Below are 57671 nucleotides of genomic sequence, written 5' to 3'. Positions count from 1 at the left end.
GGGGCGCTACATTCATGTTATGGCACGCAAGCCAGCTTTAACAGTTTAAAGGACAAATTATGAGTGAATATTCCCAGACTGTCCCGGAACTGGTGTCTTGGGCCAGGAAAAACGACTTTTCCATCTCCTTGCCTGTAGAAAGGCTGGCTTTTCTGATGGCAATTGCGGTGTTGAACAGCGAGCGTCTGGATGGCGAGATGAGCGAAGGGGAGCTGGTTGATGCTTTTCGTGAAGTTTGCAAAGGATTTGAGCAGACCACAGAATCTGTCGCCGTACGGGCCAACAATGCTATCAATGACATGGTGCGTCAGAAACTTCTTAACCGTTTCACCAGTGAATTGGCCGATAACCATGCAATCTATCGCTTAACCCCGCTTGGAATAAGTATCAGTGACTACTACATTCGTCAGCGGGAATTTTCTACCTTACGTCTTTCGATGCAACTTTCGGTGGTGGCGAGTGAGTTACACCGGGCAGCAGAAGCGGCAGAAGAAAAGGGAGATGAATTTCATTGGCACCGTAATGTTTTTGCACCGCTGAAATATTCTGTGGCGGAAATCTTCGACAGCATCGACATGTCTCAGCGCGTAATGGACGAGCAGCAAAGCTCGGTTAAAGAAGATATTGCGGCGTTGCTGAATCAAGATTGGCAGGCAGCGATTGCCAACTGTGAGCAACTGTTATCCGAAACATCGGGTACGTTGCGGGAACTTCAGGACACACTAGAAGCGGCTGGAGACAAATTACAGGCTAATTTGCTGCGCATTCAGGAAGCCAATATGGACAGTGGTGGATCAGAACTGGTTGATAAACTGGTATTTGATCTGCAAAGCAAACTGGATCGTATTATCAGTTGGGGTCAGCAGGCGATTGATTTATGGATTGGCTACGATCGTCACGTTCACAAATTTATCCGTACCGCGATTGATATGGATAAAAACCGTATTTTCTCTCAGCGCTTACGTCAATCAGTTCAACACTATTTTGATAACCCGTGGACCCTCACCATTGCTAACGCCGAACGTTTGCTGGATATGCGGGACGAAGAATTGACGCTACGTAATGAAGAAGTCACGGGTGAACTGCCGTTAGCGCTGGAATATGAAGAATTCAGTGAAATAAACGAACGACTGGCAGAAATGATTGAAAAAGCGCTGTTGATATATCAGCAGGAACAGCGTCCACTGGATTTAGGTGCAGTGTTAAGGGATTACCTTGCTCAGCATCCGCTCTCTCGTCACTTTGATGTGGCGCGTATTTTGGTGGATCAGGCTGTGCGATTGGGTGTGGCAGAAGCGGATTTCTCTGGGCTGCCAGCGGAATGGTTAGCGATTAATGATTACGGAGCCAAGGTACAGGCACATGTCATCGACACATATTGAACAATTTATGCCAGTTAAACTGGCACAGGCGTTAGCCAATTCACTTTTCCCGGAACTGGATAGCCAGCTTCGTGCGGGTCGTCATATCGGGATGGATGATCTTGATAATCACGCTTATCTGATGGATTTTCAGGAGCAATTGGAGGAATTTTACGCCCGCTATAATGTGGAGTTGATCCGTGCGCCAGAAGGTTTCTTCTATCTGCGGCCCCGTTCAACCACATTGATCCCGCGTTCGGTATTATCAGGGCTGGATATGATGGTAGGAAAAATTCTTTGTTATCTCTATCTCAGCCCGGAACGTCTGGCTAATCAGGGGATTTTTACTGCTCAAGAGCTGTACGAAGAGCTGATCTCACTGGCCGATGAGGGCAAGTTGATGAAGTTTGTCAACCAACGCTCCTCCGGTTCCGATTTGGATAAACAGAAATTGCAGGAAAAAGTGCGCACGACACTGAACCGTCTGCGTCGTCTGGGGATGGTCTATATCCTGCCAAATGACAACAACAAATTTACCATTACTGAGGCGGTATTCCGTTTTGGTGCGGATGTGCGCAGTGGCGACGATCCTCGTGAAGTACAACTGAGGATGATCCGTGACGGTGAGGCAATGCCGATTGAAGGCGGTTTGTCGCTTGATGACAGTGAAAATGATGAAACACCGGATAACTCAGCAGAAGGTGCGGGAGATGAACAACTATGATTGAACGCGGTAAATTTCGTTCACTGACGCTGGTTAACTGGAATGGCTTTTTTGCCAGAACATTTGATCTTGATGAATTAGTGACCACCTTATCAGGCGGTAATGGGGCGGGTAAATCCACCACGATGGCGGCTTTTGTCACTGCGCTGATCCCTGATTTAACCTTGTTGCATTTCCGTAACACCACCGAAGCCGGTGCCACTTCCGGTTCTCGTGATAAAGGTTTGCACGGCAAATTGCGGGCGGGGGTCTGTTACTCAACCTTGGATGTGATTAACTCCCGCCATCAGCGGGTGGTGGTTGGGGTGAGATTGCAACAAGTGGCGGGGCGTGACCGTAAGGTCGATATCAAACCTTTTATGATTCAAGGGTTGCCAACCGCTATTCAACCTACGCAGTTATTGACTGAAAATGTGGGTGAAAGACAGGCGCGGGTATTGCCACTGAATGAACTGAAAGATCGCCTTGATGAGATGGAAGGTGTGCAGTTCAAACAATTTAACTCCATCACAGATTATCATGCGCTGATGTTTGATTTGGGAGTGATACCCAAACGCCTGCGTTCAGCAAGTGATCGTAGTAAATTTTATCGTCTGATCGAAGCTTCCCTGTATGGCGGTATTTCCAGCGCCATTACCCGTTCCCTGCGCGATTACCTGTTGCCGGAAAACAGTGGTGTTCGCAAGGCATTTCAGGATATGGAAGCGGCGCTGCGTGAAAACCGTATAACACTGGAGGCTATCCGGGTAACTCAATCTGATCGCGATCTGTTTAAGCATTTGATTACCGAAGCAACTTCTTACGTTTCCGCTGATTACATGCGCCATGCCAATGAGCGTCGCACCCATCTGGATCAGGCACTGGCATTGCGTGGAGAGCTATTTGGTAGCCATAGGCAACTGGCAACCGAACAGTATCGCCATGTCGAAATGGCGCGGGAACTGGCGGAGCAGAGTGGAGCTTCTGTTGATTTAGAAGCTGATCATCAGGCCGCCAGTGATCATCTGAATTTGGTGCAGACAGCCATGCGCCAGCAGGAAAAAATTGACCGTTATCAGGGAGATCTGGAAGAACTTTCTTACCGTCTGGAAGAGCAAACTGAGGTTGTTGAAGAAGCAGCGGAACTTCAATCTGAATATGAAGCCAGAGCGGAAGCGGCGGAACAGGAAGTCGATGAGCTGAAAAGCCAGTTGGCAGATTACCAGCAAGCACTGGATGTTCAGCAAACTCGCGCTATTCAGTATCAACAGGCGTTACAAGCGCTGGAACGTGCTCGTGAGCTTTGTCGGTTACCGGATCTTGCCGCTGATAATGCAGAAACATGGCTGGAAACCTTTCAGGCTAAAGAGCAACAGGCGACAGAAGCCCTGTTGGCGCTGGAACAGAAATTAAGTGTTGCTGATGCGGCTCATAGCCAGTTTGAGCAGGCATATCAACTGGTGAAAAACATGGTTGGTGAAATCAGCCGCAGTGAAGCGTGGCAGAGAGCTCGTGAATTGCTGCGTGACTGGCCGTCACAGCAACATCTTGCGGATCGTGTGCCGCCATTGCGAATGCGATTGGCTGAACTGGAGCAGCGCCTGACCAACCAACAAAATGCAGAGTTTTTATTAAACGAATTTTGTAAACGCCAGGGGCAGCAATATCAGGTTGAAGATCTGGAAGGATTACAAAATGAACTTGAAGCTCGTCAGGAAGCACTAAGCCTAAGCGTTAATGAAAGCGGTGAACGCCGTATGGAGATGCGTCAGGCGCTTGAACAACTGAAACAGAAAATTCAGTCACTGACTGCCCGTGCCCCGGTCTGGCTGGCTGCGCAGGATACCCTGAGCCAACTGTGTGAACAGAATGGTGAAGCGCTGGCGAGCAGTAATGACGTGACGGAATATATGCAGCAGTTGCTTGAACGTGAACGTGAAGCCACGGTAGAGCGAGATGAAGTTGCGGCGCAAAAACGTGAGTTGGAAAAGCAGATCGAGCGCCTCAGTCAACCGAGCGGAGCGGAAGATAGCCGGATGATTGCGCTGGCGGAACGTTTCGGTGGAGTTTTGCTGTCAGAAATTTATGACGACATCACCATTGATGATGCACCGTACTTCTCTGCCTTGTATGGGCCAGCTCGACATGGCATTGTGGTGCCCGATCTTTCTCTGGTTCGTCCACACCTTGAAGCGCTGGAAGATTGCCCGGAAGATCTCTATCTAATTGAAGGAGATCCGCAATCCTTTGATGACAGCGTATTTAGTGCCGAAGAGCAGGAAAATGCGGTATTGGTCAAATCTTCTGACCGCCAATGGCGTTATTCCCGTTATCCTGAATTGCCATTGTTTGGCCGTGCTGCCAGAGAAAACCGTCTAGAAGCCTTGAATCTGGAACGAGATACCTTGGCAGAGCGTTATGCTACGCTCTCTTTTGATGTGCAGAAAATCCAACGTGCGCATCAAGCATTCAGTCAGTTTGTGGGTAAACACCTGTCTGTGGCATTTGATGCCGATCCGGAAGCCGAAATCCGCGAACTGCGGCAGCGTCACACAGAACTCGAACGTGAACTATCCCGGTTTGAAGAGCAGACCCAACAACAGCGTCAGCAATATACTCAGGCTAAAGAGAGCCTGACGACATTAAATCGCCTGATCCCTCAAGTGACGCTATTGCTGGATGAAACCTTAATCGATCGCGTAGAAGAGATACGCGAAGAGCTGGAAGAAGCGCAGGAAGCGGCTCGTTTCCTGCAACAACATGGTTCGTCATTAGCGAAGTTGGAACCGATGGTTGCTGTTCTGCAAAGCGATCCACAGCAGCATGAACAGTTGCAACGGGACTATGAAACGGCCAAACAGAGCCAGCATCAGGCTAAACAACGGGCTTTTGCGCTGGTGGAAGTGGTACAGCGTCGCGCGCATTTTAGCTACAGTGATTCTGCCGGTATGCTCAGTGAAAATGCGGATCTGAATGACAAACTGCGTCAGCGTCTGGAACACGCGGAATCGGATCGCAGCCGCGCCCGCGAACAACTGCGTCAACAGCAAGCGCAGTATTCCCAATTTAACCAAGTGCTGGCATCCCTGAAAAGTTCCTATGAAACCAAACAGGATATGCTGAAAGAGCTGGAACAGGAGATGAAAGAGATTGGTGTTCAAGCGGATGCGAATGCTGAAATGCGTGCCCGCGAGCGCCGTGATCGGCTCCATGAGGCGCTCAGCACTAACCGTTCCAGAGTCAATCAGCTTGAGAAGCAGATCGCCTTTTGCGAAGCGGAAATGGATAGCTTGCAGAAGAAACTGCGTAAACTGGAACGCGATTACCATCAAATCCGTGAACAGGTGGTTTCTGCCAAAGCGGGCTGGTGCGCGGTGATGCGGATGGTGAAAGATAATGGTGTTGAGCGTCGTCTGCATCGCCGTGAACTGGCTTATATGGACGGTGGCGCGTTACGTTCCATGTCGGATAAGGCGTTGGGTGCATTGCGTCTGGCGGTGGCTGATAACGAACATCTGCGTGATGCCTTGCGTTTGTCCGAAGATCCCAAACGCCCTGAACGTAAAGTTCAGTTCTTTATTGCCGTTTATCAGCACCTGCGCGAACGCATTCGTCAAGATATTATCCGCACTGACGATCCGGTTGATGCCATTGAACAGATGGAAATTGAGCTGGCTCGTTTGACAGAAGAGCTGACCGCTCGCGAGCAGAAATTAGCCATCAGTTCGAAGAGTGTGGCGAATATTATCCGCAAAACCATTCAACGTGAGCAGAACCGCATCCGCATGCTAAACCAAGGATTACAAGCGGTCTCCTTCGGACAAGTCCGTGGTGTGCGGTTGAATGTAAACGTGCGTGAAAGCCACGCGATATTGCTGGATGTGCTTTCTGAACAGCAAGAACAGCATCAGGATCTATTTAACAGCCAGCGATTAACCTTCTCGGAAGCAATGGCAAAACTTTATCAGCGCCTGAATCCGCAAGTAGATATGGGGCAGCGCCTGCCGCAAACCATAGGTGAAGAGTTGTTGGATTATCGCAACTATCTGGAACTGGATGTTGAAGTTAACCGTGGATCTGATGGCTGGTTAAAAGCAGAGAGTGGGGCGTTGTCTACTGGTGAAGCGATCGGTACCGGCATGTCCATTTTGGTGATGGTGGTGCAGAGTTGGGAAGAAGAATCCCGCCGTTTGCGAGGTAAAGATATTTCCCCTTGTCGGTTGCTATTCCTCGATGAAGCGGCGCGTCTGGATGCCAAATCCATTGCCACTCTGTTTGAACTATGCGAACGACTGCAAATGCAGTTAATTATCGCTGCCCCGGAAAATATCAGTCCTGAAAAAGGAACCACCTATAAACTGGTGCGTAAAGTGTTTAAAAACCACGAACATGTGCATGTGGTAGGGTTGCGAGGATTTGGACAGGATGTGCCGGCAACCCAATTGATTTCAGATGCTACCGCTTAATTAAATGGATGCTTTACGGTAATTGTAAGTAGGGAAAATAAAGAGAGTGCGCCACGGATGGCGCAATGGATATTTAGCTTGAGGTTGTACCATTATTTTTTGCTTATTAGATTCGGTATTAGTTGACCACTACACTCGGATTTATTTTTGATTAAAAATATTCGCGATCTTGCCCTGAGTGTACAATGGGAGAAAAACCGAGGAAAAATGTAGTTAAATATACATATTGAATTTTAATATTCAATATATCATAAACAGGTGTTATATAATTTTCTTTCGAAACTCTTTTTTTAAAATTAAATGTAGCAGAGATGAGGTGTTGTATGAAGACTCTTTCGAAACTTTCTTTTTTTAGTCTAATTTGTTTTTCCTTGTTGGCAAATAAATCTTGGGCAAACAACTGTAGTGACTGCAAATCTATTAACGGGGAGTTTGTTAAAGTGAAAGAGGTGGGAATTGTAGTAGGCCAGTATAACTACATCCTAACTAAGGATGGTAAAAAAGTGGAAATTCATGATAATGCTGTTCAGAAAGCACAGATTGCTTTTGTTCTGGATTTGCCATTTTATATAGACGATAGAATAACAAATTACTCCATTAAAAAGGATTGAAATAGAACGGATGGATGATTTCTATCCAAATTTTATAGCTGCCATAATATACCCAATGGATTTCAAGATGGATCGCGACGGCAAGGGAGCGAATCCCCGGGAGCATAGATAACTATGTGATCGGGGTGAGTGAGTGCAGCCAACAAAGAGGCAACTTGAAAGATGACGGGTATAATACCAATATACAGCGTGGCAAAGGTTGTCGCACTGATAAAAAGTTTGACAACAAGAGAAATATTCAAACGTTGTCCTCAGATGAAAAGGACACTCTGGGGCGGAGAATTTTGGACTGATGGGTAAATCGATATCCTTTCACTAACCTTATAGTAGTTTTATTTTAATGGAATATTCATGAATAAAAAAATCAGTGCTATTTTCATTGCCTTGTCTTTATTTTCGGCACCATCATTCTCGGGGCAGTACACGATATCTGGCTATGTTCAGTGGCTTAAAGCTAATTCAGATAAACACTGCTGGGGATATTTAAATTCAATTGGATATGGACAGGGTTTCTATTTAGATGACTGCAATCAGGAGATGATGCATTTGTTAAGGACAGCTCAAATTATTGGTACAAAAGTAGACATAACCATCGAAGGTGATGGTAGTGAGTACAAACCTTTATATGCTGTTACACTTTACCGTGAATAAGTTATACCAGAATAAAGGGCATTGTTGTAAACAGCGGCTCAGGGGAATCCTTTCCGCAGAAGTTTTTCAATTTAATGTAAATGGGATGGGTAGTACTGTTTCAATGTTTTAAGATACCCCGCTGCTTGCGGCGGGGCTCTTCATTTAATTGACACTTTAAGACTAATTGAAATGTTAAGTTCTAATCATAGAAGAGAGCGGAATGAAAAATTTTTACAGGTACTTGATTTTATTTTTCTTTTTATTTAGTAACGTAGTATATTCTAAGAGCGTCAATTTTGATTATTCAGATGCTCAAAACTATATTAAATCCATTAAGAATCTTAGATCTATAGTAGGGAGCCACCTACCTAATGTTCCCGGATTACTTGTCCTTAATCCCACTGAACCATATACATCGGTTCACCTCATAAGTAATAATGGGGATGTTATTGATCTTATATTATCAAATACTAATTTGTATATGGTGGGATTTGTCTCTGCTGGGATATTCTACAGATTCAATGATACTGAATTTTCCAACATAACAGTTCCGGAGACAAACCTTTTAAATTTAAATATTTCTTCAAGTTATATTGATTTATTTAGACGGGCTAACCGTACAAGAGAAGAAACAATTGTGAGCAATGAAACCATCAATAGCGCCATTACGACTTTATGGCGGCAAAATGGTTCAGGAACAGTAGAGCCTCTAGCAGCAAGAGCTTTTATGACATTGATTACCGCTGTGGCTGAATCAGCTAGATTTAGCCGAATATCTTCGTTTATAACTAGCAATTATGATAATAATGTGCAGATAGGAGGAGGTTTGGTCAGATTAACCAACCGGTGGTCAAGCCTAAGCAGTTATGCATATGAAATGTCGAATAATGCAGGTTCAAATGCGGGCTATTTTGACGATATAGTTAATTCTATAAATAGAAATAGATTATATGGAGTACTCGCATTGGCATTATATTGTGATTTTTCTACTTCCTCTAAGCTAAAACCAAGGCTATTGACATTTTCTGAGACTACCCCATTGACCGCAGATACCTGTTCATCTGAACGAGATATTACTCTCATAAATAATATTTATTGGCCAAACAATGTGTTACAAGCGGTGTTTGATTGAATTGACGGCACTTTTGCAAATAGAAATACGCGTTATTCACTAGGCGTACTTCGTCTAGGTGTAATGGCATACTAATTTTAGTCACCTGAATGGGGTTGTAAGCCGGAAATTTCGTCTTACAACCCTTATGTGCAATTATGTGTGACTAGCATTGTAATCAAGTTTTAATGCAATAAACCCCAAAAAATCAATCAATTTAAAACCACTTTAATCGTCGTATAATTGTGATGCCAATCACGGCATAGCGGTGTCAGTGGGCAAGCACACGACACCATTTCAAAAAAACATTAAGGAGAAGCCTATGGCAAAACTTATTTATGGGGGTACCTCACAATGCAAACAAAGGAGACTTCTCTTAACTGGCGATCTGTTTGCCCATCTGTTTCGCTGCACGAAGCATTTTTGAAACATCATCAATGCTGCTATCTTCTTTCATGATCTCAATAGGGGTTTTCCCTTTACCGTTCTTGTCGCTCAAGGGGGTAGTCAAAAACGATATTCTGGAAATAGGCCCGATATCATTGCTCATTGCTTTCATGACGTTTTCAAAGTGAGGTAACAGCCCTCCCTCTTTGAATTGAAAGAGCGGGAAGACATGATCGCTGTTCTTCTTGAAAGCGAGCAGCTTATTTCCCTTCACTCGCAAATTAACGGCCTGACGCGTGATACCGAGAATATCAGCAACATCTACTGCTTTAATTACGCCACCCATGCGCTCAATTTCCTTATAAAAATTGGACAGGTTCTCAGCGCGACGCTTTAGTTTGCGGAGTTCGCGATCGGGAGTCCTCGCACTCTTTTCAAGTACGGTTGAGTACAGCAGCCCAAAAAGTTCGCTATCCGGAAGAACAAGAGCATTGCTGGCCTTCGCCTTTTCAGCAAACTCAGGCATCAATGAGCCGAATATTATGTCAAAGCGTTTTTGCAGTAACACTTGTAGCTCATTCAAATTACGTTGTTTGGTTGCGGTGTTCATAAAATCTCCTGTTTCTTGACCATTATTTTATTCTTTCAACTAGAATTGGTCAATTAACATAGTGCAAATCAAAGGTGATTTGCAATCAGATAAAGCTATCAACTTTTACATATGGGCGGATAGGGATCGTGCGAATAAAGAGATTGGGCCACGGATAGCACATATATACCCGTTATCCTTCAAGTTGCCTCTTTGTTGGCTGCACTCTCTCACCCCGGTCACATAGTTATCTATGCTCCCGGGGATTCGCTCCCTTGCCGCCGCGATGCATCTTGAAATCCATAGGGTATAGATGTTTAGCTTGATATTATACTATTTTGTCATGCAATCTTTGTATGATATTTATACTACGGTGAAAAAGGCATATTATGCGGAAGACAATATATAGCGTTGCAAAGGGAAATCTTGCTTCGATAATGGATCAAGTTGTTCAGGATTGTGCACCAATATTGATCACCAGACAAAACGGTGGCGATTGCGTTATTATTTCAAATGCAGAATATGCAAGCCTTGAAGAAACTGCTTATTTACTACGTTCATCCGCTAATGCAAAACATTTACTTAAATCATTGGAGCAGGTAAATAGCGGAAATTTGCAGGAAAGGTAACTAACCTGAACTTCGCTTAAGAAGGAAATTAAAGTATCTGAGGTACGATCAAAATTTTTGTCAAAGAAAATTCAAGACATCTCAGTCCGCTTGGTTTCTTGCTTAATATTCCTTCAATATAAAAGAAAGTATGCTACCATTCACCGATGAAGAGAAAAAATACACCAACGCCACATGACGCTGTTTTTAAACAGTTTTTAAGTCATATTGATACTGCCAGAGACTTTTTGGAGATACATTTGCCTGCGACATTACGGGCAGTTTGTGATCTGGATACACTGCGGTTGGAATCAGGGTCGTTTATTGAAGACAATCTGCGGGCGCATTATTCCGACATTTTGTATTCATTGAAAACGGCTCAGGGTGACGGTTATGTGTATTGTGTGATCGAGCACCAAAGTTCCCCGGACAAAATGATGGCATTTCGATTAATGCGCTACGGTATTTCAGCCATGCAACGGCATCTGGAGCAGGGACATGAAAAATTGCCGCTGGTCATTCCGGTGTTGTTCTATCACGGTAAAATACAGCCGTATCCTTGGAGTACCAATTGGCTAAACTGTTTCGATGATCCGGCCCTGGCGGAGGAAATCTATTCCAATAAATTCCCGCTGGTAGATGTAACGGTAATCCCGGATGATGAAATCTTGACGCACAAACGGGTCGCGCTACTGGAAATGGTGCAAAAGCATATCCGACAGCGAGATATGGCAGAGCTGCTGCAAGAGTTGGTTATACTGCTGACGTATGATTACTATACGGATGAACAGCTAAAAAGCGTGCTAAACTACTTATTACAGGTGGGAGATACCGCCGATCCAGAGGGTTTTATTCGGCGACTGGCAGAACAGTCCCCGAGGTATGAGGAGGTACTGATGACAATAGCACAAAGATTGGAACATAAAGCACGTCAGGAAGGACGTCAGGAAGGACGTCAAGAAGCAACGTTAAAAATTGCTCATGCATTGCTGAACAGCGGAGTCGATCGTGAAACAGTGATGAAAACCACCGGTCTGAGCCAGAACGAACTGGAGCAAATACGCCACTAACTCGTCTTGAGAGTTCTCAATCAGCATTCAACGATCCGTGTGAGAAGAGGATCTTACGGCGACTGGCAGAACAGTCCCCGAGGTATGAGGAGGTACTGATGACAATAGCACAAAGATTGGAACATAAAGCACGTCAGGAAGGGCGTCAAGAAGCAACGTTAAAAATTGCTCATGCATTGCTGAACAGCGGAATCGATCGTGAAACAGTGATGAAAACTACCGGTCTGAGCCAGAGTGAGCTTGAATAAATGTCCGACAAAATTACTGTATTTCTTCCAAATACTACTATTTATTTTACGGTAGTCATATGAGTAGGAAAAAATGCGCCACGGAGGGCGCAATAATTATTCGAAACCGAGTATTTTTAGTTTATGTCAGAGGCCAATTCAAGAACACCACACTATCATTGTAATGACTATTGGTACCATTTTCAGCGCTGATAATAGCTGTTCCCGGTTTTCCATCAAATATATTATCGAAATAACGTAGCTTACATGGTTTGCCATCCCCTTCAATCTCAATACAGATTTTGCCTGTACCTGATGTGTAGTCTTTAGTTACCATGAGATTATTTTGTCCTTTACTGGTACTGGTTAATGTATCTACCAGAAAATCGTCAATATATACTTTTACAGTTTGCGGAATATTTGTATTAGTGTAGGCTATCAAGCCGAATCGAATACTGTGAGGTAACTGGAAACAATGTTTACCCGTGTCATTAGTACCACATGTTCCATTACAGACTTTACTATTGCCTCCACTATTGTCTCGGTGACTGCCTAATAAATCGGTATCGACCGATACTGCCGCTTGAATATTTTTGAAGGTTAACCCTCTCCAACCCTGATTATCGCTGGAGATGATGATTGGCCCGGCATCAAGTGCATTCAAATTTGGGTCGAACCGAATAAAAGAATCACCTTTGAAAAAATAAATAAAATTTCCATCGATATCTGGCCATGAAATAATGGCATCCAGATTGCTACTAAATGCTGCATATTTCCCAGTCATTCCCCATCGGTCTGAAATAGTATTCATCTCAATTGTGTGTGAATCAATGGTGTAATCTATACAATGCCTGCCTTTAAAGAAACAAACGGTGTTGGTAGTCAATTCTATGGCAGCATCTATTCCATTTTCCAGTTCTGTTCCTTTTAATCCAGGCCAGCCATCTATAATGAAGTTTGGTCCATCAAAGACTTGTGCTTTCACGATATCGAATTTAAGATACAGTGAACCTTTAAAAAAATATAAAAAGCCATTTAAATTAATAACATCGTCAATATATCTTTGGAACCCGGCAGGCAGGTTGGGCCAATCTTTACCGATGGGTTGGGGGTAACCCATGTATGTATTTAAACACTGATTATTGAACTTAATGTTTTCTTCATTCAGGAAGAAATAACTAGATATATTCATTGTTATATATCCTTTGTAATTAGAAAATAAGAGGTAATTTAAATCTTTCTGGTGCAACGGAATTAAAGTTTCATAATAAAAGCTAATAGATAATAAGGCGGAATGATATCAATGCTATGATTATGTGAAGGGGACGATGCTGTTGCCGGATGGTTATGTCCTTGTCCACCTCCTGTGTTTGATGTATATGCATAGTGATCTTTTCCTAATGAAGGTTTCAGCCATATTGAGCTAGTATAGCTATTATTTATTTGATATTCGGTTTTGTTATCAGGGGCGTAGCCATATTTCATTCCATAACTAGTATAATAAGTCATACCCCCAATATGTTTATGACTAGGTATTTGTAACTCTGTTAATACTGTATTTCCCACAGTAACATTGACCGAAACCGCAGTTGATGCTGTATTCTTGGAAAAGCTTTTTTCGGTGCCACTACCATTAGCTTTACTACTGCTTTGCCCTGTCTCAGAAATAGTTTCACCACACATGACAAAACGGCTTCTTAAATCTGGGGTTCCATTATTGCCATCACAAAAAGCCCAGCCTGTAGGAGCATTCTCACCGGAGAACATCATAATCATGCCTCTTGGCAGTACATTATTGGGATCAATACTGATGCCGCTACTGTCTACCTTAATACCATCACCCGCTTTAATTTTTACACTTAATCCATCTTTATCTGCTGTTAAGCCGCCGTCAGGGTTAATTTTTATTGTTTGTGTATAGTCATCACCCGGTTTTAGCGCTGAATGTGGATTATCAGTCTGACCAAGCGTTTTACCAATTTCATGGCGATCCAGAGTATTGGTATTCTCTATATTGGATTCTAAAGTGGACCGGTTATATTCTTTTTCCATTTTTATCACCTTGTATATGATATTGAGTTGTTTTATTCATCAATGAAATTGATGATTTTTTCCTTTATTTACTATTTGCATTTAAAATATAAAAAGCGTTTATTTCTTTACCTTCATTAGTTTTTATTGAAAAGTATAGCTACCGCAATAACATGATTTATAGATGTTATTGTTTATATTTAAAAATTTAACCAATGGTTATTTAAATAATTTCCAATGAAACAAAACAATTATGGGCGGGGGATTTTTATATACAACATTAATTAATAACAGAGATTGTTAATGGATGTTTATTTTTTCTGATTATTCAATTTCAAGTATGGCAAGTCGGTGGTAATGAATAGGGTTGTTTTTATTGATTGGGATAAGTGGATTACAGTAAGCTCAGTATGAAAAATAGAGCTTAAAGTAATCCAATAATCGTTTATGGCTTAATAACTTGATCTTTAATATTAAATTTGAATAATGCATCCTCATTTAAAGTTCTTGGTAGTAGCATTTTAACAATAGGCAAAAATTTACCTGTTGTTAAAATCAAATTACCTAAAGGTATAAATGTAAAACAGGCAACAGATGCTGTATTTACATTTGACCCTAAAGATCAAGTTGTGAGTCAGTAGTATAATATTTTAGTTATATACCCTATGGATTTCAGATGGATCGTGACGGAAAGGGCGTGAATCCCCGGAAGCATAGCAAACTATGTGACTGGGGTGAGCGCGTGCAGCCAACAAAATGATAAGAAGCTCGTTAATTCACTTAACGAGCTTCTTAAAGATATAGAAAGAATACCATTCTTTCTTGCCAGTATGATTAGTGAGATTTCCGGCTAAATCTAGCCATGCCCGGTTTTTGTGGATTGGAAACGAATCCGGGATTTCCAGCGCCTGGTTTCCAGCTTGCTTTCATTTTTGCGCCAATACTATTATAAAACTGATTCAGTTCATCGATATTATTGGCAATTGTCCATTTCCCTTTACTGACAATAGCAACCGGAAATTCCCCTGGTTCAGCAACCGCTTTGACAATTCCCCCGTGTTTCTTTATCTCTTCTTGTTCTTTATCCATCGCAAAAGCAGGGTAGCTTACTTGAGGACCATGCCTGATAACATTGTGCTCTATATCTTCAAATGGCCGGTTTGAATCAGATTTAGCGATATATTTGTTAATGCGATCGATGATTTTCTTTTCTTCTGATGAATTGGATGGCACTGAATGTGGTTGCGTTGTAAAACTAATCATGTCGTGCATATCATAATCACCGGTGAAAGGCAGTGCAGCCCAATTCTTTTTTTCTTTCAAAGGAGCCAGACTTGCTTCGAGATTGTTTAAATCTATGGGATAAATTTTCCCATTGACCTGTTTATCTGATAAACCGTGACCGCTGCTCATATAAATACCCTTGAGACGTCCCGTTTCTTTATTCCAGTGACCGACATAGCCTTCAATACCCGCCTCCTGCACTTTCTTTATCACATCTGAAGCTTCGTCTATGGGATAAGCTTTGTTAATTGAACCGGGTTTAATGGTTTTTTCCAGAATATCATGCCCCTTGGCCGCGGCGCCTTTACCCAAGGCTCTGAGTGTTGGTTCACCTGCTGCCCGAAAACTGACAGCAAAATTACCTATTCTGGACGCTTTTTCAATTGCCTCCATATGGCCTTCCCAGATAAATTGTCTCTTAACTTCTTGGCGAACGGAGGAGTCGCTAGTCAGATTATTTGAAAGTGAAAGATGTCCATCGGAAGGGGGTGGTAATGGAAATGTTCTACGGCTATTTTTACTATTCTGTATGGGTATTCTCTGAGAATTAGAATATTTTGGCATATTTATAAATCCTTTATTATTAGTTTGATTTATTATCTGTATAATTTTATATTGACATTAAATTATCAGAATTTTCTTTAGCGATAATAATACCTGTCCCATTTACTTTAACCACGATTTCTTGGCTATTTACCCATGTAGAAAGAATATCTTTTATTTTAGCTAAATAGGTTGAGAGAGTAATACCCGAAACTTCAAGAATAACACTTTCATTTTCCTGATTATAATTATTATCTGTTGTGGATTCGGTTATCAGATTCACTTTAGCTATGGCAAGGCGAATATCTTCGGTACCGCCTAAATCTGCACATAATTTATCTGCCAGAGCTTGGCTTATTTGTGAATTATCCAGACTGGGTTTTTGAACCACAGAAGTGGATATTTGGCTAATTGGTTTAATATTGTCTTTAATATCTTGCAGTTTCATCGGTACAGTAATGGAATACATTAAAGAGAGGCGAGGGCGATTACCAAGAGCTTGCCAAAAATTACCTAAACTATTTAAGTTTTCCTGCTGGGGAATAACTTGGGTATAGGCACCGGGAATACCGGTTAATTGACGATTATTGATTAATGCATTTAAAACCCGTGTCATCACTTGTGCGGCTTGATTATTGGGTTGACTGTCCGGGCTGGAGCTATCACTAGAGGGCTTACTCGCATCCCAGTAGGTAATTAAATAATTACAATTGATATTGACCCATCCCGGCAATAATGTGCTGCTCATCGGGTTATAACGTCTTGGTTCCGCAGAACGTAATTGTAGATCTTCATGTATATCATAAAGAAATACACTGACCGTCGGTTCCGATTGAATAGAGTTAATTTCAGGTAGATCAAAACGAATATTAATTTTCTGACCGGAAATATCTAAATATTGAGATAAAATAGTATTTAATGCTTGATTAATTTCGATAATCGCATTGTCAGAAGCAATGATGGTTGTCATATTTGTTCCTATTCTATTTTTTTAAAAAGCTAATCGGCCCGTTTTATTTAATTCAAGTATCACGGCTCGATCTATATGTTTATTTTCGATTTGTTTGCAGTTATCATCTGCGGATAATAGTGATGATAATAGAGCAATATTTCTAATATTCGCTCCGGTCAAATCGGATCGTTTAGCCAGATGCTCAAAATCAATTTCGTTGGACAATGTTAGTTGCTTAGGCCAAATTTTTTGCCACATTTTTTTACGTAATGCTTCATCAGGGTAAGTAAAGCGGGTAATAAAGGTAAAACGGCGGTTAAACGCGCTATCTAAATGGGTGCGGTTATTGGTGGCTAAAATGACTAATCCCGGATAATTTTCCAGTCGTTGTAGCAGATAAGAAACTTCAATATTAGCATGTCTGTCTTGGGCGTCTTTGGTTTCACTGCGTTTGCCAAATAGGGCGTCGGCTTCGTCGAAAAATAGTACCCCGGAATCGGCTTCGGCCAGATCGAAAATACGGGAGATATTTTTTTCGGTTTCACCGATATATTTATTTACCACGGTAGAGAGATCGACTTTAATTAGATCAACGCCAAGATGTCCGGCAATCACCTCAGCGGCCATGGTTTTACCGGTACCCGATTCTCCGTAAAATAGTGCACTAATACCGGTGCCATAACCGATTTTTTCCTGAAAGCCGGTAGCCAGAATTTGATCACGGTGATAAATGGCGGCAATAATTTCTTTTAATTGTTGCGCTAATACGTCTGAAATGACTAAATCATTAAGGCTGCGTTTGGGCGTTATTCGCTGAGCTAATTTACCGAAATTCTGTTGAGCGCGGAAACTTAATGCTTTACGCAGATCGATTTCTTCCAATTGGCCTTCTGGTTGTCGGATCATTTGATATTGATAAGCTTCTTCAACAATGAGCGGTAATGTTTCCGCAGTAAATGAAAAACGCTGACATAGCTGAGTAATATTAATTTTTTGAGCGATACTCTCCGGTAAACTTGCTTTTAGCAAGGTTTTTTTATCCACCAATGTTGCAACGGGCATATTAATTTGCACTATTGGCAGGTGTTTAATCCAGATGAATGCCTCTCCCGGTTCTACCAGACAAACTACGCGTAATTTTGGCTGATTCAGTAAAATAGATAAATCACGGTGTAATATTTTCTTTTCTTCTATGAGCAAAGAAAAATTGCGAATTAATAAACAAGCGTTATGTAGCCGGGTTTCTCGTATTGCATCCGCCAGCAGGCCGGATATTTTGGTTGTATTTTCTTCATCGATTAGGTGGGTTAAATCAAGCGTTAAGGTATGAATACCATGAGATTCCATAATATTGCTGACCGCTAATTCTCTGGCGCTGCCTTCTTTACCTCTGAGTATTATTAATGGTCGTATTTTGTCGGTTTCATTCAATAATATCTTCTCAAATGAGTGATAAAGGGTTTGCGGATACCCGTTATGTAAGGCAGGTGTTTGCCAGTTAGCACAGGTTATCAAGGGGGATAAAAGGGTTCGTTGTCCCGATAAAAAATGCCAGACCGCATTGTGAGTTAAAAATTGCGTTTGTAACCAGATAGATTCTTCGTGATTATTGAGTCGTAATAATTGGTTACTGATTAACGGTGTTTGCGGTAAAAAGCTATTTTGCAGTAATTGCCGATCACTTTGACGTTGGCTAAATAATTCAATGGCTAAAGCGAAGCTGGGCCACTGTTTTTTACTGCTACCATTTAGAGTAGCAAATAATGCATGATAACGGCCATCGAAATGGGGTAATAGACCTAATAATAAAACATCACGCTCAAATTCAGTCAGTTCAAAACGTTCGACCAACAATGATAATGCATCAAGGGCAGGGCTTGCCTCGATTTCTGGATGAAGAATAGGATTATTCGTTGTAGCCAGCCAATGAGGTATACCTTGCGGTGATATTAAACACTGTTCTATTTCCTCTTCGGTCAGTAAAAAGCTTTCCGGTAATGCATCGTACTGATCTCCCTTTTGATAATAGTATTGCTGTAATAGCAGATCGATACGTTCAAAATGGGGATAAATCCAGCGTAATTCAGCTCCGTTACAGGGGTTATTTGTGAGTAGGTAGTCCATATAAACCTTCTAAATATTTTTCCAGTCAATTTTTAAAGGGTGATTCAGCCAGGGAAGCTTGGCGATATTTAATGGCCACGGCCAATCGGTTAATAGCATATCGAACGGCTGATGCTCTACCATGATTTTGATTTCCTGTTCATTTATCAGCAATTCACCGGGCCGTTGTAAAAACAACTGACGAGCGTCATTGCGGCTTAACTTTTTCCAGCCGGGAAGTTGGCTAATAATGGCATCTAGCCATTGATCTATGATCAATTGTTTTTCTGGTTCAAGAGGGGTTAATTCAATCACTTCGTCAGCCATTAATCCACACAGAACGTTATTCAATATATTTTGCTCTGTCTGTATTTTTTCGTTTCCCCAAATTAGATAGTTAAGGAAATTAACCGCGCTAAATTGGGCTTGACGATGAATAAATTTTTGCTCTTCAAGTAAGCCCAGTTGATTAAATAATGCGGGTAGCATCGGCCATAAAATCAATATTCCAGCGTTATTCACCTGATATGAAAGAATTTGTCTGGATAATAAAGTTGATTCAGGCGGTACTTTTCTGATAGTTCGGAATTGGCTACATTTATTATCTTTAACAGATAGATTATTTGATGCTGCTGATATCTTATGGTTTTTTGATATTAATTCTTGATTTGTCGAATGTTGATATTTATGAATATTTTGAATGTCAACGTGAGTAAAGACTAATTTCTTATTAGATTTGTTTTTATCTGCATGGTCTGAAATAAAATGTTCAGGTAAATATTGCTTTTCCTGAATATTGATGCTGTCATGATTGGTAATAATTGATTTTTTACCAAGTATATCTTTATCCGTATGATTTGAAAAATAATGCTCAGGTAAATATTGATCTTCCTGAGTATTAATGTTGTCATAATTAGTAATAATTGATTTCTTACCGAGATCCATATGATTTGAAAAATAATGCTCAGGTAAATATTGATTTTCCTGAGTATTAACGTTGTTATGATTAGTAACAATTAATTTTTCACTGAGTATATCTTTATTCATATGATTTGAAATAAAATGCTCAGATAAATATTGATATTCTTTAGCTGATAGATATTTTTTACTGAATGTTGCAACAGTAATAGTTTGCCATAACTGTTTTAACCAATTATTTAATGGAATATTGTGAGTGATAATCTGACGAAATAACGTAATAATAGATGTTGCATTAAGTGTACCATTATCTAATTCAGTGGTGAGATGTGATAGCACTTTCGCATCCAGTTTAGGTATCTCCTGTGTATGATTTAGCTGTATATATTGCAACGCATTGAGTATTAGTTGTCCGGGGGAGGCAGGCTCCCCCAAATATTGTGATTTGTTTATCCTTTCGGATAGTTTGTGGTTAATAGCGCTTAATAAAGTGGGTTGCTTGAGCGCTAATAACCGTTGTAGACTTGGTTCAGATAAACAGCTTTTTGCTAAAAATAAAGCTAATTTATCTTCTATTCCAGCTAATTGATTAACTAATTCTTGGATATTGATGTCAATATTTTGATGATGAGTTTTAATCTCTATTGAATTCAATGCGGAATTCTTTTGATTTAAATAATGAATGAAATCTTCAACATTAATTGAATTGTTGACATATAATAAAGAAGGTTTGTTGGTTATTTTTTGCGATTTTGATTCTATTAGGGGTGTTTTTTTCTCCTGATGATTAATTTGATAATGGCTTAATGCTTTATTTAGTGCAGTATTAAGCTTTACAGGGAATAGTGAATTAAAGTTATGTAAATTTATTTCACCAAGATCCAGAGTTAATGTTTCTAAATAGATATCCTGATTAATGGGATGTTGAGTAAAGAATGTGTTAAATAACTTATTGATATCAGTTTGATTAAGCAGGGAGCCATGCAATACCTTTTTAGCCACCTGTTGATTATTAGCCTCAATAGTAATGATAATCCGGTTTAACAGATTTGGCTCCTTAGGCATATTAATATTTCCTCTGTCGTGAATTGATATATACTCTATGGATTTCAAGATGCATCGCGACGACAAGGGAGCGAATCCCCGGGAGCATAGATAACTATGTGACCGGGGTGAGTGAGTGCAGCCAACAAAGAGGCAACTTGAAAGATGACGGGTATAATAAATGTGAGGTGGGTTTTATATAGAATATATCACTATGATTAACTAATTTATTTTTTCATAATGTATCTCATAAAATATATATTTGCTGCTACATGTGTTCCATAATCTAACTGCCAATAATTAGTCCTTTTATCTCCCCCACCTGAAATTAAATTAATATAGTCAACTGAGTCATGATGATTACTATTAGTATTTAAGTCAGGCGTGCCATTACTTCCATCACACCATACCCAACCAGAAGGGGGACTATTATAATTGCCATAAAATGGCACAATTGTTCCTGGTGGAATAATTAGGTCAGCGAGTGCTGATGCAATTGATTGTATATCAATGCTTACGCCATCACTGTCTACTTTAATACCATTACCAGCCTTAGCTTTTACAGAGACGCCATTACTATCAACGTGAATACCATTGCTGGCCTTAACATCTAATCCATCACCTATTTTTATTCCCCAACCAAGTCTTACTGATATCCCTGTAGATTCGACGTTTATTGTATTATCTTTGGCTTTTACAGCGACACCATTACTATCAACATTAATACCGTTACCTGCTTTAACTTTTACACCTTCGTTAACTATTTCAATCCCGTCATGATTATCCACTTCAAGTTTATCGTTATTAATCCACAACCCCCTGCCGGTATTTACCGCTAATCCACCAGCGTCAGTCAGTAGGCTTTTATCTTTGACTTTTACAGCGACACCACTACCATCAACATTAATGCCATTATTTGCCTTAATTTTTACACCGTCTGAACCCAAGCTTAATCCACTTACACCACTCCAACCATTACCGGTATTGCCCCCTGCTAATTTTAAATAAAGACCAGAACCGTCAGTGACTGTAATACCACCGCTCGGCCAACATTTAACAGCTATGCCACTCGAATCAACGGAAATACCGCCGGTAGGGTTAGTTTTCACTGATAATCCATGATTATTATCCAGTTCTAGCCCTGAATTTGGATTGTCCGTCTGATCCGGTGCTTTGCCTACTGCCCGGCGACCGATATCAGCAATATCAATCAGGTCTGAATAATCGGTTTGTAGGGGAATACTGCCTTCTTTAAAACGATTTTTTAGTTCATCTGCTGAAGGTCCTATTGATTTAGGATTGGTATTTTCTGTATTGGATTGCGAAGTAGACAGATTATGTTTTTTTTCCATTTTAATGACCTTGTATATAATATTGAATTATTCTGTTTTAAATATCCTGTCAATATTGCCGTATAATGAAATGGCAATCAGGGAGAATATTTTATTTAACTCTGAAATCGATATTATTCAACTAATCTATTTTTGCTATTATGTTTACTCAAATGTAGTATTAATTTAAATTTTTGGTACATATAGTAACTGATTATCTTCTATTACCTTTTCGTTCCATTCAGTTCCAGAGTCGCCAATAACCTCTTTGCGCTGCTGTTCGGTGGCAATGCGCATATTACCTGTACCCGTTGCCGTTGAAGGTAGACGTCCTAACGTTAAGGTTTCTAAAATATTATAGGCTTCATCACCCAAGGGAGCGCCATTGTTCTGCCAACGCGTATTTTTCATTGGAAAAATACCAACGATAGCGCCATGCATCTTCTGGTTTCGGGAAATCATATTGTTGGCCGGATATTTTTTTAAGTAATATTCGGCCTTGAATACTATCGAACTTCACTACCTGTGCTTTAAGTTCATAACCGGCGGGAGAATCACTGTTAGCTAATATTGTTGTCGGCGGCCTATCGGGGGTAATGACATATTTCAGGGTGATTTCATCATGTTCTTCGATCATAGCAGGGAAGGGACTTTGGGTGCTGGAGGTGATCCAGCGTTCATCTTCTGTTCCCGTTTGATATGTCTCACTGGCATAAACCAGTTGATAATCCATATCTTCCATCCATACCGGGCTATTACACCAGCGTAAATTACCTTGTTCAAACGTGGTTTTCACACGGTCTAAATTACGCTCTAGATCAGTGCTATTACGGGTGTCAAGCGAGAAGGCGTCTCCTGTAATATCGGTGATCATTTGGCCCCGTAATGTGAATTTTCTGTCGCCCTCAATAATAATTAGATTAATCACTTGACCATGCAATAATTGGCCTGCCGTTCCTTTCTGGGTAATGACTAATTGATGATTTTTAGCATTGGTTTCACTGTTTATTGCCAGATTATCGGGCTTTTGCTCACTATCGAATTTTTTGTCAGGTTTTACCGGTAATAGCTGACGATGTTCAATCAGATAGAAAGGCAAATTAGCCAAGTTGGGGTTGTCTTTAAAACACTCTCCACCTAAGCCAATACGGGCGGCAATTCGTTTTTGCAGCGCTGACACTTTATCAATACGAATATTATTACGCTGGTAGGTCAATTCAGGTTGTTGAGCCAAATAACCGCGCTGAGTAGAGAGAAAATCCAATGAATCCAGAGTGAGTGGTCTGGCCGCGCGATGGGTACCAAAATATTCCAATAAGTCATTCAGGATTGATAATTCTTTTGCATAATTTTGTGGATGGATACCGTTACCATTATTAATAATAATTTGGGAGTCATTATTTAGTTGTTTGATTATATCAGGCATGATTTCCTGATGGACTTTCTGACCGACAGTATTGGCTTTAAAAGGCCATTGTATACCGTATATTGCATTTCCCCGTTGTTTAAAGGCTAGTAATTTCGGTAAAAGGTCGAGTTCGGCGCAGCCGTTAGCCAGCATCTGTTCAAACGGCAACATAAATTGGTGCAAGTGTACTTGCTGTTGAGTCTCGGCGTAGGTCTGTAATCCATAGCAGGCGGGTAATTTATTGCTGACTGGATAGTAATCCAAAACTTTACGATGTTTGCCCCAGTTTAATAATTCGGCCTGTGTCTCAATCAATGGCTCAGCAATAATTTTGCTCGCTATATCTTGTTTAGAAACAGCGACTTTTACTCCACCTTTGGCGGTAATAATGAGTGGGCTTGCTGGTGAGGAAATTAAGCTTAAGGGATCGTTACCCCATAGCCTGGGATAATATCCTTGAGTGATTGTCCAGGACCAATTATCGTCCACCAGCGGAGAAATGTTTTCATCGTGTTGGCCTAATGCTAATCGGGTAATACTTTGTATCCCCGGGATAGCCAATAAACGATTAGCCAAATGGCTGAGCTTTAATTCTGTCGGCTTGGTGTAATCTTTGGCTGCGGGTAATTCAGGTATCCAGCCGTGATGTAAATAAGGTCCCGCGAATATTTCTTCATTGCTGTAGCCTGATTCTTTCATGGCTTGAGTGGTATAACGTAATGGTGTTGCCAGTACCGTCTGTGCGGTTGTCATATAGACTTTGGCGAAGATGTCATCAATATCTCTCACATCATCATCCAGCTCAATATTAAGCTGCAATAAGAAATCCGTGGGTTGTAGCCAGATAATTTTACTGACGGATTCCCCCAGATTACGGTTGTTTTTTAAGAAAGCCGTCAGACTTTGCTGCACTAATGTCTTATTGATCTCAGTTTCCCGACTAGGAAGTAGATAAAGCCAGTAATTGCCTCTCAGCGTTAATTGTTGGCTATCTGGCGTTTTAATAAAACTATATTCACGTTTCTGTTTGTTATACCAGTATTCATAGCGTTCGCTTTCAGGCTCACGAACTAGCTGTACATCGTTAAAGAAAAAATAATCTGCATTGTTGTCGTTATTGTTATCGCTACTGTGCAAATCCAGTAAGGCGCGGCGATAATCTTCTGCCCACGGCATATATTTTCGGCTGAGTTCCTGCTGTAACTGATGACGGCCATAGTCAGGATTAACCCCTGTGACAAACACCGTTGATAGCTGATCAGCACGTCAACATAGGTGGGGTTGTCGATTTTGAGGGTGGTCCAGGGACTGCTGAGTTGACTTATCCAGTGGACCATTTCTGCCAGTCGGGCCGGGTTCAGGATCGGGCGCAGTGCATCATCGTTGTCTTTGTAACGACTGTCAGGGATCACAATCAGTTGTTGCGTTTCCGGGGCCGGGATTTTGGTTAATTCATTGGCGGAAGGGTATTTGACATCAAATATACTCGTAAAATTCTCTTTCAGTAGCGTGACAATGTTATTCCAACTTAAAGCACGGTTACGATGGGACAACCGAGGTGGAATTCGTGTGAGAAACGCGGGTTCTGTTTCTTTCGGACGCCCATTCCAGGAAGCCCAAGGTTGCGTCACACGGCTAATGGCGGCGGATGTGCTGACTGTCTGCTTGATACTGTCGGCAACCAAGCCATTGATAAAGTGATCATTTTCAATGCCTGCCGGGTTGATTAATGTGGCGGTGGTGGCGTTGTACAGTATGCCTTGCATTCTTGGGTAATCTTGAGGGGCGGTCTGCTGAGTTATCTCTGTTTTCAGCCAGTATCGTCCTGCCGGCATCAAGGCTGCTTGATTTGATGCATCCTGTGGCAATAATGTACTCCATATCCCCCGGTCAAACAGATTATGAGTTTGATCATGAACCAGTTGATTTAATGGTTGCCAGATGTTTTGTTGATTCAGATAAGACCAAGATAGCGTGAGTTCTTGAGTACCGACCAATTGCCAGTATAGGGATAAGGTTTGTCCCGGTAACACGTTGGTGAAGCCCAAATAGAGTGTGTCATTGGCGAATGAAGGGAGTTCTGCGTTTGGGTTTCCCCAACCAAAAGGCGTCAGGGGATAAACGGTGTATTGCTCAGTTTTTACTTTAGCGCTGAATATGATTTGCAACGCACTGATTTGTGGGGTGTAGGGTAAATTTTTACCGGTCGGATCTTTCCAGTATTGGGTGTGCATAAAATCTTGTTCAGTCAATTCTATGCGCACTGACGCATACTGTAACGAATTACCGGCGCTATCTTGCCCGGCATCAAACAGCGTGCCTTGTGCTACCAGAAATTCTGCGTTATCCGTATTCAGGCTAACGCTGATGGCAACGCTATCCGCTTGGGCGTTTTTGGGGTTTAGTCCCAGTAATTCTCGATAATAAAGATCACGGTGTCGCGCTGGGAAAGTGTTTAATAAGCGTTTGGTTGTTTCTAATAGTTTTAAAAAAGCCAATATAAACGCCTGATGTGGCGGTAAAAGGCCATTGGCTTGATTAACTTGTTGGTAAATACAAGCTAATTGCTGAGGATTATTTGCCTGAATAAAGTAAAAACTGTCCCAGAACTGTTTTTTATCTTGATCGAAAGGAATGATGGCGGCGTATTTTTTAAGCCAGTTTAAAATATCCAGCGTACTTCTTTCATCAAGTTTAAAAGCAGTATTTGGCACGATAGCGGAGAGTTTATTATCTAACTCGGCTTGTCCCATATTTATACCACCTGTTATTTAAAAATAAGGTTGAAAAGGTTATTTATCCGACACTGACGATATATTGGCTGGCATCCAATTGAGCAATGGTGACCATTCCCATACCGGGTATTGGGTGGCTCGGAGTAATATATTGCGCTTGAAATTGGACCTTTTTTTCGTCACCCACAATGGCGATCTTTTTGCCTTGGATCTGGGCGTGCCCACTGCCTCTAATGGTTGCCGGTCCCAGAAGGGTGACTTGCCGGTTGCCGAATAACGGTTCAAATAGCAGATTGTCGCCATCCACCACACATTGTTTACTCATAGGTTCACCCACACCTGGCCTTCGCTAACCTCAAGGATGCCATCAATTTGTTGGTTGATTTCGCTGCCTCTCAGGGCGTAAGTCACCTGAACATGCAGGGTATTGGGTAAGTCTGTTCTTTGATTTACCTGAATCATCGTGATTTGCGCGCGCGGTTCATAGCGCAGTACCCGTTCTTCAATTCGAGTTTGGATTTCTGCTATCAGTGCATCATTAATATTGGCAAACAGATAATCATTCAGGCCACAACCGTAATCTTCACGCATAATGCGTTCACCGGGTTCAGTGAGAAAAAGAATTTTCATGCTTTGGCGAACATTCTCTGCACCTGATGCCATTTGGACTCCGGTAGGTATTTCTGGATGCGTATTATCTTTAATAAAAAACTGTGGCGGAAAAGCCCAACCCCGGCCATAAATATCGGCTAATATGTTGTTTGTCATTTCGCTGTCCTATTATTGTGTTAAGTTAATTTTCGCACCTTTAATATCGACGCCGGACTTTCCAGTGGCTGACAGGGATTTTTCAGCCTGTAGGTTAATTTCCTGAGCTTTGGTGATAATATTCTTCGCTGAATTTATCGTAATATCTTTATCCTGTTGCAGTGATAACGCATGTTTTCCGCTATTAAGGGCGGCGATTTTATCTTGATGATTGAACACTAATGCTTGTTGATTATCCCCTTGTTTAATGATCAGGGTTTTTATTGGATTTTTTTCACTGGGTTCTATTGGTGTTTTATTTTTCGGGTTGTGCATAGCGCCTAATATCACCGGGAAGCGGGGATCGCATTCAAAGAAACCGATAATCACCTCATCCCCCGGTTCCGGGTAGAAACAGAACCCGCTTTCATGACTGGCATAAGGTTTACCCAGTCGGGCAAAAAGTACGCTGTTGGTTAAGTTTAACGCCGGTATCCTGACCGGAATTCTGTCCAGTGACTGCTTGTCTTGTTGGTATTTTTCCACAATCCCCACATGTAGTTCTTTAACCTGCGGAACAGGCGGTTCTGTTTCCGGCAACAGGCCCAGAGTTAACCGGGTGCGCCAGCCTTGCCGCTGATTGATGGTCTGACTGACGCCGGTGATAACGCTTTTACCATCCATTGCCTGACCAAAGCCGCTTAACGTCAGAACATCCCCCGGTTGATAGCGGCTATTCCCTGCAACTTCAACATTGCCGGAGACGTTATGACTGCGTAGGTTATTCATCATGCCTTGAGCAAGGTATTTGGCTTGTTCATTATCTTGCGGATAGCTAAAAACCCATTGCCATGTCTGATCAGTTAAGGTTGCCAGACTGTCTGGCGCGAGTTGACCACTGCCAAGCCGACTGTTTTTTGCCTGAGTGGCTTGAGACAGTTTTTGTTGTGCGATATCCCAGGATTGTACGCTCACCGTTTTGGGGCTGTGCCGGTTATCCCATTGCAGATCTGCCTCAAACAGCACAGTGTCTTGATCGCTGGCACGTTGTTTAATGGTGTGCATGGTTGATTGATTAAGTGATTCTGGCGTCGTCAGCGTGACCGTCTCGTTACCGGGTAATAACCAGATATTGGTAGCGGCCAGCCGGTTTTTTAAGAATTTCCAGTCATGGCAGCGAAACTGGACCATCTGCTCATGTTCAGTTTTAAGCTGAGGTGCCTGTTTTATCGTGACCGGTATACCCGCCTGACTGAATAGTTTTCTGATAATGGCTTCGTCACTTTGTTGGCTGAATAGCTGTGAATGGAAATTGTCAGTGAGTTTTTGCAGTGGATGTTTCGCTATTAGGGTAACCAGACTGTCCTGACCTTTGAACTTAAGCGCTTGCCGAACAATGATCCCCTTAAACAACACGGTTTTTTGCAGTTGCACGATCAGTTCTTGATTGGGCCGACAGCTTGTGAGTTCAGCTTGCGCTTTGGTGGCAAAAATCGCGTTGGCGTCACCGGCTACGCTAAGCGTGATATTGGCTGTGGGGATACCGTTGATTTGGTGGTTTACGGTCAGACTAATGACAGAAAATTGGCTGAGTGTTTTTCCCGCTATTTTAACCTCTATCACCGGTATCTTCATGCGTCCCCCTGTGCCTGTAGCGTTTGCCCGGGGGTGAAATCATCAAGATTATCCAGATTGTTTTGCCAGGCGAGGGTGAGGTAATCAATGCCGCCTGCCAGAGAAGCCCCGGCGCCTAAGGCGATTAACGGCAGAGAGAGCATATCGGTCACGCTGACTGCGGTGATCGGCGGTGATTTTAACTGCTGTTCAGTGGCTTGAATAACAAAGCTTTCATCCGCGATCAGCGATAAAGTCGCGCTGGCTCGCAGCGGAGTGGCGTCCCGATCAAACAGGGTGTAATTGATGGTGAGATCACTGGCCCGGCAAGCGAAATAACCTTTGTTTTCCCAACGCATTTTGCCCCATTTGATTTTGAGGAAGTGGGGCACGTTGGTGCTGGCATCCACCGTACACAGGGCTTTCAGGGTTGCGAGTTGGGTTTCTACCGGGATAGTGTTGCCCGGCATAGTGGCGTCAAATAGCAGGACTAACGTCAAACCGGCGGGTTGTGATAGTACATAGCGGCTGCTTTGGCTGGTATTGTTAACGCTTGCATCCTGTTGGTAGCGGGTTTGATAATCGAGCTGAATCCCATCAGGGTTATACATCGCCTGTAAGCTGCCTACGGAGATTTTCCCCTCCCGGTCTTTAAAGGCGGTCAGGGTGAGTTTGGACAGGCTGCGTTCAATTAAGCTCATGATAGCCTCCTGTTTCACGCAACGCCTCTAACACTTCCCGTTTGACTATCTCGATCAGGCGGGCGTTATCCAGCGTCTCTTGGGCTAATGACGGCGGCGTGATGGGATTACGCTCGGGATCAGTGACTTTGGCCTGAATAATCAGCTGCTTAATTTCGACGGTCATATTTTCACTCCTAACCAGCGCATATCTTGATAACGCAACTCAAGTGAATTCACCAAAACGGCGTTGCTATTGGCGTCAAAGTCGCCGGTGGACCAGCGCACCGGTAGCGCGTTGCTTAATGTCCAACTTGCCACGGGTAATGAATTTTCATTCAGTAACATAATCACGACATCGGCATAGACCGCTTTTTCGCCACGCAGGACACGATCAAACACCAATGTGAGGGGGGTCACTGTCATCACGCCACGCTCTAACATCAGACTGCCATGTTGGATTTTTTCGGCCAGCCAGGTATTTCTGGCGTTTTCCCCGCCCTGGCTGTGTTGGCTAGTTTGCAACTCACGGCTCAGGCCCGATATCCGTTGAAAGGCGATATCCAGCGGGCTGGGAATGTTGTTAAAAAGAAAACTGGCGATAAAACGGTGCGACACTGCCGGGGTGTAGAGGTTGTTCATATTTTGCCTCTGTTTAACTTTTGCCTCTGTTTAACTTAGCGGGTGATACCGATATAGGTATCGAATGTCAGGTTTAGCTCAATAAATTCTGCTGGAATTAAGACCGCAAGGCTGATTTTGATGATCATTTTTCCGGCCTGTATATCGGCTTCACTCATTGATTCACCCACACCCAATAACACCTTGAACGCTTGATCTTCTTGGGTTCCTCGTAGCCCGCCGTTTAACCATAACTGGCGCAGCCAGTTATAGGCTTGCCCTTTAAACTTCATCCAGGTGATGGCGTTATTGGGTTCAAAAACGAAAGCCCGGCCGAGTTGAGTCATATGGGTTTCGATATAAGAAACCAGACGACGGATCTGGATATAACGCCAGAGGGAACCGGGGGTGTTGTCCAAAGTTCGGCATCCCCAGATCCTGATGCCTTTGCCGGGAAAACTGCGGACCAGATTCAACGAGGCGCCATCCGGGTTAAAGAATGCATTCGCTTCAATATAAGCGCGTACCGGGCTAATCACTTTGGCTAACGCGATGTTGGCCGGAGCGGTCCATACGCCTTGTTGATTATCGTTGCGCTGGATGACGGCAGCCACTGCGGCGGTCGGTGAAAGTACGATAGGATTTTGCGCATTATCCTGATAGGCGCTTTTTAGTCGCGGCCAGTATACGGCACCCCATTGTTGATCTGCGGAAGAAAACTGTTTTAAACATTCAGCGGCTAATGTGGGGTTGTCCGGGGCATCCAATAACCCGATGATACCGCGTCGGCTCTTGCAAAGATTGAGTACCGATTGCCAAAATTGTAACCAGAGATCTCTTTGAGTATAGGAAATATCTGTCTGATTAAAGCGGATAACATCCGGGGTGATAATCAGGGTAATGTCGTTTTCTGCGGAAATCGTTTGTGTCAGCCACGCTTGTTGCAGAGCGGTGATCAATGACGGAAAATCGCTCAATTGTTTTTCGGTACCCAGTGACAGCACATAAGCTTGTTGACCGCCGTTTTCAAAGAAATGGCGCACGGAATAGTACATTAATCCTGACTCAGGAAATGACCGGGCAAAATCGGCCAGACTGTTAAGTTTGATAGCCGTTTTATTGACCATCGATAAGGTATAACCAATAAAAACCGGTATACCGATAAACGTGTCATCTTGCTTTGGGGATATCAGGTTTTCTGTGACGGTGACGCTCGGCTGTGTTATCTCCATTTATCGTCTCCTTAACGACTGAATAGACGCGGTGTTTAACCGCGTCTCAGTACGATTACTGGAAGTGGCAGTATCTTGGGGATTCGCAACCGGCAGGATATAACAAGGTCCACCGCCATTTTGAAAATAAAGTTTTACCGCATCACTACTTGTTGTGTAGGTACCGACAGCTACAGCGTAATTGTAACCGGAGCTTGTATCACCCGCGTTAAGAGCGATATTGGTTGTAGCAACAACTGTTGTATCGCCCACAACTTTCCCGGAAGGCGGAGTGGGAGGCGGTGGCGTTGGTTTGGTCGATGTGATGGCGATTGACGTAATACAACCGACATTAAACAGATTGGTAAAATCCAGCCAGCTACTAACACGTATCGCTTTTGGTGTTGCGCTGGTTTTTTTAGGCTGGAAGCGGCCAATAAAAACAGGTATTGCGGTGTTCCCGTGGCTGATAGAGAGCGATAGTGACGCATCTTCTTCAATATAAACGCCGGGATAGGTCGTTATTGTCGATCTATTAAGGTGCTTGAATGGTGACTCGATCCGCGACCAGCGCGATTTCTTGAATGGCAATATCATTGCTGGTGGCGTCAAAAGAAGGGGAGGTGAATGACGTTGGGAAGGCATTTGTCACATTCCAGGTCATTAGAATTTCGGTGCCGGCTTCGTTGGTCAGGCTAATGGCGATATCTTTTTTCTCAACTTGATTAAGTTGAATAGAATTAATCCAGTCAAAAAGCTTAGTGTCGCCGGAGAAGACTCCTTTACGCAGGGTAATATTGATCGATTGACGTTGGCCCGGCATTTTATAGTAATTACCGGTACCATCTTTATATTCGATGACGTCATGAGAAATATCGAGCCCGGAAACGTTGTTAAAAGGGATCTTCTCATCACCAATAGAGACAACAAACCGATAAGCAGGAATGGGATAGTCAACAGTAATTTGTTCTGGAGTTATAGCCATGATTTTTTCCTTGATTGTTTACATTTGAAATATAAGGAAAACGTCTATTATTTTGTTTTCCTTAGTACCTAACGATTGGGTATAGCTACCGCAACAACCTGATTTAGAGAGGTTATTTTTTATATAAAATAATTTAAAGCCTATTTCTCTTCATTACAAAAAGGCCAAGTAAAATAGCCTCAATGTGCTAGGTAGTTATTTGACGATTATTTAAATCACCTCTCGTGAAACGAAATAATTATAGATACGGAATTTCCAAGTGCGATTATCAATTAATAATAATAAAGATTGTTAATTGATATAGCAGGTTTTGATAATTTTATGCATCAGCATATCTTGATTGATTTCTATAAACAGGGAAATAAAAACGCCCGTAACTTTAATCTGGATTAATACTTCAAATCCATAGGGTATATCACTATTTCATTTTGGTACAATTGACGCTATGTAACGTCATGGCAGTTCCGGCAAAGCAAAGGCAACAGCCATGAGCTTATTGTTGGGAGCCGGTGGATTATCCAAAAGGTCCAGTACATATAAACTGTCTTTCTCTGTCAGTTCAAGCCGTTCGTTCTCATCGATAATCTTCCGCGCTGCCGAGACGACGTTGCGGATCACAAATTCGGTCAGATTGGTGTGTTGTATGGCTGCTGCACGCATCAACAGTGATTTTTCTTCAGAGGCAATACGCAACGATATACGGTCATTGGTTTCTACTGGGATTTGAGGCATGATTGAAGTTCTCCATTTTGTACGCATTAAAATAGTACATTAGATGTGGGTATATAACATCAGTACACTTTCAAAGTGTACATGATGAGTGTCAAATACAAATGTTTTTAGCACAACTGCGACGGCTATTGATCAGACTCCGCATATTCCAGGTGAATGTCACGTCTGGCAGACTATAACAACCGTTTTTTGAGTGAATTGATAACCTCAATACTATTACCGTCTTTACCAGGTGAAACGATAGCATCCTCCGATAATACTTTGACGTTCACCTTGCCGTTATCATTAGCCAGTAGTGCATAGCTATAGCCGACTCGAATAACCGGTCTTCCCGGCTTGATTTCATCGTAGTTAAAAACACTGACATTTTCTGCGGTATTATCAATCACAACCGCCTGTTTTCCCATATAGGTAATAACGCTCTGATCATACTCTGCAAAAATATTCACTAAATCGTTATTTTGTTGGTTAACCGCAATCGGTTTGCCATCCGATAAAAGGGCTTTGTGACTCTGACCGGTAGTAACAACGCCATCTTGGCCGGTTTTCCATTCATCATCACCCGGTTTTTGGCCCGTATGATAGGCAAAGAAATAATTATCCTTCACGGCATACACCATAGTACAACCGCTTAATGCCCCGGACGTGACAATGACCGGATACCCAGGCCGAATATCTCGCAAGGCAATTTTTATTCCCACAGTTCCCGATGCGCCATTGACCACATTAATGCCGGTAATATTGCGGCCTAATCTATTTTTTCCCCAATGCTTTCCTATTGTTCCTGACCCCGATTCTGAAGAGGTTACTTGGTCACCACGAAATCCCATAATAACATCATGAAAAGGATTCTCCTGACCAGAGTCACTATTTTCCCAAGGTCTCGCCTGAGTAAACTGCTGATGGCTGTCATAACGATGCGCTATCACCGGTATGTCGATTGGGACATTATCGCTACCCACTAATAATCCCTTGTTCTTTAGCGGGGAAATATGCCCTTTATTAAGTTTGCTGTCTTCGGTAGAGTGTTTGAACATTGATAAGTCCTCTATACCCGTCATCTTTCAAGTTGCCTCTTTGTTGGCTGCACTCGCTCACTCCGGTCACATAGTTACCTATGCTCCCGGGGATTCACTCCCTTGCCGTCGCGATGCATCTTGAAATCCATAGGGTATAATTAATTAAATTTGCTACGTTTAAGATTTATCTGAAAATAATTATTCAGATGATCTGATGCTATGAGTTTGAAATCCATAGGGTATATGTATTTAATCATAAATTTGAAGAGTAGGTATTTAATTGAGATCTATTTTCAGATTTGTCTTATTTTTACCACCAATAATACCCAGAGACTTTCATATCTTTGGAGGTAAAGGTGTTTGCTTCAATTGAGGGCTTATTGAATGGCAACCAACTAGATTTAGTTTTTATATTTATGATATTAGGGGCTGCGGCTATTTTCTGATAGTGAAGTTGCCATTGATTTTCCTCTGGGTTAAATTTTAAGAATGCAAAACCATAGGTATTTTCCATAACTTTGTCATCAGCTTCGTGATATCCATAATCGCGGAATTCCATTGCCGTAATCATACCCATCCCGTGATCAATATTTTGATTATTATATTCAACGTCTTCTTGACCACCTTGTACGTGCCGAACCCGGAGAGTATCTTTATTCATTTTATCGACCACAAATGAACATCCACTGAAATTTGGGGTAAATACATATTGTGGATGGCGACTGAGATTGGGTTGTACCGGGATATCAACATATCCTCCTTGTGGTGCCCAATAAGCTGAAATAGACATCTCTTTATCCGGCATTTCTTCTTGATAGGTATCGACAATTTTTAATGCGTTGAATGGCAGAGTTTCATCCGATGGTTTAATTTGTAGTGCCTTGAACACCAGATCTCCGCCTCCTTCTTTGTTATTTAAAATATCTTTTACTCCTTCTGACATTTTTATTTTTTGCGGATTAATTAAATCGGTAATAATCGGTTGTGAAGTCAGTGCGCTTTCACTTAATATATCAGACATTGCTATGGAATTGGCGCTATATTGTTTTTGTTTCGCGGGGGATGGAATAAAAGGTTGTGCGCCTTTTATATTTCGTTCATTCCCTGTTCTTAATTTTTTCTTTAACGGTAAATCTAATCCTAATCCCAATGTGCAACTATTCATATTATATTGGTTAGAATGTGTCGAATATTTTTTCGATCTGTTTCCTGAATGGTTAACTTTTTCACTATATTTGCTGTTTGGCATATTATTACCTGTTAGTTTTTGGTGAGGGATTTATTTTATTATCATATGATTGAATGGAAATAAAATTAAATACCAATTAATTTTTCAGAATTTTCTTTGGAGATAATAATACCGACGCCATTTATTTCAATAACAGTACTCTGGCTATTTTGCCATTTTGAAAGAATATCTTTTATTTGTGGTAAATAATTTGAATAGGTAATGCCTGAAACAGCAAGTGTTATATTTTTGTTTTCCTGACTTTCATTATTGACTGTAGCGAATTCAGTAATCAGATTAACTTTAGCCAAAGCAAGACGAGCATCTTCTGTACCACCTAAATCGGCACATAATTTATCTACCAGAGCTTGGTTGATTTGTGAATTATTTAGGTTGGGTTTTTGATCTACAGAAGCGGAAATGTGGTTAATTGGTGTAATATTGTCTTTAATATTTTGCAGTTTCATCGGTACGGTAATGGAATACATTAGAGATAGGCGAGGGCGATTACCGAGAGCTTGCCAGAAATTACCCAAGCTATTTAAATTCTCCTGTTGGGGAATAATTCGAGTATAGGCACCGGGAATGCCGGTTAATTGACGGTTGTTAATTAATGCATTTAGAACACGAGTCATCACTTGCGCCGCTTGATTATTGGGTTGGCTATCCGGGTTTGAACTGTCGCTTGATGGTTTACTGGCATCCCAGTAAGTAATTAAATAGTTACAATTGATATTGACCCAACCCGGTAATAATGTGCTGGTCATTGGGTTATAACGTCTTGGTTCGGCAGAACGTAATTGTAAATCTTCATTGATGTCATAAAGAAATACACTGACCGTCGGTTCCGATTGAATAGAATTAATTTCGGGTAGATCAAAGCGGATATCAATTTTATTGCCATTGATATTTAGATACTGGGATAAAACAGTATTTAATACATTATTTACTTCAATAATCGCATTGTCAGAAGCAATTAGGGTTGTCATGTTTATTCCAATTTTGTTAAATGTTTAAAAAACCAATCGGCCAGTTTTATTGAGTTCGAGTGTAACGGCTCGATTTATATGTTTATTTTCGATCTGTTCACAGTGGTCATTTTTCGCTAACATTGATGCTAATAGCGCAATATTTCTGATATTAGCCCCGGTTAAATCAGCTCGTTTAGCCAAATGGGTAAAATCAATGGTATCGGATAATTTAATTTTTTCCGGCCAAATGACTTGCCACATTTTTTTACGTAATGTTTCATCAGGATAAGCAAAACGGGTAATAAAGGTAAAACGGCGATTAAAGGCGCTGTCTAAATGGCTACGATTATTGGTGGCTAAAATCACTAATCCCGGATAATTTTCCAATCGCTGTAATAAGTAAGAAACTTCAATATTAGCATGTCGGTCTTGAGCATCTTTGGTTTCACTGCGTTTGCCAAATAGCGCATCCGCTTCATCGAAAAATAGCACGCCGGAATCTGCTTCGGCCAGATCGAAAATACGGGAGATATTTTTTTCCGTTTCACCGATATATTTATTCACCACGGTAGAGAGATCCACTTTAATCAAATCAACGCCAAGATGCCCGGCAATCACTTCGGCGGCCATGGTTTTGCCGGTACCTGATTCTCCATAAAATAGTGTGCTAATACCGGTGCCATAACCGATTTTTTCCTGAAATCCGGTAGCCAGAATTTGGTCGCGGTAATGAATGGCGGCAATAATCTCTTTTAATTGTTGCGCTAATGTGTCTGAAATGACTAAATCATTAAAGCTGCGTTTGGGGGTTATTCGTTGCGCTAATTTACCGAAATTCTGTTGAGCACGGAAACTTAATGCTTTACGCAGATCGATTTCTTCCAATTGGCCTTCCGGTTGTCGGAGTATTTGGTATTGATTCGCTTCTTTAAGGATTTGCGGTAATGTTTCTGCGGTAAATGAAAAACGTTGGCATAATTGAGTAATATTTATTTTCTGGGCGATATTATCCGATAAATTGGCTTCCAGCATGGTTTTTTTATCTGCCAGAGTCAGGGCTGGCATATTAATTTGCACTACTGGTAAGTGTTTAATCCACACTAATGAATCTTGTGGTTCTACCAGACAAACCACGCGTAATTTGGGTTGATTCAATAAAGTGGAGAATTCGCTATGCAATATTTTCTTTTCATCTTTGAGCAAAGAAAAGTTGCGAATTAATAAACAGCCATCATGTAATCGTGCTTCCCGTACTGCATCTATCAGCGAGTTAGGGTTATTTTCCTCCGGCAGTTGAGCTAAGTCTAGAGTTAATGTACTGATATCATGAAATGCCATAATATTGCTTACCGCTAATTCTCTGGCGCTATCTTGTTTTCCTCTGAGTATGACTAGCGGGCGTAGTTCATCGGTTTTATTTAATAATATCTTTTCAAGTGAAGAGTAAAGGGATTGTGGATACCAACAGTGTGAGGCAGGAGAATGCCAATAAGCACAAGTTGTCAGGGGGGGTAAAATAACCCGTTGGCCTGATAAGAAATGCCAGACAGCACTGTGAGTTAGAAATTGAGTTTGTAACCAAATAGACTCTTCGTGGTTATTAAGCCGTAATAGTTGATGACTGATTAACAGTGTTTGCGGTAGAAAGCTATTTTGTTGTAATTGCCGATCACTTTGGCGTTGGCTAAATAATTCAATGGCTAAGTTAAAGCTAGGCCACTGCTTTTTACTATTACCGTGCAGAGCAGCAAATAATGCATGATACCGGCTATCAAAATGGGGTAATAAACCTAACAATAAAGCATCTTGTTCAAATTCAGTGAGATCAAAACGTTCAACTAATTGTGATAATGCATTGGGGTTTTCGTCGATTTCAGGGGAATTAATAATATCATCCTGTTTGGTGACCCAATGGGGAATGCCTTGTGGTTTTGCCAGACGTTGCTTTAATTCATTTTCGGTAAGGAGAAAACTCTCCGGTAAATAATCGTATTTTTCTCTATTTTGGTAATAGTAATATTGTAACCGCAGATCAATACGTTCCAGATGGGGATAAATCCAGCGTAATTCTGTTGCCATGTAATGGTTGTTTTTAAGTAGAGAATTCATATAAACCTGTTAAATATTTTGCCAGTCGATTAATAAAGAGCGATCCAGCCAGGGAAGTTTGGCGATATTTAATGGCCACGGCCATTCAGTCAGCAATGCATCAAATGGCTGTTGCTGGATGGTGATTTTAATTTCTTGCTCATTTGCTAATAATTCACCCGGTCGTTGTAAGAATAATTGGCGGACATCATTGCCGCTTAATTTTTTCCAGCCGGGAAGTTGAGCAATAATGGTATCCAGCCATTGCGAGGTGATTAATTGTTTTTCTGGTTCAAGCAAGATTGATTCACTGTTTTCATCAGCCATTAATCCACATAGAACGTTATTGAGTCTATTACGTTCTATCGATGTTTCTTCGGTTTCCCAAATCAGATAATCAAGGAAATTAGCAGCATGGTATTGGGCTTGACGATGGATAAACTTTTTCCCCTCAAGTAGACCAAGTTGATTAAACAACGCGGGTAGCATCGGCCAGAGAATTAATATTCCGGCATTACTGATTTGATATGGAACGGTTTTTTCTGGTAATAAAACCGATTCAGATTGTGGCTTGTTGATAGTTTGAAGTTGATTGCGGCTATTGCTTGTAATATGTGTATTATCTGATGTTGATAGTATTTTCTGATCTTCGGTCATGACCTTCTGATTTACCAGAGATTGATGTTGCTGAACGTCTGAAAAATTAACATTATTCGTGGCTGATTTTTTACCGGGTGTATTTTTATCTATGCGGCTTGGCATAAAGCATTCCAATAGATATTGGTATTCCTCAACCGACAGATGTTTTTGGCAAAGCTGTGAAACAGAAATGGTTTGCCAGAGTTGTTTTAGCCAACTATTTAATGGCGTGTTTTGGCTCATAGCTTGGCGAAATAGCTTAATAATAGGATCGGTATTAAGTACGCCGTTATTAAGTTCAGTGATAATACGTGAAATGATTTTAGCATCGGGTTTAGGTATTTCCTGAATATTATGCCGCTGTAGATATTCCAAAGCGTTGAGTATCAGTTGTGCGGAGGAGGCAAGCTCCTCCTGATGTTGTGGTTTGTTTACTTTTTCGGATAATCTACGGTTAATGGCAATGAATAAAGCGGGTTGTTTGATAGCCAAAAGTCGTTGTATACCGTGTTCAGATAGACAGCTTTTTGCCAGTAGCAATATCCATTTGTTCTCTATCTGTGTTAATTGGTGAATGAGTTTATTAATATGAATGTCTTTATTATGTGTTATTGTCTCTAGTGTATTTGGTTGGGAATCTTTTTGATATAAAAAATGAATGAAATTCTCCGCATCAATTAAATAATTATCGCAGAATGCGGAAGAATTATCGGTAAATTTATTAAATGTTGGTTTATTCAGTAGAGTTTCTTCCTGATGGTTGTTTATCTGATATTGGTTAAGTGCTTTATTCAGCTCAACCTTGAGGCGAGCAGGGAATAATGAATTAAAGTCATGGAAACTTATTTCACCAAGGTCCAGAGTTAATTTCTCTAAAGAGATATCCTGATAAATGTTATATTCATCAAAGTATGAATTAAGTAATTGATTTATATTGGCCTGATTAAGCACGGAGCCATGCAATACTTTTTTAGCTAGCTGTTGATTATTAGCTGAAATAGTAATGGTAATCCGGTTTAACAGATTTGGCTCCGAAGTCATATTAATATATCCTTGGTAATGAGTAAATAATAGGTAATTTAAATCTGTGTTCGTGGAATGAAATTAAAGTTTCATAATAAAGGCTAATAGATAATAAGGTGGAACTACATCAACGCTATGATAATGTGAAGGGGATGATGCTGTTGCTTGGTGATTATGTCCTTGTCCTCCCCCTGTGTCTGATGTGTATGCGTAATAAGGATTACTATCTTCAGTCATTATTCCAGAATTAATGTGATTATTTATTTCTTTTGTTTGGCTCCACCATTGTGAATAATTATATCTTATTCCATCACCATACCGATAAGCCATACCTCCAATATGTTTATGACTAGGTATTTGTGACTCTGTTAATGTTGTATTTTGCACATTAACAGTGACAGAAACTTGAGTTGATTTTGTATTTTGGGGATATTCTTTTTTATCACCTCTACCTCCGGCACAATAATAGCTTTTTCCTTTATCAGAAAAATCATTTCCACACATGACAAAACGATTTCTTAAGTCTGGGGTTCCATTATTACCATTACAGAAAGCCCATCCAGTAGGAGCGCTATCACCAGAAAACATCACAATCATTCCTCTGGGAAGTACTTTAGTGGGATCAATACTGACACCATTGGAATCAACGGTAATACCATTACCTGCTTTGACAGCCACATAATCGTAACCTACATCAATGCCATTACCATGGCAAATTGATATTCCATTGTCTCTGTCAACCAAACCATCACCCATCTTTACAGATAAAACATCATTTTTAGGTTCTAATATTAATGGAGAATAGGCTACGTTGATAGGTTTTCCCATTTTCAAACTGACACCCTTATCGTCTACCTTAATTCCCTCACCAGCTTTAACTTTTACACCTTCATTAACTATTTCAATACCGTGATAATTACCGACTTCAAGTTTGTCGTTGTTAATTCTCAATCCTCTGCCAGCATTGACTGCTAATCCGCTATTATCAGCTAACAGGCTTTTATTCTTGATTTTTACACTTAATCCATTTTCATCTGCCTTTAAACCGCCGTTGTCGTTAAGTTTTACTGCTAGTGCATCGTTATTATCCAGTTTCAGGGCTGAATTTGGGTTATCCGTTTGACCCGGAGCTTTACCAACAGCCCGGCGACCCATATCAGCAATATTAATCAGATCGGCATAATCGGTTTGTAATGGAATACTGCCTTCTTTAAAGCGTCTTTTTAAATCATCTGCTGATGGGCCATTTGATTTGATATTTTCCATATTGGATTTTGCATTAGATAGATTAGATTTTTTTTCCATTTTTATCATCCTATGTGATGTTAAATTATTATGATTTAAATATCTTGTAGATGTTTCTGTATAATTAAGCATAAAAAGATATTTAATCTTAAAATAAGCCTTTTGTGGTGCTATATTAATTCGTTTTTATATTGGATAAATTAGTTTCTATTTTTGCTACTGTCTTTATTAATAATTGCATTGAGTTTAGTTATGCCTACGGCTTAGGCACATATAATAATTGATTACTTTTTATGACTGCTGCATTCCATTGATCGCCAGATTCACCAATGACCTCGATACATTGCTGTTTAGTGGCAATTCGCATATTACCAATACCGGTTGCATCAGAAGGCAGGCGTCCCAAGGTTAAGGTCTCTAAAATATGGTATGCTTCGTCTCCTAAAGAGGCGTCATTGTTCTGCCAGCGTTTATAGGTGCTGGCAAAATCTTTAAAATGCTCCGGTGATAACCAGTGAATAATCATTGAAATATGTGCGGGGAATTCAGCTAATATTTCTGTTTTCACCCAAGATTCCAACTTATAAGGATCAACTTTGTCATTCTCAATTAACTGACGATTCACTACCACGCTAACCACAAATGAAAAGCGGTCAGCCAAGGCATATTTTTCATTGGAGAAGTACCAGCGATAACGCCATGCTTCGGCCTCTTTTGGAAAGTTTTTATTCGGTGAGTCTTGGTTGCGTTTAATTAATATCTTGCCTTGAATACGATCAAATTTAACCACCCGCGCTTTGAGTTCATATTCGGGTGGTTCCGTGAGAACTGTACGAGCTGATATTTTTAGGTCTGGCTCAGAGGGGGTAATCACATATTTTAGCGTGATTTCGTCACCTATTTCAATCATGGCCGGGAAGGGGCTTTGAGCACTGGAACTAATCCAACGTTGATCTTCGGTAGCATTTTTAAACTTTTCATCGGCATAAACCAATTGATAATCCATATCTTCCAGCCACACCGGGCTATTTTGCCAGCGCAGATTACCATCATTAAATTTCTGTTTTATTCTGTCCAGATTGCGTTCCAAATCGCTGCTGTTACGGGTACTAAGGGAAAAGGTATTTCCTGTTACTGCGGTGATCATTTGGCTCCGTAATATAAACTCTCTATCACCTTCAATAATAATCAGATTAATTACCTGACCTTGTAATAACCGACCTGCAATACCTTGCTGTGTGATGATGAGTTGATGATTATTAGAGCCTGAATTCTCTTCAATTATCTTTAGAGCATCAGGTTTTTGTTTATCGTCGAATTTCGTGTCGGGTTTTATCGGCAAAAGTTGACGATGTTCAATTAAATAAAAAGGCAGGCCATCCAGATTAGGTGTTTTACTGAAACATTCCCCGCCCAAACCCAATCGGGCAGCAATTCGTTTTTGCAGTGCCGACACTTTATCAATCCGAATATTATTACGTTGATAGGTCAGTTCCGGTTGTTGAGCCAGATAGCCGCGTTGGGTGTTTAGAAAATCGAGTGTGTTTAGTGTCAATGGTCTGGCTGCGCGATGAGTACCAAAATAGCCTAATAGGTAATTCAGAATTGTCAGTTCCTTGGCATAGTTTTTATCTTTATTATTGCCTTTATCATAATGGATTTGAGAATCATTATTGAGCTTTTCTATTAAATCAGTTTTTATGTTTTGATGGGCTTGTTGGCTGACAGTATCGGCTTTAAAAGGCCATTGAGCACCGTATACGTCATCTCCCCGTTGTTTAAAGGCTAATAGTTTTGGTAAAAGGGCAAGTTCGGCACAGCCGTTAGCTAGCATTTGCTCGAAAGGCAGCATAAATTGATGCAACTGTATTTGCTGTTGGTTGCTGGCATAGGTCTGCAATCCATAGCAAGCCGGTAATTTATTGCTTACCGGATAGTAATCCAGAACTTTACGATATTTACCCCAATGCAGTAATTCAGGTTGTGTATTAATCAGTGGTTCTTCAATTATTTTTTCTTCCACCTGTTGTTTGGAAACGCTAATTTTAACGCTGCCTTTGGCAATAATGGTAAGCGGGCTGTTTGCTGAGGTAATTAATGCCAGTGGATCGTTACCCCATAATCTGGGGTAATATCCCTGAGCGATTTTCCAAGACCAATTATCATCCGACAATGGCGTAATAGTTGTGTCGTGATGAGCTAATGCCAGCCGGGTGACACTCTGAATGCCTTTAATCGCTAATAATCGGTTAACCAAATGACTGAGATTTAATATGGTAGCGCTGGTGTAGTTTTTGGCTTGAGGTAAGGTCGGTATCCAACCGTGATGTAAATAAGGGCCGGAAAATATCTCTTCATGACAGTGACCCTGATCTTTCATGGCCTGAGTGGTATAACGTTCGGGCTTTGCTAGTACTATCTGTTCCGCCGTCATATAAATTTGGGCGAAGATATCAGCAAAATCGATGACGTTATCTTCAAGTTCAATATTAATCTGCAAGGGGAGATCGGCAGGTTGCAGCCAGATAATGTTACTAACGGATTCTCCTAAATTTCGGTTGTCTTTTAGGAAAGTTTTCAGCCTCTCCTCAGCCAGTGTTTTATTCGTTTCAGTTTCCCGACCAGGCAGTAAATAGAGCCAGTAATTTCCTCTTAGTGTTAATTGGCTATCTGATCCGGAGTTTTTAAAACTATATTCACGTTTCTGTTTGTTATACCAATATTGATAACGTTGATTTTCAGGTTCACGAATTAATTGGACATCATTAAAGAAAAAATAACCTTCGCTTGTTTCATTAACCGTGTCGCTGCTATGTAAATCCAATAAAGCCCGGCGATAATCTTCCGCAGTGATCGGGCCACAGGTCAGCGTTTGTTGTGGGCCGAACTCCTGAGGAAAAATACCGTCGCCGGGTGTTTGGTCCTCTGGTCTTGGCGTTAGAAGGTCTCTCAGTGGTAATGTGTGGCGATAGGCCAGATCGGAGGCGCCATAACAACAGGCTTCTAATAAGGTGATACCGGGATCATTTTCACTGGTATTGCTCCAGCATTGGCCGGATTGCTGCTCAATCACTGTTTTGGCCTGAGCGAGTAAGGCATCGAAGGTAATATCGTCTTTGACGATGGGAAACAGGGCATCCTGATGATTCATTGGTTAACTCCTTGGTTTGAGGGACGCTGCTCTGACCAGACTAAAATTAGCACTTCATTATCGGCGGCTTCGATACTTTTACCCACGGCACCTGTGGTTCGGTTAGCGATGGTTAGGCTTAAATCGGTGACACGTTCCACCAGAGGCGATTGTTGGATGGTGGCTAACAACTGGTAGTAGTCAATGTGATTACCGACTGTCACGCCGATAGCCCTATTTTCGCCCCACGGCATATATTTGCGGCTTAACTCCTGTTGTAGCTGATGATGGCCGTAGTCGGGGTTAACGTCAGTGGTAAAAGTCACTTGGTAGTTCACATTAACGTCAACGTAAGTGGGATTGCTGATCTCAAGGGTTGCCCAAGGGCTGCTGAGTTGTTTGATCCATTCGACCATCTCTGTCAGCCGAGCGGGGTTTAACGTTGGACGCAGCGCATCATTGTTATCTTTGTAACGGCTGTTAGGGATCACAATCAGTTGTTGCTTTTCCGGTGCCGGAATTTTGGTTAATTCATCGGCAGACGGGTATTTGACATCAAACAGGCTGACAAATTGCTCTTTTAATAAGGTGACAATGTTGCCCCAACTCAGCGCCCGGTTACGGTGAGATAAACGGGCCGGGAGCCGCGTCAGGAAGGCTTGCTCGGTTTCTTGCGGCTGACCATTCCAAGAAGCCCAAGGTTGAGTTACGCTACTGATTGCAGGGGATGTATTGACCGGCTGTTTAATGTTGTCGGCAGCTAATCCGTTGATAAAGTGATCCTGTTCAACGGTTTCTGCGTTGATCAACGTCGCCGTGGTAGCGTTATACAGTAGACCTTTAATGCGTGGGTAATCTTGGGGGGCAGTCGGATGAGTTATCTCAGCTTTCAGCCAGTAGCGTCCCGTTGGCATCAGAGCCGCCTGATCTGCCGCATCCTGTGGCAATAAGGCGCGCCAGATACCCCGGTCAAACAGGTTATGGGTTTGATCGTGAACCAGTTGATTGATTGGCTGCCAGATATTTTTCTGATTTAGATAAGACCAAGATAAATTAAGTGCTTTAACACCTTCTGACTGCCAGTATAAAGATAAAGTTTGTCCCGGTAATACATTGGTAAAGCCTAAGTAGAATGTGTCATGGGTTAATGACGATATATTTGCTTCGTCCCAATTCCGGTGGCCAGATTGAACTTCAAGATCATTGGATGTTTCGCTAAAAAGTTGAATACCGTTTTTGGGAAATTCAATGTTGTCTGAGTCGCTTAATAGTATTGCTGATTTCCAGACATTACCAACTTTCCGATACCAACGCAGATCGGTTAACTTTCCCTGATTCGCCAGTAAATCCGTATCTGACGCATAGTGTAACGAGTTACCGGCGCTGTCTTGCCCCGCATCAAACAGTGTGCCTTGGGCTACCAGAAATTCTGGGTTGTCAGTATTCAGAGTAATTTCGATAGCAACTTTATCCGCTTGCGCTTTTTTGGGTTTCAGCCCTAATAATTCCCGATAATAAAGATTGCGATGCCGGGCCGGAAAGGTATTTAATAATCGATTAGTTGTTTCTAATAACGTTAAAAAAGCCAAAACAAAAGCTTGATGGGCGGGTAATCGACCATCGGCTTTATTCACATTTTGGTAAATATCCGCTAGTTGTTGAGGATTATTTTCTTGAATAAAGTAGAAACTGTCCCAGAACTGTTTTTTCTCTTGATCGAAAGGAATTTCTTTAGCGTAAGCTTTAAGCCAATTTAAAATATCTAGCGTACTTCTTTCATCAAGTTTAAATGCAGTATCCGGCACAATAGCAGAGAGTTTATTTTCTAACTCGGCTTGTCCCATATTTTTACCACCTGTTATTTAAAATAAAGTTGAAGAGGTTATTTATCCGGCAGTGACCGCATATTGGCTGGCAATAAACCGACCTTTGCCCATACTGGGGGCTGTCACATCCGGGCCGCTCGATGGATTATTGGCTGGTTGTGTCGGGGTAAAACGGGCGATAAATTGTTGCCCGACAACAATCACTGTGACTGGACTACGGCAGAAGTTGACCTGCTGGCTGGCATCCAATTGAGCAATGGTGACCATCCCCATGCCAGGAACCGGGTGGCTTGGGGTAATATATTGCGCTTGAAGTTGCACCTTTTTTTCATCACCGACCACGACAATCTTTTTGCCCTGAATTTGAGTGTGTCCGCTACCCCGGATGGTCGCCGGCCCCAGAATGGTGATTTGTCGGTTGCCAAATAACGGCTCGAACAGCAAAGTGTCGCCATCCACCACCAGTTGTTTGCTCATAAACTCACCTGTACCCGGCCTTCATTAACTTCAAGAGCGCCTTCAATCTGCTGGCTGATTTCGCTGCCTCTCAGGGTGTAAGTGACCTGAATATGCAGGGTATTGGGGACATCCATTCTCTGGTTGACTTGGATCTCGCTGATATCGGCGCGGGGTTCATAGCGTAATACCCGTTCTTCAATCCGAGTTTGAATTTCTGCCATCATTTCGTCACGGATATTGGCAAACAGATAATCATTCAGGCCGCAACCATAATTCTCTCGCATAATTCGTTCGCCGGGTTCGGTGAGAAAGAGAATTTTCATATTTTGGCGAACGTTTTCTGCCCCTTCCGCCATTGTGACGCCGGTGGATATTTCAGGATGCGTGCTATTTTTATACGTACTATTTTTATACGCACTATCTTTATACGTACTATCTTTAATAGAAAATTGCAGCGGAAAGGACCAACCCCGACCGTAGATATCGGCTAATACTTTATTAGCTAATGCTTTATTGGCTAATGTTTTGTTTGTCATCTCATTACCTTATTATTGGGTTAAGTTAATCTTCGCACCTTTAATATCAACCCCTGATTTCCCGGAGGCGGCCAGAGACTTTTGCGCCTCTATTTTAATTTCCTGAGCATGGGTAATAAGATTCTTAGCGGAATTATACCGAATGAACTTCAAGATGCTTGAGCTGTCAGATATAAAAACATTTAAATTCAACAACATAATCGTTTTTCAAACATGCACTTTGAAGTATCTTGAGTATAAGCGTGATATCTTTATCCTGTTGCAGAGATAAGGTATTTTTTCCGCTATTCAATGCGAGGGTTTTATCTTTATTATTAAATAGTAATGCTTGCTGATTTTCTCCCTGTTTAATCACTAAGGTTTTCACCGGATTTTTTTCACTCGGTTCTAACGGCGCTTTATTTTTAGGATTGTGCATCGAGCCTAATATCACCGGGAAGCGAGGATCACATTCAAAGAAGCCGATAATCACCTCATCCCCCGGTTCAGGGTAGAAGCAAAATCCGCTTTCGTGGCTGGCGTAAGGTTTACCCATACGGGCAAAAAGGGTGCCGTTGGTTAAGTTTAACGCCGGTATTTTGACCGGAATACGGCCTAATGATTGGCTATCTCGCTGATATTTTTCCACGATCCCGATATGCAGCTCTTTTGCCTGCGGTATAACTTGCTCTGTTTCCGGCAGTAGCCCCAGCGTTAGCCGAGTGCGCCAGCCTTGCCGTTGATTGATGGTCTGACTGACACCGGTGATCATCGCCTGACCATCCATCCCTTGACCAAAGCCGTTTAACGCCAGAACATCCCCCGTTTGATAACGGTTATCGCCTTCGACCTCAAAATTGCCGGAGACGTTGTGACTTCGGCGGTTGTTCAGGATGCCTTGAGCAAGCTGTTTGGCTTGTTCATTGTCCAACGGATAGCTGAAAACCCATTGCCATTGTTGGTTGGTTAATGATGTCAGGTTGTCTATGGCGAGTTGATTGTGACCAAGACCGCTGTTTTTTACCTGATGAGCAGGAGACAGTTTTTGTTGGGCGATATCCCAAGACTGTACACTCACGGTTTTGGGGCTGCGTTGGTTATCCCATTGCAGATTCGCTTCAAATAACACCGCATCCTGATGGTTGGCTCGCTGGTGGAGGGTATGCACGGTTGACCGATTAAGGGATTCCGGGGCGACCAGCGTCACGCTATCGTTGCCGGGCAGCAGCCAAGTATGGGTCGCGAACAGCCGGTTTTTTAGAAAAGCCCAGTCATTGCAGCGAAATTGCACCATTTGCTCATGCACCGTTTTAAGCTGAGGGGCTTGTTTTATCGTGACAGAGATACCCGCTTGGCTAAACAACTTCTTGATAATCGCCTCATCACTCTGTTTGTTGAACAGTTGCGAGTGAAAGTTGTGAGTTAATTTTTGCAATGAATGTTTGGCGGTCAGAGTAATGATGCTGTCCTGACCCTTAAGCCCCAATGTTTGCCGAACGATGATCCCCTTAAACACCACGTTTTTTTCGATCTGCACGCTAAGTTGGTGATTGGGGCGGCAACTTGCCAGTTCAGCTTGCGCCTTGGCATCAAAAATATGGCTGGCATCACCGGCGATCCCTAGCGTGATGTTAGCCGAGGGGATGCCATTAATATGATGGTTTACTGTCAGGCTGATAACCGTAAAGTGGTTAAGCGTTTTGCCGTCTATTTTGATCGTTATCGTCGGTATCTTCATGCTTTCCCCTGTGCTTGCAACATTTGTCCGGGGGTAAAGTCATCAAGATTATCCAGACCGTTTTGCCAAGCCAGCGAGAGATAATCAATCCCCCCCGCCAGAGAAGCGCCGGCGCCTAAGGCGATCAACGGCAGGGAGAGCATATCCGTGACGTTAACCGCAGTAGCCGGGGGCGATTTTAATTGCTGCTCGGTGGCTTGAATCACAAAGCTTTCATCTGCCACCAGAGATAGGGTAGCGCTGGCCCGCAACGGTGTGGCATCCCGGTCAAACAGGGTGTAATGAATGCTGAGACCACTGGCCCGACAGGCAAAATAGCCTTTGTTTTCCCAACGCATTTTGCCCCATTTGATTTTAAGAAAGTGGGGAACGTGAGTACTGGCATCCACGGCACACAAGGCTTTTAGCGTTGCTAATTGCGTTTCTACCGGGGTGTTATGGCCGGGCATGGTGGCATCAAATAACAGGACTAATGACAGGCCCGCCGGTTGGGATAACACATAGCGGCTGCTTTGGTTGGCACTGTTAACGCTTTCATCCTGCTGATAACGGGTTTGATAATCGAGCTGGATGGCATCGGGGTTATACATTGCCTGTAAACTGCCTACCGAAGTTTTCCCCTCACGGTCCTTGAAAGCGGTGAGGGTGAGTTTGGACAGGCTGCGTTCAATTAAGCTCATAATGACCTCCTGTTTCACGCAATTCCTCTAATACTGCTTGTTTCACCTTTTCAATCAGGTGGGCGTTATCCAGCGCTTCCTGCGCCAGTGTTCGTGGCGTGACCGAGTAACTGGCTGAATCGGTCACTTTAGCCTGAATAATCAGCTCCTTAATTTCAACGGTCATGCTTTCACTCCTAACCAGCGCATATCCTGATAACGTAATTCCAGCGCGTTCACCAGCACCGTATTGCTATTGGCATCAAGGTCGCCAGTGGACCAGCGAACCGGCAACGCGTTACTTAATGTCCAGCTTGCCACGGGAATTGAATGTTCATTCAGTAGCATGATGACCACATCGGCATACACCGCTTTCTCGCCGCGCAGGACGCGATCAAACACCCAAGTCAGCGGCGTGACGGTCATAACACCACGTTCCAGAACCAAACTGCCGTGCTGGATCTTCTCGGCTAGCCAAACATTTCTGGCATTTTCTCCGCCTTGACTGTGTTGGGTGGTTTGCAGTTCACGGCTGAGTCCCGATATCCGCTGGAAAGCAATGTCGAGTGGGCTGGGGATATTGTTAAACAGAAAACTGGCGATAAAACGGTGTGACACCGACGGGGTGTATAAATTGTTCATATTTTGCCCCTGTTTAATGGGTGATCCCGGTACGGGTATCAAATGTCAGATTCAACTCGATAAATTCCGCCGGAATGAGTAGTGCCAGCCTGATCTTCATGATCATTTTCCCGGCCCGTAGATCTGCTTCGCTCATCGATTCATCAACCCCCAGTAGCACCTCGAAAGCTTGATCTTCCTGCGTACCGCGCAGTCCGCCATTCAGCCATAACTGACGTAACCAGTTGTAAGCCTGACCTTTCAACTTCATCCAGGTGATGGCGTTATTCGGTTCAAACACAAAGGCTCGGCCCAGTTGAGTCATATGGGCTTCGATATAGGAAACCAGACGGCGTGTCTGGATATAGCGCCAAGGGGAGCCGGGGGTGTTGTCCAGCGTGCGGCATCCCCAGATCTTTATCCCTTTGCCGGGGAAGCTGCGAACCAGATTCAACGAAGGGCCATTCTGGTTAAACAGGGCATCGGCTTCAATGTGAGAGCGTATTGGGCTTATCACCTTGGCTAACGCGACATTCGCGGGTGCGTGCCAGACCGCCATTTGGTTATCGTTACGCTGAATAATGGCGGCCACCGCCGCAGTCGGCGAAAGAACAATAGACCGATCTTGTTCCTGATAGGCACTGTTCAATCTTGGCCAGTATACGGCGCCCCATTGCCGATCACTGGAAGAGAGCTGCGTTAAACATTCCGCGGCCAGTGCGGGATCATCGGGGGCATCCAGCAATCCCATGATGCCACGTCGGCACCGGCAAAGGTTAAGTACTGATTGCCAAAATTGTAGCCAGAACTGAATCTTGTCGTATTGATCGATTTCTGAATCGGGAGCATCCATCTGATTCAGATAGACAATATCGGGGACCACAATCAGCGTGATAGCACTCTGTGCCGAAATCGCTTGTTTAACCCAATTTTGTTGGAGAGTAGAGCTTAATGATTGAAAATTGCCGCGTGGTTCATCAGATCCTAACGACAGTACATAGGCTTGCTGACCGCCGTTGTCAAAAAAGTGACGCACGGAATAATATGTTAATCCTGATTCACCAAATGACAGGGTAAAATCGGTCAGGCTGTTTAACTTGACGGAGGTTTTGTTGTCTGGACTTTTTTCGGTATAACCAATAAAAACCGGTACACCGATAAACGCCTCATCTTGTTGCTGGGATATCAGGTTCTCCGTGATGGTGACGCCGGGCTGTGTGATTTCCATTCTCGGTTCCTCAATAGAACAGGCGCGGCGAACCGCGCCTCAGTACGGTTACTGTGTTACATTTTGCGAAAATTGCAGGATGATAAATTCAGCCGGACGGACTGCCGCCATCCCAACCTTAACCACCATTTTGCCTTGTTTAATGTCAATATCGGATAGGGTGACACCTTGACCAATCTGGACAAAATAGGCTTCCTGCGGGCTATTACCGGCCAGTGCCCCTTGCTGCCAGAGTTGATGGAGATAGTTGTCAATGGCTGACCGGACCCGTTCCCAGGTGGGCTGACTGTTGGGTTCAAAAACGGCAAATCGCATGGCTTGCTTGATATCCCGTTCTGCCGCATTAAATAAACGTCGAACCGGAATGTAGCGCCAGTTGTCATCATCTTGCAGAGTACGTGCGCCCCAGACGACAAATCCTTTGTTACTGAAATAACGGATGGCATTGATACCTTTTCGATTCATGGTACTTTGTTCATTGTCGCTGAGCCGATCCGCTACATCATTAATTCCGCTGAGAACAACATTCGCCGGTGCTTTCCAGACGCCACGACGAGCATCGGTAGCACAGTACACGCCTGCCATGACTGCACTGGCGGGAATGATATTTTTGTTATCAGCAATTTTTTGTTTTATTGCCTCGATAACTTGCTTATAGAGTCCTGAGTTTTGCTGTTTGAGTTCTGCCAGATGGGTAACTTTTGCATCCTGATAACCTGAAACCGTGACGCTACTCTCCTCCATCTGAATAAGTTGTGAGACTTTCACTGCCGGATAATAAGTCGCGGTTTGTGATTGCAGGCTAACGTTAAGTGTGGTTTCTTTATCCTGATTATCCGCGATAAGGAAATAGCCCTCATTTAATAATGAAGATGTCAGACTGTTATATATTTTGCTCTGGTAATGAGAATCTTGTTCAGGGCAGACGATCAAGGTAATTTCTAAAGCCTGCTTAATTAACGCAGGGATTAATGCCAGCATATTAGGATCTTCTGGATTAGAAATTGGCAGGATATAACAAGGACCGCCACCATTTTGGAAATAAAGCTTTAAGGCATCACTGCTTGTTGTATAGGTGCCGATAGTTATATTGTAAGAATCACTGTTATTTTTATCGTCTGTATCAAGCGTAATATTTTGGGCGGCAAAAGTTTTTACATTATCTTTGGCTTTTGCATTGCCTTCGTTTTTCTCAGGATCGGAAGGGGCAGGTGGTGGAGTAGGTTCCGTTAATTTGACTGCTACCGACGTAATACAACCCACATTGAACAGATTAGTGAAATCCAACCAGCTACTCACGCGTGTTATTTGTGGCGTTGCGCTGATTTTTTTCGGTGAGAAACGGCCAATAAAAACTGGGATTGCCGTATTCCCTTGGCTAACGGAGAGAGCCAGTGATGCATCTTCTTCAATATAGACGCCAGGATAAGTTGGTGTTGTTGGCATGTTGCCTCCGATTATTGAGCGATGTTCTGCGTAAACTGCAAGATAATAAATTCGGCTGGACGAACTGCCGCCAGACCCACTTTGACAATCATTTTGCCCTGCTTGATATCGTCATCGGTCATGGTGAGACCTTTACCGATTTGGACGAAATAAGCTTGTTCGGCTTTATTGCCCATCAACCCGCCTTGCTGCCACAAAGTATGGAGATAGTTATCGATAGCGCGGTGGACGGCTTTCCACGTAGGTTGGCTGTTGGGTTCAAATACCATAGCACTCATGGCATTTTTAATATTTTGCTCTGCACTGTTAAACAGGCGGCGAACCGGGATATAGCGCCAGTTATCGCTGTCCTCAAGTGTACGAGCCCCCCAAACCAGCGTACCGCTCTTAGGAAAGGTACGGATCATATTCAGTGCCTTGCCTTGGTTATATTGCGTTTGCAGATCATCGGTTACCGGGTATTTAGGTTGTAATCCCCCTTGAATAGGAACGTTAGCGGGTGCTTTCCAGACTCCTCGGCTATTATCGACACTGGCATAAATACCGGCCATAACCGCACTGGGTGGAATATCAATGGCGGCTTTATTTTCTCCCCATTCAGCGGTTAGCCAAGGGTAATAAACTGCGCCATAAGCGGTAGGGGAATAAGGCTTGAGAGCTTTTTCTGGTTCTTTTATATCGGTATCACTTTGTGGGCCATCAAAAATGGCAAATAATCCTTTGCCCGGCTGACAAAGTTTTCCTGCCACCTCGTTGATCTCTTCTCCGGCGGCAACCAGTAATGTCACATCGTCAAGTTTTGGCACTTGTGTTTCTAACTCTTGAGTTTTGACGAGATAGCAATATCCACCACCGTTAATAAAATAAGCACGCAGTGAAACGTCAAGGATATTCTTGGGATTAAATGGTTCGCCTTTTAGTGTCAAATAGTTCATCCAACTACTAACACGAATATAGGGTTTATCTGATATTAATGAACCGTTGTTTGTAACAGCAAAGACCGGCACAGCCGTTGCACTGGAACGAACGGAGAGTGCGGGTGAAGCGTCCTCTTCAATATAAACGCCGGGATAAGAATATGTTGGCATGTTGCCTCCAATTATTGTGCAATATTCTGAGTAGATAGCTTGATAAATAAGTCTTAAGCCGCTTGAATAGTGACTCGATCTGCGGTCAGGCTAATTTCCTGAACCGCAACTTCATTGCTGGTGGCATCAAAAGCAGGAGCGGTTAATGAAGTTGGGAAGGCATTTGCCACGCTCCAGGTCATTAAAATTTCAGTACCGGCTTCGTTAGTTAGGCTGATTGAAATATCTTTTTTCTCGATCTGATTAAGTTGAATAGAATTAAGCCAGTCAAAAAGTTTAGTATCACCGGAGAAGACACCTTTACGTAGCGTAATATTGATCGCCTGACGTTGGCCGGGCATTTTATAATAATTGCCTGTACCGTCTTTATATTCGATGACGTCATGAGAAATATCGAGCCCGGAAACGCTGTTAAAAGGGACTTTCTCATCACCGATTGAGACAACGAAGCGGTAAGTAGGGATCGGATATTCAACAGCGATTTGTTCAGGAGTTGTAGACATAATTTTTCCTTGATTGGTTATTTACGTTTAAAAGATAAACAGGGTGTTATTGCCTTGTTTTGATTAACACCGAGGTTTTGATTAGCTCCGAGCTATGGCTATAGCTACCGCAGCAACCTGCCTTATGGCGGTTATTATTTATGCTGAAAAAATTTACTTCGCGATTATTTAGTTCGCTTTTAATAAAGCGGCATGATTATAAGTAATGAATCTTTTGAGGGAATACTAATTAATAGTGAGTGATAATTATTAATTGGTATGGCATAGGTTACTCATTTTAGGTATTAGAGCCGTTTTATTTGGTTTTAGGGGATAGGAAAATTATGAATGGATAATTATTTTCTCTTTTATCGATTAATTGATGATCAAAAGAGTGGGTAGAGAAGATCGTGTTGAGCCTATGGTTTGATTTTTTATGAATATACCCAATGGATTTCAAGATGCATCGCGACGGCAAGGGAGAGAATCCCTGGGAGCATAGGTAACTATGTGACCGGGGTGAGCGAGCGCAGCCAACAAAGAGGCAACTTGAAAGATGAAGGGTATAGTCAGTATTGGTGATTTTATGTATTAGCATTCTTTATTGCTTGTTTTTTGCCAGGTGATTTTGTTTGATTTTTTTGGGTGTTTGTTTTTTAGAATAATAAAGTCAGAGATTGGGGGAATTGCTTTATGTTTTATTTGTCAGTAATCGACCAATCAATAGATAAATGGTTGTTATTATATTGAATTTGATCATAAGAAATTGATTAATACAACCACCTGAGTATCAGTAATGAATATGGGATATTAGAGATATTAGGAGCAGATATTATCTTGCCTAAACTGGTAGTACAGTAATGAAAGGAGTGAGAAAGAAAGTTCAGAGCCAGCTTTGACAGTTATTGGATTACAGGCATGAATATATTGGTGCTACATATCTGGATCTTAAAACCCATTTTATGTGAAATTTATAACCAAGTGGAGTTATTGCATTGGTTTTTATTAAATGATAGTAATTTACTATATTAAAAGTGTTCTAAATTTCGATAGCATCTCGAAGAAGAATATATGGATAAGAACAGAATTATTGTCTTTGAAATAAAGAAGTTCCAAGCGAGTAAGAAGTCTATAGGTTTTTTAGGAGTGCTTTAGTTAGCAAGGGCGGTAGCGTTAATAGTTTAATAACCTCAATCTTCTAATGAGTTATCATTAAAATATAATTTCAACGTGTTTTTAAAGGAGAATCAAGCAGCTTTTATAAAGTTGTAGCTTTGATATTATGTGTTGTAGATGATGAATACCTTATTGTTTATTCTGAATATGGAATAGCTTGTATTCTAAGAGAATACTATGAATGTTAAGTATAGGTATGAACTTACTTTGTTTATAAAATAAAAGTTCATTCTTTGTAAATTATTAATGGAGAAATCTCTTCAGTACAATCGATTATAATTAACTATAGGAACTATCCAATGGTTATACTCTATAAATTCAATAGATATAATTAGGCATGATGTTATTGTACAATGATAGGCAAGAAATAAGTGTTGGTTCCTTGAGAAAGGTAGTTTGTATTGCACGATTTTCTATCATAGTTTGGAGCCTATAATTTGATTTTGAGAGAGGTAGAGTGTTAGACAATCACGGTCTGAGATAATGATTGATACAGTGTTCGAGTAGTGAATCAATCTTATCGTATTTACATAGAGATAGTATTTAAAATTTGGTTAAATATGATTCTGATATTCTAATAATTATTGAAGAATGATTTTATTCAGCAACTGAGATACAGTTTTGGTCCATATATTCGATTTAATACGCGGTTTTTTATATTTGGCTAATTAATTATGAAATAATCCACAAGAATATCGAGGCTCATGGAATTCTGGTTCTTTTCCGAATAAAACTAATAATGTTCATCAATTTTGTAAAGCGGTCGTTTTAGCGTGGGGTGTTGGTGAACTTCGAATAGAAGCTGTTGAAGATTTTCCATTTGAACATGGCATTCTACATTTAAACATCGATAAAGCGAACTTAAAGCTTGGGATAGAAACCGTATTTTTATTTTAAAAGAGCGATTTTTAAAACGGTTACTTGGTATAAACGTGTGTATCAAGATGAAAACGCATATCAGGTATCTAATAAACAAATAGAAATATATTTGAATTTATTGGAATAGAAGGAAAGGTTGGGTGGGTAAAAAAATGATGACTATTTTTATTTTATCAAGAGAATATCCTCCTTTTACAATAGGTGGAACCGGTACCGTTGCATTTTCTTTAGCTAAAGGTATTTCGTCATCGTGCGATGGGAAAATTGGAGTCATAACGAATACTACAAAGAAAGTTAATTCTCACGAAGTATATGGTAATCTTCATATCTATAGAGTAGCGAATGAAAAAATATACATCAATCACTCCAATTTATCGGATGCTATTATCAGATCACATCATCGCCTCTTAAAAGGAGTGAATTATTTAGTAAGTAAGTTGGGTATACCCGATGTAATACTATTACCAGATCTGTTTTGTTTTCCAGAAGCGAAGGTAGTGTCAAAATTATATAATTGTCCAATTGTTAATATTCTATCACAAGATTTTAGGCAAATAGTTCCATATGATAAAAGCACATTTCATATGGTTTCAAATGCAATATCAGCAAGTCACAATAGTTTATTTGATTTGGAGGAAAAGTCGTTACGAATGTCGGATTATAACGTTTTTATTAGTAACTCGATCTTTAATAGTATAAATGAAAATTACAACCTTGAACCTAATAACCAAAGTGTAGTTTATTTAGGAGTTATACTTGAAGAAATGACTCCACTAACTGTAGAAGAGTATGCAAAAAGGAGAGAAAACGTAGTCAGTACTCAAGAAATCTTGATTATTGCATGTGGTCGCTTAGTACCTGTAAAAGGAATGAATTATTTGATTGAGGCAGTTTTTCTATTGAAACAAAAGGTTTCAAATATAAGATTGTTAATTATCGGAATTGGGCCAGAGCTCTCTTATCTACAGGAATTAGTTCATCAATTTGAATTAGAGGAACAAGTTATATTCTTGGGTGATATACCAAGAAAAGATGCTTTAGTATATTTTAAAATAGCAGACATTGCAGTGGTTCCATCCATATGGGAATCGTTTTGTTACGTGGCAGCGGAATTTATGGGAATGGGTAAACCGATAGTTTGCACAAGTGTTGACTCATTAAATGAACTAGTTAGGGATGGAATAGATGGAATAAAGGTGGCCGTATATTTGAAAGATGGAAAACGAATATTGAATCCAGAAGATATCTTTCGTGGAATACTGCGTTTTATTGAAGAACCAGATTTAGCTAGAAAAATGGGGGAAAGCGCGAGGGAAAGAGTATTGACAAATTTCAATAATACTTTATTTGTTAATGGGATTATGGATGTATGTAACAAGCAGGGCAACCGCATGAATGATTAAATATCACTCACATTAGCAAAACCCGCCTGTAATACTCGCTCCAAAAATTGGGTTTTCATCCATATTCGTCTACGCTTCGCTTTAATGCTTAATTGACTCGTTT

At 41.7% G+C, this 57671-nt stretch carries 47 protein-coding genes and 6 pseudogenes (1 of these 53 running past the window's edge); 15 read left to right on the top strand and 38 right to left on the bottom strand.

What is annotated here, in order from left to right; genetic code table 11:
• From cmoM to AAC155_RS15290, 8 genes and pseudogenes are all read left to right on the top strand, one after another.
• Positions 1-49, top strand: the 3' portion of a protein-coding gene (gene cmoM, locus AAC155_RS15325; protein WP_112894781.1) for a tRNA uridine 5-oxyacetic acid(34) methyltransferase CmoM. Its footprint begins 731 nt before the window's first position; only the last 49 of its 780 coding nucleotides appear in the window; the start codon falls outside the window, past its left edge; its stop codon occupies positions 47-49.
• 10 nt (positions 50-59) lie between these two features.
• A complete protein-coding gene (gene mukF, locus AAC155_RS15320) occupies positions 60-1382 on the top strand; it encodes a chromosome partition protein MukF (protein ID WP_113043181.1) in 1323 nt (440 codons plus the stop codon).
• Positions 1363-2085 carry a chromosome partition protein MukE gene (gene mukE, locus AAC155_RS15315; RefSeq protein ID WP_113043180.1) on the top strand — a complete coding sequence of 241 codons (723 nt, stop codon included), beginning with the start codon at positions 1363-1365 and terminating at the stop codon, positions 2083-2085. Before mukF ends, mukE begins: the two co-directional genes overlap by 20 nt.
• Positions 2082-6530, top strand: coding sequence for a chromosome partition protein MukB (gene mukB / locus AAC155_RS15310; protein ID WP_113043179.1), 4449 nt, complete (start codon positions 2082-2084; stop codon positions 6528-6530). The genes mukE and mukB overlap by 4 nt, the downstream gene beginning before the upstream one ends.
• Positions 6531-6853: 323 nt before the next feature.
• Positions 6854-7141, top strand: coding sequence for a hypothetical protein (locus tag AAC155_RS15305; protein ID WP_113024943.1), 288 nt, complete (start codon positions 6854-6856; stop codon positions 7139-7141).
• 174 nt (positions 7142-7315) lie between these two features.
• Positions 7316-7438: pseudogene (locus AAC155_RS15300) on the top strand (transposase); the annotation flags it as partial.
• Positions 7439-7492: 54 nt separating this feature from the next.
• Positions 7493-7792 (top strand): hypothetical protein, encoded by a 300-nt coding sequence (locus AAC155_RS15295; protein WP_113024944.1) that lies wholly within the window; start codon positions 7493-7495, stop codon positions 7790-7792.
• 202 nt (positions 7793-7994) lie between these two features.
• The gene (locus AAC155_RS15290; protein ID WP_113024945.1) at positions 7995-8906 is read left to right on the top strand and encodes a ribosome-inactivating family protein; all 912 of its coding nucleotides are present in this window, start codon (positions 7995-7997) and stop codon (positions 8904-8906) included.
• 355 nt (positions 8907-9261) lie between these two features.
• On the opposite strand, the gene AAC155_RS15285 is transcribed toward AAC155_RS15290, so the two are convergent.
• Positions 9262-9882: a DNA-binding protein gene (locus tag AAC155_RS15285; protein WP_113043178.1), complete on the bottom strand. Its 621-nt coding sequence runs from the start codon at positions 9880-9882 to the stop codon at positions 9262-9264.
• A 368-nt stretch (positions 9883-10250) separates the two neighbouring features.
• Here AAC155_RS15285 and AAC155_RS15280 point away from each other — a divergent pair, with 368 nt between their 5' ends.
• From AAC155_RS15280 to AAC155_RS15270, 3 genes and pseudogenes are all read left to right on the top strand, one after another.
• Positions 10251-10490 (top strand): type II toxin-antitoxin system prevent-host-death family antitoxin, encoded by a 240-nt coding sequence (locus AAC155_RS15280; protein WP_113043177.1) that lies wholly within the window; start codon positions 10251-10253, stop codon positions 10488-10490.
• Between the two features lie 146 nt (positions 10491-10636).
• Positions 10637-11539, top strand: coding sequence for an Rpn family recombination-promoting nuclease/putative transposase (locus AAC155_RS15275; protein WP_113043176.1), 903 nt, complete (start codon positions 10637-10639; stop codon positions 11537-11539).
• Between the two features lie 53 nt (positions 11540-11592).
• Positions 11593-11787 (top strand): annotated as a pseudogene (locus AAC155_RS15270) (ISNCY family transposase); the annotation flags it as partial.
• Positions 11788-11908: 121 nt separating this feature from the next.
• Here the strand turns inward: AAC155_RS15270 and AAC155_RS15265 are convergent.
• Together AAC155_RS15265 and AAC155_RS15260 are read right to left on the bottom strand one after the other, a co-directional pair.
• On the bottom strand, positions 11909-12958 hold the full coding sequence (locus tag AAC155_RS15265) for a fucose-binding lectin II (protein WP_113043175.1): 1050 nt from the start codon (positions 12956-12958) through the stop codon (positions 11909-11911).
• A 62-nt stretch (positions 12959-13020) separates the two neighbouring features.
• Entirely contained in the window at positions 13021-13818 is a 798-nt protein-coding gene (locus tag AAC155_RS15260) for a tail fiber protein (protein ID WP_113043174.1), read from the bottom strand.
• 704 nt (positions 13819-14522) lie between these two features.
• Between AAC155_RS15260 and AAC155_RS15255 the strand changes: the two genes are divergently transcribed.
• Positions 14523-14651, top strand: coding sequence for a type II toxin-antitoxin system YoeB family toxin (locus AAC155_RS15255; RefSeq protein ID WP_146748107.1), 129 nt, complete (start codon positions 14523-14525; stop codon positions 14649-14651).
• Here AAC155_RS15255 and AAC155_RS15250 read toward each other — a convergent pair.
• The 4 genes from AAC155_RS15250 to AAC155_RS15235 form a co-directional block, all read right to left on the bottom strand.
• Positions 14632-15474, bottom strand: coding sequence for an Insecticial toxin (locus AAC155_RS15250; RefSeq protein ID WP_229015781.1), 843 nt, complete (start codon positions 15472-15474; stop codon positions 14632-14634). The genes AAC155_RS15255 and AAC155_RS15250 overlap by 20 nt on opposite strands.
• A gap of 217 nt (positions 15475-15691) precedes the next feature.
• On the bottom strand, positions 15692-16594 hold the full coding sequence (locus tag AAC155_RS15245; protein ID WP_113043172.1) for a DUF4255 domain-containing protein: 903 nt from the start codon (positions 16592-16594) through the stop codon (positions 15692-15694).
• A gap of 21 nt (positions 16595-16615) precedes the next feature.
• Entirely contained in the window at positions 16616-18700 is a 2085-nt protein-coding gene (locus tag AAC155_RS15240) for an ATP-binding protein (protein ID WP_113043171.1), read from the bottom strand.
• 9 nt (positions 18701-18709) lie between these two features.
• Positions 18710-20662, bottom strand: coding sequence for a contractile injection system tape measure protein (locus AAC155_RS15235; protein ID WP_113043170.1), 1953 nt, complete (start codon positions 20660-20662; stop codon positions 18710-18712).
• Positions 20663-20685: 23 nt separating this feature from the next.
• Here AAC155_RS15235 and AAC155_RS15230 point away from each other — a divergent pair, with 23 nt between their 5' ends.
• Positions 20686-20844, top strand: coding sequence for a hypothetical protein (locus tag AAC155_RS15230; protein ID WP_158536580.1), 159 nt, complete (start codon positions 20686-20688; stop codon positions 20842-20844).
• A gap of 24 nt (positions 20845-20868) precedes the next feature.
• On the opposite strand, the gene AAC155_RS15225 is transcribed toward AAC155_RS15230, so the two are convergent.
• From AAC155_RS15225 to AAC155_RS15075, 31 genes and pseudogenes are all read right to left on the bottom strand, one after another.
• Positions 20869-21993, bottom strand: a complete 1125-nt coding sequence (locus AAC155_RS15225; protein WP_113043169.1) for a phage tail protein — start codon at positions 21991-21993, stop codon at positions 20869-20871.
• 165 nt (positions 21994-22158) lie between these two features.
• Positions 22159-22383 (bottom strand): hypothetical protein, encoded by a 225-nt coding sequence (locus AAC155_RS15220; protein WP_315901984.1) that lies wholly within the window; start codon positions 22381-22383, stop codon positions 22159-22161.
• Between the two features lie 2155 nt (positions 22384-24538).
• Positions 24539-26133, bottom strand: a pseudogene (locus AAC155_RS15215) (hypothetical protein); the annotation flags it as partial.
• Positions 26134-26191: 58 nt separating this feature from the next.
• A pseudogene (locus tag AAC155_RS15210) lies at positions 26192-26440 on the bottom strand (hypothetical protein); the annotation flags it as partial.
• Positions 26437-26883, bottom strand: a complete 447-nt coding sequence (locus tag AAC155_RS15205) for a GPW/gp25 family protein (RefSeq protein WP_113043168.1) — start codon at positions 26881-26883, stop codon at positions 26437-26439. The gene AAC155_RS15205 and the pseudogene AAC155_RS15210, both read right to left, overlap by 4 nt.
• 12 nt (positions 26884-26895) lie before the next feature.
• On the bottom strand, positions 26896-28497 hold the full coding sequence (locus AAC155_RS15200) for a phage baseplate assembly protein V (RefSeq protein ID WP_113043167.1): 1602 nt from the start codon (positions 28495-28497) through the stop codon (positions 26896-26898).
• Positions 28494-29177: a CIS tube protein gene (locus tag AAC155_RS15195; RefSeq protein ID WP_046975698.1), complete on the bottom strand. Its 684-nt coding sequence runs from the start codon at positions 29175-29177 to the stop codon at positions 28494-28496. The genes AAC155_RS15200 and AAC155_RS15195 overlap by 4 nt, the downstream gene beginning before the upstream one ends.
• Positions 29164-29343, bottom strand: coding sequence for a DUF5908 family protein (locus AAC155_RS15190; RefSeq protein ID WP_113043166.1), 180 nt, complete (start codon positions 29341-29343; stop codon positions 29164-29166). The genes AAC155_RS15195 and AAC155_RS15190 overlap by 14 nt, the downstream gene beginning before the upstream one ends.
• Positions 29340-29798 carry a phage tail protein gene (locus tag AAC155_RS15185; protein WP_046975700.1) on the bottom strand — a complete coding sequence of 153 codons (459 nt, stop codon included), beginning with the start codon at positions 29796-29798 and terminating at the stop codon, positions 29340-29342. Before AAC155_RS15185 ends, AAC155_RS15190 begins: the two co-directional genes overlap by 4 nt.
• A 35-nt stretch (positions 29799-29833) precedes the next feature.
• Positions 29834-31009, bottom strand: a complete 1176-nt coding sequence (locus AAC155_RS15180) for a phage tail sheath family protein (protein WP_113043165.1) — start codon at positions 31007-31009, stop codon at positions 29834-29836.
• A 63-nt stretch (positions 31010-31072) separates the two neighbouring features.
• A pseudogene (locus tag AAC155_RS15175) lies at positions 31073-31549 on the bottom strand (phage tail sheath family protein); the annotation flags it as partial.
• Positions 31524-31973 carry a phage tail protein gene (locus tag AAC155_RS15170; RefSeq protein WP_113043164.1) on the bottom strand — a complete coding sequence of 150 codons (450 nt, stop codon included), beginning with the start codon at positions 31971-31973 and terminating at the stop codon, positions 31524-31526. The gene AAC155_RS15170 and the pseudogene AAC155_RS15175, both read right to left, overlap by 26 nt.
• Positions 31974-32426: 453 nt before the next feature.
• A complete protein-coding gene (locus AAC155_RS15165) occupies positions 32427-32705 on the bottom strand; it encodes a type II toxin-antitoxin system TacA family antitoxin (protein WP_113043163.1) in 279 nt (92 codons plus the stop codon).
• Between the two features lie 173 nt (positions 32706-32878).
• Positions 32879-33742 (bottom strand): cytotoxic necrotizing factor Rho-activating domain-containing protein, encoded by an 864-nt coding sequence (locus AAC155_RS15160; RefSeq protein ID WP_158536579.1) that lies wholly within the window; start codon positions 33740-33742, stop codon positions 32879-32881.
• A 292-nt stretch (positions 33743-34034) separates the two neighbouring features.
• Complete coding sequence (locus AAC155_RS15155) at positions 34035-34973, bottom strand: hypothetical protein (RefSeq protein ID WP_113043161.1); 939 nt, start codon at positions 34971-34973, stop codon at positions 34035-34037.
• A 65-nt stretch (positions 34974-35038) separates the two neighbouring features.
• Positions 35039-35941, bottom strand: a complete 903-nt coding sequence (locus tag AAC155_RS15150; RefSeq protein ID WP_113043160.1) for a DUF4255 domain-containing protein — start codon at positions 35939-35941, stop codon at positions 35039-35041.
• 24 nt (positions 35942-35965) lie between these two features.
• Positions 35966-38032 (bottom strand): ATP-binding protein, encoded by a 2067-nt coding sequence (locus tag AAC155_RS15145; RefSeq protein ID WP_113043159.1) that lies wholly within the window; start codon positions 38030-38032, stop codon positions 35966-35968.
• 9 nt (positions 38033-38041) lie between these two features.
• Positions 38042-39691 (bottom strand): contractile injection system tape measure protein, encoded by a 1650-nt coding sequence (locus AAC155_RS15140; protein WP_113043158.1) that lies wholly within the window; start codon positions 39689-39691, stop codon positions 38042-38044.
• A 63-nt stretch (positions 39692-39754) separates the two neighbouring features.
• A complete protein-coding gene (locus tag AAC155_RS15135; RefSeq protein WP_113043157.1) occupies positions 39755-40978 on the bottom strand; it encodes a tail fiber protein in 1224 nt (407 codons plus the stop codon).
• 196 nt (positions 40979-41174) lie between these two features.
• Positions 41175-44069, bottom strand: a complete 2895-nt coding sequence (locus AAC155_RS15130; RefSeq protein WP_113043156.1) for a hypothetical protein — start codon at positions 44067-44069, stop codon at positions 41175-41177.
• Positions 44066-45892: a hypothetical protein gene (locus AAC155_RS15125; protein WP_113043155.1), complete on the bottom strand. Its 1827-nt coding sequence runs from the start codon at positions 45890-45892 to the stop codon at positions 44066-44068. Before AAC155_RS15125 ends, AAC155_RS15130 begins: the two co-directional genes overlap by 4 nt.
• 42 nt (positions 45893-45934) lie before the next feature.
• A complete protein-coding gene (locus tag AAC155_RS15120; RefSeq protein WP_113043154.1) occupies positions 45935-46351 on the bottom strand; it encodes a hypothetical protein in 417 nt (138 codons plus the stop codon).
• Positions 46348-46869 carry a GPW/gp25 family protein gene (locus AAC155_RS15115; RefSeq protein WP_113043153.1) on the bottom strand — a complete coding sequence of 174 codons (522 nt, stop codon included), beginning with the start codon at positions 46867-46869 and terminating at the stop codon, positions 46348-46350. Before AAC155_RS15115 ends, AAC155_RS15120 begins: the two co-directional genes overlap by 4 nt.
• A 12-nt stretch (positions 46870-46881) precedes the next feature.
• A pseudogene (locus AAC155_RS15110) lies at positions 46882-48586 on the bottom strand (phage baseplate assembly protein V).
• Complete coding sequence (locus tag AAC155_RS15105) at positions 48583-49266, bottom strand: CIS tube protein (RefSeq protein WP_113043151.1); 684 nt, start codon at positions 49264-49266, stop codon at positions 48583-48585. Before AAC155_RS15105 ends, AAC155_RS15110 begins: the two are co-directional and overlap by 4 nt.
• Positions 49253-49432 (bottom strand): DUF5908 family protein, encoded by a 180-nt coding sequence (locus AAC155_RS15100; protein ID WP_113043150.1) that lies wholly within the window; start codon positions 49430-49432, stop codon positions 49253-49255. The genes AAC155_RS15105 and AAC155_RS15100 overlap by 14 nt, the downstream gene beginning before the upstream one ends.
• Positions 49429-49887, bottom strand: a complete 459-nt coding sequence (locus AAC155_RS15095) for a phage tail protein (protein WP_113024977.1) — start codon at positions 49885-49887, stop codon at positions 49429-49431. Before AAC155_RS15095 ends, AAC155_RS15100 begins: the two co-directional genes overlap by 4 nt.
• Positions 49888-49900: 13 nt before the next feature.
• Positions 49901-51094: a phage tail sheath C-terminal domain-containing protein gene (locus AAC155_RS15090; protein WP_113043149.1), complete on the bottom strand. Its 1194-nt coding sequence runs from the start codon at positions 51092-51094 to the stop codon at positions 49901-49903.
• A gap of 48 nt (positions 51095-51142) precedes the next feature.
• On the bottom strand, positions 51143-52540 hold the full coding sequence (locus tag AAC155_RS15085; protein WP_113043148.1) for a phage tail sheath family protein: 1398 nt from the start codon (positions 52538-52540) through the stop codon (positions 51143-51145).
• Between the two features lie 11 nt (positions 52541-52551).
• Positions 52552-53628, bottom strand: a complete 1077-nt coding sequence (locus tag AAC155_RS15080; RefSeq protein WP_113043147.1) for a phage tail sheath family protein — start codon at positions 53626-53628, stop codon at positions 52552-52554.
• 53 nt (positions 53629-53681) lie between these two features.
• Positions 53682-54131: a phage tail protein gene (locus AAC155_RS15075; protein ID WP_113043146.1), complete on the bottom strand. Its 450-nt coding sequence runs from the start codon at positions 54129-54131 to the stop codon at positions 53682-53684.
• 405 nt (positions 54132-54536) lie between these two features.
• Here AAC155_RS15075 and AAC155_RS15070 point away from each other — a divergent pair, with 405 nt between their 5' ends.
• Positions 54537-54692, top strand: a complete 156-nt coding sequence (locus AAC155_RS15070) for a hypothetical protein (RefSeq protein WP_158536578.1) — start codon at positions 54537-54539, stop codon at positions 54690-54692.
• Between the two features lie 1613 nt (positions 54693-56305).
• Positions 56306-57568, top strand: coding sequence for a glycosyltransferase family 4 protein (locus AAC155_RS15065; protein WP_113043145.1), 1263 nt, complete (start codon positions 56306-56308; stop codon positions 57566-57568).
• Positions 57569-57671: the final 103 nt, after the last annotated feature.

Source organism: Photorhabdus sp. HUG-39 (assembly GCF_963878365.1).
GTDB classification, from domain to species: Bacteria; Pseudomonadota; Gammaproteobacteria; order Enterobacterales; family Enterobacteriaceae; genus Photorhabdus; species Photorhabdus kayaii.
This window is presented reverse-complemented; position numbering and strand designations above follow the sequence as displayed.

Bases quoted from the DNA above. Each gene is read 5' to 3' on its own strand.
- mukF (WP_113043181.1), top strand. From the start codon at position 60: ATGAGTGAATATTCCCAGACTGTCCCGGAACTGGTGTCTTGGGCCAGG.
- mukE (WP_113043180.1), top strand. From the start codon at position 1,363: ATGTCATCGACACATATTGAACAATTTATGCCAGTTAAACTGGCACAG.
- mukB (WP_113043179.1), top strand. From the start codon at position 2,082: ATGATTGAACGCGGTAAATTTCGTTCACTGACGCTGGTTAACTGGAAT.
- AAC155_RS15305 (WP_113024943.1), top strand. From the start codon at position 6,854: ATGAAGACTCTTTCGAAACTTTCTTTTTTTAGTCTAATTTGTTTTTCC.
- AAC155_RS15295 (WP_113024944.1), top strand. From the start codon at position 7,493: ATGAATAAAAAAATCAGTGCTATTTTCATTGCCTTGTCTTTATTTTCG.
- AAC155_RS15290 (WP_113024945.1), top strand. From the start codon at position 7,995: ATGAAAAATTTTTACAGGTACTTGATTTTATTTTTCTTTTTATTTAGT.
- AAC155_RS15285 (WP_113043178.1), bottom strand. From the start codon at position 9,882: ATGAACACCGCAACCAAACAACGTAATTTGAATGAGCTACAAGTGTTA.
- AAC155_RS15280 (WP_113043177.1), top strand. From the start codon at position 10,251: ATGCGGAAGACAATATATAGCGTTGCAAAGGGAAATCTTGCTTCGATA.
- AAC155_RS15275 (WP_113043176.1), top strand. From the start codon at position 10,637: ATGAAGAGAAAAAATACACCAACGCCACATGACGCTGTTTTTAAACAG.
- AAC155_RS15265 (WP_113043175.1), bottom strand. From the start codon at position 12,958: ATGAATATATCTAGTTATTTCTTCCTGAATGAAGAAAACATTAAGTTC.
- AAC155_RS15260 (WP_113043174.1), bottom strand. From the start codon at position 13,818: ATGGAAAAAGAATATAACCGGTCCACTTTAGAATCCAATATAGAGAAT.
- AAC155_RS15250 (WP_229015781.1), bottom strand. From the start codon at position 15,474: ATGGAGGCAATTGAAAAAGCGTCCAGAATAGGTAATTTTGCTGTCAGT.
- AAC155_RS15245 (WP_113043172.1), bottom strand. From the start codon at position 16,594: ATGACAACCATCATTGCTTCTGACAATGCGATTATCGAAATTAATCAA.
- AAC155_RS15240 (WP_113043171.1), bottom strand. From the start codon at position 18,700: ATGGACTACCTACTCACAAATAACCCCTGTAACGGAGCTGAATTACGC.
- AAC155_RS15235 (WP_113043170.1), bottom strand. From the start codon at position 20,662: ATGCCTAAGGAGCCAAATCTGTTAAACCGGATTATCATTACTATTGAG.
- AAC155_RS15225 (WP_113043169.1), bottom strand. From the start codon at position 21,993: ATGGAAAAAAAACATAATCTGTCTACTTCGCAATCCAATACAGAAAAT.
- AAC155_RS15220 (WP_315901984.1), bottom strand. From the start codon at position 22,383: ATGAAAAATACGCGTTGGCAGAACAATGGCGCTCCCTTGGGTGATGAA.
- AAC155_RS15205 (WP_113043168.1), bottom strand. From the start codon at position 26,883: ATGACAAACAACATATTAGCCGATATTTATGGCCGGGGTTGGGCTTTT.
- AAC155_RS15200 (WP_113043167.1), bottom strand. From the start codon at position 28,497: ATGAAGATACCGGTGATAGAGGTTAAAATAGCGGGAAAAACACTCAGC.
- AAC155_RS15195 (WP_046975698.1), bottom strand. From the start codon at position 29,177: ATGAGCTTAATTGAACGCAGCCTGTCCAAACTCACCCTGACCGCCTTT.
- AAC155_RS15190 (WP_113043166.1), bottom strand. From the start codon at position 29,343: ATGACCGTCGAAATTAAGCAGCTGATTATTCAGGCCAAAGTCACTGAT.
- AAC155_RS15185 (WP_046975700.1), bottom strand. From the start codon at position 29,798: ATGAACAACCTCTACACCCCGGCAGTGTCGCACCGTTTTATCGCCAGT.
- AAC155_RS15180 (WP_113043165.1), bottom strand. From the start codon at position 31,009: ATGGAGATAACACAGCCGAGCGTCACCGTCACAGAAAACCTGATATCC.
- AAC155_RS15170 (WP_113043164.1), bottom strand. From the start codon at position 31,973: ATGGCTATAACTCCAGAACAAATTACTGTTGACTATCCCATTCCTGCT.
- AAC155_RS15165 (WP_113043163.1), bottom strand. From the start codon at position 32,705: ATGCCTCAAATCCCAGTAGAAACCAATGACCGTATATCGTTGCGTATT.
- AAC155_RS15160 (WP_158536579.1), bottom strand. From the start codon at position 33,742: ATGTTCAAACACTCTACCGAAGACAGCAAACTTAATAAAGGGCATATT.
- AAC155_RS15155 (WP_113043161.1), bottom strand. From the start codon at position 34,973: ATGCCAAACAGCAAATATAGTGAAAAAGTTAACCATTCAGGAAACAGA.
- AAC155_RS15150 (WP_113043160.1), bottom strand. From the start codon at position 35,941: ATGACAACCCTAATTGCTTCTGACAATGCGATTATTGAAGTAAATAAT.
- AAC155_RS15145 (WP_113043159.1), bottom strand. From the start codon at position 38,032: ATGAATTCTCTACTTAAAAACAACCATTACATGGCAACAGAATTACGC.
- AAC155_RS15140 (WP_113043158.1), bottom strand. From the start codon at position 39,691: ATGACTTCGGAGCCAAATCTGTTAAACCGGATTACCATTACTATTTCA.
- AAC155_RS15135 (WP_113043157.1), bottom strand. From the start codon at position 40,978: ATGGAAAAAAAATCTAATCTATCTAATGCAAAATCCAATATGGAAAAT.
- AAC155_RS15130 (WP_113043156.1), bottom strand. From the start codon at position 44,069: ATGAATCATCAGGATGCCCTGTTTCCCATCGTCAAAGACGATATTACC.
- AAC155_RS15125 (WP_113043155.1), bottom strand. From the start codon at position 45,892: ATGGGACAAGCCGAGTTAGAAAATAAACTCTCTGCTATTGTGCCGGAT.
- AAC155_RS15120 (WP_113043154.1), bottom strand. From the start codon at position 46,351: ATGAGCAAACAACTGGTGGTGGATGGCGACACTTTGCTGTTCGAGCCG.
- AAC155_RS15115 (WP_113043153.1), bottom strand. From the start codon at position 46,869: ATGACAAACAAAACATTAGCCAATAAAGCATTAGCTAATAAAGTATTA.
- AAC155_RS15105 (WP_113043151.1), bottom strand. From the start codon at position 49,266: ATGAGCTTAATTGAACGCAGCCTGTCCAAACTCACCCTCACCGCTTTC.
- AAC155_RS15100 (WP_113043150.1), bottom strand. From the start codon at position 49,432: ATGACCGTTGAAATTAAGGAGCTGATTATTCAGGCTAAAGTGACCGAT.
- AAC155_RS15095 (WP_113024977.1), bottom strand. From the start codon at position 49,887: ATGAACAATTTATACACCCCGTCGGTGTCACACCGTTTTATCGCCAGT.
- AAC155_RS15090 (WP_113043149.1), bottom strand. From the start codon at position 51,094: ATGGAAATCACACAGCCCGGCGTCACCATCACGGAGAACCTGATATCC.
- AAC155_RS15085 (WP_113043148.1), bottom strand. From the start codon at position 52,540: ATGCCAACAACACCAACTTATCCTGGCGTCTATATTGAAGAAGATGCA.
- AAC155_RS15080 (WP_113043147.1), bottom strand. From the start codon at position 53,628: ATGCCAACATATTCTTATCCCGGCGTTTATATTGAAGAGGACGCTTCA.
- AAC155_RS15075 (WP_113043146.1), bottom strand. From the start codon at position 54,131: ATGTCTACAACTCCTGAACAAATCGCTGTTGAATATCCGATCCCTACT.